Below are 54,554 nucleotides of genomic sequence, written 5' to 3' on the forward strand. Positions count from 1 at the left end.
TTTGGCCGGTTGCATCATGCCGGCACCGCCGCCGAAGGCCACCCCACGCAGCGGCTGTAGCGGGTCGTTGCCGCCGGCGGCGGCGCCCACCAGCAGCAGGGCGCCGTGGATCAGCAGGGCCAGGCCGAGGCCCTTCCACAGCTTGCTCCAGCCGGAGGCCTGGTCCTTCAGCGGCTCCAGCGCGCCCATGTAAATGGCGGAGATGATGATCAGCAGGGCCCAGGCCAGCATGGTGACGAAGGCCGGCAGCACGCGCTCCAGCATCCACAGCGCCACCGCCAGCAGCATCACGCCGAACACCGCCTTGATGGCGTTCATCCAGCCGCCGGCGCGCGGCAGCAGCTTGCCTGCCGAGGTGCCGATGAGCAGCAGCGGTGCGCCCATGCCCATGGACAGGGCGAACAGGGCCAGGCCGCCCAGCACCGCGTCGCCGGTCTGGCCGATGTAGATCAGGGCACCCATCAGCGGTGGTGCCACGCAGGGGCCGACGATCAGCGCCGACAGCAGGCCCATGATGGCCACGCCGATCAGGCTGCCGCCCTGCTGCTTGTTGGAGATTTCGCTCAGCTTGGTCTGCAGGGCCGAGGGCAGTTGCAGTTCGTAAAAGCCGAACATGGACAGGGCCAGCAGCACGAACACCAGGCTGAAGGCACCCAGTACCCACACGTTCTGGAACGCTGCTTGCAAATTGGCGCCGAACAGGCCGGCGAGCACGCCGGCCACGGTGTAGGTCAGTGCCATGGCCAGCACGTAGACCAGAGACATGATGAAGGCCTTGCGCGTGGTCAGCCCTTGGCCCTGGCCGACGATAATGCTGGACAGGATGGGGATCATCGGGAACACGCAGGGGGTGAAGGCCAGCAGCAGGCCGAGGCCGAGGAAGGTGAGGACGGTGAGCCAACGGTTGTCGCCGGCCAGGGCGGCGGCGAGGGAGTCCTGTTCCGACTGCGGCGCGGCGGCAGTCGCCGCGGCTGGCACGCTGGCGGTGCTGATGCCGGCGGCGGCCGGATTCAGGTTCACCTCCTTGCGGATCGGCGGGTAGCAGATGCCGGTGAGTTCGGCGCAGCCCTGATAGCTCACCAGCAGGGTGGCGTCGCCGCTGCGCTGCACCGGGATGCTCACCTCCACCGCATCGTGGAACACGAAGATGCGGCCGAAGAACTCGTCGTTCTTTTCCTCGCCGGCGGGCAGGGCGTACTGGCCCAGGATCGCCGCGCTGCCTTCCTTGAGCTGGAAGGCGAACTTGTCGCGGTACAGGTAATGGTGGGGCGCGATCTGCCAGCGCAGGGTCACGGTGTCGGCGTTGACGTCGGCAGCGAAGCGGAAGGCAACGTCGGGCTCCAGCACCTCGTCGTCTGCGGTGGCACCACTTAGGGACTGCTGCACCTGGCTCAGCGGTTTGGCCGCCACGGCCTTGGCCGGCAGGCTCACCTTGACGGTAGTGCGCTGCGGCGGATAGCACACGCCGATCTCGGCGCAGCCCTGGGTGCCGACAACCAATTCGAGGCTGTCCGGTGCTGCGGCGCCGCGGGTCAGCGGGATGTCGACGACAGTACGGCCGGCAAAGGTTTCCACTTTGCCGAAGAATTCGTCCTGCTTGACCTTGCCGGCGGGAAACCTGGCGGGTCCCAGGGTAATCCCGGGGGTGGTGGTGCTGAAGCTGAAGCGTTCCTTATATAAATAATAACCCTTGGCGATATCCCACTCGGCGCGCAGGGTATTGCCATCCACGGCGCTCACCTTGAGCGGGAAGGCCTGCTCTGGTGCCAGCAGTTCTTCTTCCTCGGCCATCGCCGGGACGGTCAGTAGCAGGGACAGGGTGAGCCAGAGCTTCAACAGGATTTTCATGCGTTGTTTTCCGTCTGTTGGTCGATCCAGTGGAGATAGGCCGGCAGGCCAGCGGTCAGTGTGACAGCGATGATCTCCGGCAGTTCATACGGGTGGTGGCGGCGCAGGGTTTCTTCCAGCGCGGCATAGCGCTCGCCGCGGGTCTTGATCAGCAGCTGACACTCGGTTTCCTGCTGCACCACGCCTTGCCATTCATAAATCGAGTGCACCTGGGGGACGATGTTGACGCAGGCGGCGAGGTGCTCGCGCACCAGCAGTTCGGCCAGGCCACGGGCGCATTCGAGATTAGGACAGGTGCAGAGAACGAGGTAGTGCGGCATCGCTGCAAGATATCGGATTCGCCGTGCGGCTGCATCATCGGGCATAATCGTGGGGTCGATTTTCCCGCTGTTGAGAGTAGTGATGTCCCTGCCGCGTCTTTTATTCCTGTTGTTGCTGTTGCTGCCCGTGCTCGAGATCTACCTGCTGATCCAGGTGGGCGGCGTGATCGGTGCCATTCCCACCATTGCCCTGGTGGTGTTCACCGCCGTGCTGGGTGCACTGTTGCTGCGCCATCAGGGGCTGGCGGTGTTGCAGCGGGTGCAGCAACTGACGCAGCAGGGCGAGGCGCCGACCGCAGCGATGCTGGAGGGGGTGGTGATCCTGCTGTCCGGGGCCATGTTGCTGCTGCCCGGTTTCCTCACCGATGCGCTGGGCCTGCTTGGCCTGGTGCCGCCGCTGCGCCAGGCCTTGGTGGCGGCCCTCCTGCGTCGTGGCCTGCCCCGCCGCCCGCCGCCGGGCGGACCCGCGGCGCGTCCGCGCCGCGGCCCCGCCACCCTCGAAGGCCAATACACCCGGGAAGACGACTGAGCGCCGTTTTCCCTCCGCTCCGCCCCTTGACTCTCCCCGACTCGTCATTATTATTAGCACTCACCAGCGGCGAGTGCTAACAGTTCGGCCGCCGCGCGACTTCCGACCGCAGTCTGGCTGCGGTCGATTTTATAGAAAAATCATCAGCTTAAGAGGGTAACTGAGCATGAAAATTCGTCCCCTGCATGATCGCGTGATCGTTCGTCGCAAGGAAGAGGAGCGGATGTCCGCCGGCGGCATCGTTATCCCGGACAGCGCCACCGAGAAACCGATTCAGGGCGAAGTCATTGCCGTAGGCAAGGGCAAGATCCTGGAGAACGGCGAGGTGCGTGCCCTGGACGTGAAGGTGGGTGACAAGGTGCTGTTCGGCAAGTACGCCGGCACCGAGGTCAAGGTCGATGGCGAGACCCTGCTGGTCATGCGCGAAGAAGACCTGATGGGCGTGATCGAGGGCTGAGCCTCTCCTCCGTCGCACCTTCAGATAAAGCCAACGAATTACAGAGGAACGAAGCAAGATGAGCGCAAAAGAAGTCAAGTTCGGTGATTCCGCCCGCCACGGTATGCTGCGCGGCGTCAACATCCTGGCCAACGCCGTCAAGGTGACCCTGGGTCCGAAGGGTCGCAATGTGGTGCTGGAGAAGTCCTTCGGCGCCCCGACCATCACCAAGGACGGCGTTTCCGTCGCCAAGGAGATCGAGCTGAAGGACAAGTTCGAGAACATGGGTGCGCAGATGGTGAAGGAAGTCTCCTCCAAGACCTCCGATGTGGCCGGCGACGGCACCACCACCGCCACCGTGCTGGCCCAGGCCATCTGCATCGAGGGCATGAAGTCGGTCACCGCCGGCATGAATCCGATGGACCTGAAGCGCGGCATCGACAAGGCCGTGGCGGCCGCCGTCGAGGCGTTGAAGAAGATGTCCAAGCCCTGCACCGACAGCAAGGCCATCGCCCAGGTCGGCACCATCTCCGCCAACGCCGACGAATCCATCGGCAAGATTATCGCCGATGCCATGGATAAGGTGGGCAAGGAAGGTGTTATCACCGTGGAAGACGGCTCCGGTTTCGAGAACGAGCTGGACGTGGTGGAAGGCATGCAGTTCGACCGCGGTTACCTGTCGCCGTATTTCGTCAACAACCAGCAGGCCATGACCGCCGAGTTGGAGAACCCGTACATCCTGATCCATGACAAGAAGATCTCCAACATCCGCGAACTGCTGCCGGTGCTGGAAGGCGTGGCCAAGTCCAGCCGTCCGCTGCTGATCATCGCCGAGGACGTGGAAGGCGAGGCCCTGGCCACCCTGGTGGTCAATACCATCCGTGGCATCGTCAAGGTCGCCGCCGTGAAGGCGCCGGGATTCGGTGATCGCCGCAAGGCCATGCTGCAGGACATCGCCATCCTCACCGGTGGCCAGGTGATCTCCGAAGAGGTCGGCCTGTCCCTGGAGAAGACCTCCCTGGACGATCTGGGCACCGCCAAGAAGGTGGTGGTGGCCAAGGAAAACACCACCATTATCGATGGCGCCGGCAAGGCCTCCGATATCAAGGCGCGCGTCGAGCAGATCCGCGCCCAGATGGAAGAGACCACCTCCGACTACGACCGCGAGAAGCTGCAGGAACGCATGGCCAAGCTGGCCGGCGGTGTGGCCGTGATCAAGGTCGGTGCCGCCACCGAGGTGGAAATGAAGGAGAAGAAGGCCCGCGTCGAAGACGCCCTGCACGCCACCCGCGCGGCAGTGGAGGAAGGCGTGGTCCCCGGCGGCGGTGTCGCCCTGATCCGTGCCCTGGAAGCCATCAAGGGGCTGAAGGGTGACAACCATGAGCAGGATGTCGGCATCAGCATCGCCCGCCGTGCCATGGAAGAGCCGCTGCGCCAGATCGTCGCCAACGCCGGTGAAGAGCCGTCCGTCATCGTCAACAAGGTGAAAGAAGGCAAGGGCAACTTCGGTTACAACGCCGCCAACGGTGATTTCGGCGACATGATGGAAATGGGTATCCTGGACCCGACCAAGGTGACCCGCTCCGCGCTGCAGAACGCCGCCTCCATCGCCGGTCTGATGATCACCACCGAGGCCATGGTGGCCGAGCTGCCGAAGGAAGAGAAGGGCGGCGGTGCCCCGGACATGGGTGACATGGGTGGCATGGGCATGATGTAAGGCCCGGGCACGGGATGCGAGGAACGAGGTGCGAACCCCGTTCCCTTGACCCGGCTGTCCCCAAACATAGCCCCCGCTGGCAACAGCGGGGGCTTTTGTTTGGGCGCCATCCACACGGACCAGCAAAAAGCCCCGCACGGTGCTCACCGGCGGGGCGTTTGTTGTTGGCGGCTGAAGCCCGCTACGGTTTATCTAAGGATGCTCTGAACAAGTAATCCAATATGAGCAAATCGTCGATATCAGCGAGTCATCACGCGCCGAATCGCACCGGCAGCGCCGGTATTTGCTCATCCCGGCGGCCCGTGAGCCGCATTTGGCGTAGTGCATCGGCACTACGCCTGCAAAGTACGCAGCAGCTGCCTGCGCACCAGGTAGATGTTGGCCAGGGCACAGGTGACAAACAGGCGGTTGGCATTCTTCTCCAATCCCCGGTAGCGGGTCTTGGCAAAACCGAATATCCGTTTGATGACACCGATGCTGTGTTCGACCCGTGCCCGGATGGTGGACTTGAGGCGGTTCTTCGCCCGTTCGGCTTCGTCGACCCAGCCCTTGTAGCGGTAGCGTCGGTGGGTGAGGTCGCGGGCCCTGGGCGCATGCTGTTTGATGACCTCGGTCTGGCCCTGATAGGCCGAATCCCCCCAGACGCGGGTTTCATCGCCGTGCAGCAGGTCGGGCAGGCAGTGGGAGTCGTGGACGTTGGCGGCGGTGGCCACCACCGAGTGGATGAGCTTGGTGCGGTGGTCGACACCGACATGGGCCTTCATGCCGAAATACCACTGGTTGCCCTTCTTGGTCTGGTGCATGTCCGGGTCGCGCTGCTGGTCCTTGTTCTTGGTCGAGGACGGGGCGCTGATGAGGGTGGCATCGACGATGGTGCCGGTGCCCAGCTTGAAGCCATGGCGTTGCAGGTACTGGTGCATCTGCTGGAACAGCTTGCGACCCAGGCCATGCTGCTCCAGCAGGTGGCGGAAGCGGCAGATCGTGGTTTCGTCCGGCACCGGATGCTCGCCCAGGTCGATGCCGGCGAAGGCGCGCATGCTGAGCGAGTCGTACAGGGCTTCCTCGGCCATCGGGTCCGAGAGATTGAACCACTGCTGGAGGAAGTGGATGCGCAGCATCATCTCCAGCTCCTTCGGCGGCCGGCCGTTACCGGCCTGCGGGTAGTGCGGCGCTATCAGCGCGCACAGCTCCGCCCACGGCAGCAGGCGGTCCATGTCGGACAGAAACGCCTGGCGCTTGGTCGCCTTGGTGTATTTCTCGAACCCCGTGGTCATGCTCAGTTGTTTCATTTTCCCCGTCCTCGGCTCCGGTCATGCGGTTGCAAGATCAGATCGGGGACTTTTGCAGAAGTTCCCTAAGGAAGGTCTGAATAAGTCCATCCTGGACTTCTCAGACCACGCCAATCGAAAAGTGTGATTTTCGATTGGCTTCGATTTTCAACGAGTTATCGTCGTTGAAAATTGGCGGCACATCACTGTGCCGCGGAAGCTCTGAACTTATTCAGAGCTTCCCTAAACCTTCACGTACAGCCAGCCTTCCTGCAAGCGATCCACCACCCGTTCCAGTCCGGACTTGGTGGTACCCACTTCGGGCAGCAGCCGGGTGTCGACGCCCTGCTCCTGCAGCCAACGCAGGGTGTTGGCGCAGGCCAGCACGGCGAGATTGTCGTACTTGCGGATCAGTTCCTGGGTACGCTGCGGGTAGGGCGAGACATCGGAGCGTAGCAGGGCCATGCCCTCGCCGTTGGCTACCACCTCCAGCTTGATGGGAATGCCGCGGGCACGATAGGAGCTGAGCAGCGTGTCCACCTCGTCCAAGGCATAGCCGAGCTTGGCCGGGTCGCTGGTGGTGATGTGCAGCACTACGTTCTGCTGCATGCCCTGGGCGGACAGCAGCTGCACGGTCTGGAAGGCGTCGAGGTCCTGGCGCTCGTAGGCGACCTGTTCCGGCAGCGCGACGGTGTTCCGCGCGCCGTTGGCGAACCAGCCGGCGGCGGCGCCCACCGCCAGCAGCACCGAGGCGGCGACGGCATCGCTCAGGCGCCAGCGGCGTGGCGGCGTCGCTGGCGCCGGGACCAATGGCGGTTCGGCATAGGCATGGCGCACCATGTCCTGCAGGCGGCGGATTTCGCACACCTTACGGCTCAGGTCGTCATCCTGCTTGAGGGCAGCAAAGATCTGCTCCTGCTCTTCCGTTGTGAGCTGGCCGTCGACGAAGGCGTGCAGCTGCTCATCGGAGATGTGTCTGTTCATTATTTGATCCTCACCAGCCTTGGTTCCTGTTGCCGGCCATTCACGGCTGCGTCGATCAGTTTTTCCTTCAGTGCCTGGCGCGCGCGGCACAGGCGGCTCATCACGGTGCCGATGGGGATGGTCAGGATATCCGCCACCTCGGCATAACTGAATCCTTCCAGGTCCACCAGGGTCACCACCTCGCGTTGTCCCTGCGGCAGTTGCGCCACCGCCTCGCGTACCTGGCGCACGGTCTGCATTTCCTGGTTGGCCTGTTCCGGGCTGGCGTCGCTCTGGAACGCGTTTTCATCGAACTCCTGCATGTCGCGCCGGCTGCGCAGATGACCGCGCCAGCAGTTGGTCAGGATGCTGAACAGCCAGCTGTCCATCGCTTCGAAGGAGCGCAGGCTGGCGGCGCTCTTCATCGCCTGCAACATGGTTTCCTGCACCAGGTCGTCGGCCAGGTGGGTGTTGTGACACCAGGAGTACGCCACCCGGTACAAGCGCTTGCGGTTCTGCTCGAGGCGATTGTTGAAATCGTGCGAGCGGCAAAACAGCCCCAATATCCCCATGATCTCCTCCACTTCAGCTCTTCGGTTCAGTTCTTGTTGTTATGCGGCGTCTGTTGCGCCTTGCCGGTTATAGATGCGGCGGCCACCCGGACTATTCCATTGGTCGCCGACGGAATAAATCATCCCTGGCAGCCATCTTAACCCCGCAGACAACCGACGCAAAGCCACTGTTATTTAATGCCTTTTTTGTGTGGTTTTGTGCCGGCCGGCTTGGGCGTGCGGCCCGTCCCCCATTTCGCGGGCCGCATGTATTTGTGGGGATCCTCCTTTCCCCCACCTTGGGCTGGGATTCGGCCGACATCAGCCCCGGCCGGGTCCCGGTTTCTTTTTGCCTTACGGTACAATCAGGCTTTCCCTTCCAGGCCGGATCGATTGTGACCCCCGAACAGAGCATCAGCGACGCCCTGCGCGCCATTCCCCAGCCCCTGCAGGAGCGCGTGCAGCGGCAATGGCAGTCCCTGTCCGAATCTTCCCCGGAGCTGGCCCTGGCTCCGGAATTTCTCGCCGAGCTGGCCCGGGTATGGGCCTGCAGCGAGTTCGTGGCCGACGCCTGCGTGCGTTACCCCGACATGCTGCAGGATCTGCTCGGCAGCGGCGATCTGCGGCGCAGCTATCCGCGCGGCCACTATCGTGCGCGGCTGAGCGCAGTGCTGGCTGATGTGGCCGACGAGATGCAACTCGGCGTGTTGCTGCGGCGCTTCCGCCGGCGCGAAATGGTGCGCATCGCCTGGCGCGACCTCGCCGGATACAGTGAGCTGAACGAGGTGGTGACCGATCTGTCGGCCCTGGCCGATGCCTGCATCGATCTGGCGCTGGACCATTTGTATCGCTGGCATTGCCTGCAATGGGGCACGCCCTGCAATGCGGATGGCGTGCCACAACGGCTGGTGGTTTTGGGGATGGGCAAGCTGGGTGCGCAGGAGCTGAACTTCTCATCGGACGTGGACCTCATCTATGCCTATCCGGAGGATGGCGAGACCCGCGACGGCCGTCGCAGCCTGAGCAACCAGGAATTCTTCATCCGCCTCGGCCAGCGCCTCGGCAATGTGCTGAGCAGCATCACCGCCGAGGGTTACGTGTTCCGCGTCGATACCCGCCTGCGTCCCTTCGGCGAGTCGTCCGCCCTGGCGTTGTCCTTCGATGCCATGGAGGACTACTACCAGGTGCACGGCCGCGAGTGGGAGCGCTACGCCATGATCAAGGCGCGGGTGGTGGCGGGGGATCAGGAGGCCGGCGCCGAGCTGATGGCCATGCTCAAGCCCTTCGTCTATCGCCGCTACGTCGACTACGGCGCCTTCCAGTCGCTGCGCGAGATGAAGGCGATGATCGGTCGCGAGGTGCAGCGCAAGGGCATGGAGGACAACGTCAAGCTGGGCGCCGGCGGCATCCGCGAGGTGGAGTTCATCGGCCAGGCGTTTCAACTGATTCGCGGCGGACGCGAACCCACCTTGCAGGTACGTCGCATCCTGACCGTATTGGAAGCGTTGCGCGGCTTCGGCTGGCTGCCCGATTTCGTGGTCGACGAACTGACCGAGTCCTACATCTTCCTGCGCAACACCGAACATCGCATCCAGGAATACCAGGATCGCCAGACCCACGCCCTGCCCGAGGACGAGACCGGCCGCCTGCGTCTCGCCTGGAGCATGGGCTACGACAGCTGGGCCGCCTTCGAAACGGTGCTGCGCGATCACATGCGTCGCGTGCACGAGCATTTCGAGCAGGTGTTCGCCGCGCCGCAGACCGAGCATGCCGAGTCCGACAGCCTCGATCTCACCGGCGTATGGCAGGGCAACCTGGATCAGGAGCAGGCCTGCCAGGCCCTGGCCCAGGCCGGTTATGGCGACACCGCCGAGGTCTACCGCCTGGTGCAGCAGGTACGCCAGGGGCGTGCCTTCCTCAGTCTCAGTGCCCAGGGACGCACGCGCATGAATCAACTGATGCCGCTGCTGCTCGGTGCGGTGGGGCAGGGCGAACAGCCGGACATCACCCTGGGACGCCTGTTGCATCTGGTGGAGACCATCGCCCGGCGCAGTTCCTATCTGGCCCTGCTGGTGGAAAATCCCATGGCCCTGTCGCAGCTGGTGCGGCTGTGTGGCGCCTCGCCCTGGATCGCCTCGCAGCTGGCGCACTACCCGCTGTTGCTCGACGAACTGCTCGATCCCCGTACGTTGTACGTCCCGCCGCGGCGCAAGGAGCTGTCCAACGAGCTGCGCCAGCGCATGATGTATGTGGCGCCGGACGACCAGGAGGCGCAGATGGATGCCCTGCGCCACTTCAAGCAGGCCAATACCCTGCGCGTGGCCGCCGCCGACGTGATGGAGGCGGTGCCGCTGATGGTGGTGAGCGATCACCTCACCGAACTGGCTGAAGTGCTGCTGGACGAAACCCTCACCCTGGCCTGGCGCCATCTCGTCGCCCGCCATGGCCGCCCGGCCTGCGGCGAAGGGCGCGCCTGCGACACCGGATTCGCCATCATCGCCTACGGCAAGCTGGGCGGTATCGAACTGGGCTACGGTTCCGATCTGGACATCGTGTTCCTGCACAGCAACGAAAGCGAGGGCCGGCAGACTTTCGGCGACAAGCCGGTGGAAAACGCAGTGTTCTACGCCCGCCTGGCCCAGCGCATCATCCATATCCTCGGCACGCGCACCCCGGCTGGTGTGCTGTACGAGGTGGACACCCGGTTGCGTCCCAGCGGTGCCTCCGGTCTGCTGGTGTCGGGGCTGGCCGCCTTCGCCACCTATCAGGCGAGCGAGGCCTGGACCTGGGAGCATCAGGCCCTGGTGCGTGCCCGTGGCGTGGCCGGTGACCCGGCCGTTCTCGAGTCTTTCGAGGCGATCCGGCGCCAGATCCTCGGCCGGCCGCGCGAGCGGGAAAAATTGCGCCAGGAGGTGCGCGAGATGCGTGAGCGCATGCGTAGCCAGTTGGCCAAGGGTGGGGCGGATAAGTTTGATTTGAAACAGGATGCCGGTGGTATCGCCGACATAGAATTTATGGTGCAATATGGCGTTCTGGCGTGGGCCCATGAACATCCGGCCCTGCTCGATTTCACCGATAATATCCGCCTGCTCGAACGCCTGGCCCAGGCCGGACGGCTGCCACCGGCCGATGCCGCTTTGCTGGCCGATGCCTACCGCGCCTACCGTGCCCAGGTGCACCGGCTGACCCTGCTGGAACAGCCGACGCTGGTCGAAAGCGGTGAGTTTGATGCGCTGCGTGCGCAGGTGATACGCATCTGGCGCGAGCTGATGGAATGATGATCACCGCCATTGCCGGCGGTGCCACGATGGGCAATATTCGTTCGAGGAGAATATTTGATGTCGATGTCTGACCGCGACGGCCTGATCTGGCTGGATGGCGAAATGGTGCCCTGGCGCGAGGCCAAGACCCATGTGCTCACCCATACCCTGCACTATGGCATGGGCGTGTTCGAGGGCGTGCGTGCCTACAAGACCGACAAGGGTACGGCGATCTTTCGCCTCAAGGAGCACACCGATCGTCTGTTCCGTTCGGCGCACATCCTGATGATGCCGATGCCCTTCGACAAGAACACCCTCAACGAGGCGCAGCGCGCCGTGGTGCGGGAGAACAATCTGGAGTCGGCCTACATCCGTCCGATGTGCTTCTACGGTTCCGAGGGCATGGGCCTGCGTGCCGACAATCTCAAGGTGCATGTGATGGTGGCCGCCTGGACCTGGGGCGCCTATCTCGGCGCCGAGGGCATGGAGAAGGGCATCCGCGTGCGTACCTCGTCGTTCACGCGCCACCACGTCAACATCACCATGTGCAAGGCCAAGGCCAACGGCAACTACATGAACTCCATGCTGGCCCTGCGTGAGGCGCTGTCCTGCGGTGTGGACGAGGCGATGCTGTTGGACAACGAGGGCTATGTGGCGGAAGGTTCCGGCGAGAACATTTTCATCGTGCGCGACGGCGTGATCTACACGCCGGACCTGACCTCGGCACTGGACGGCATCACTCGTAACACCATCTTCCATCTGGCTGCAGAACTGGGTCTGAGCATCAAGGAAAAGCGCATCACCCGCGACGAGGTGTATATCGCCGACGAGGCCTTCTTCACCGGCACCGCGGCCGAAGTGACGCCGATCCGCGAGGTGGATGGTCGCGCCATCGGCAGCGGCAGCCGGGGTCCAATCACCGCACGGTTGCAGGCCCTGTATTTTGATCAGGTACATGGCCGTCGAGCCGAAAATGCAGACTGGTTGACCTACGTAAAATAAAGCACCGGGTATGTCGCGCCCCGGACGGATGTCCGGAGTGCGGCGATCTGAAGGGCACAGGAGGCAATTCATGAACGCAGCAGCACCGGCCAGGAATGGCACCACCCAGCGTTACTACGAAGTGACCGCGGCGGATCTGCCCGTGCACTGTCCTCTGGACAGCGGCAGCCTGTGGAGCATGCATCCGCGCGTTTACCTGCCCATCGCCGCAAAGGGCGAAGCAACCTGCCCCTATTGCGGGGCCCGCTATGTCCTCAAGGGCAAGGTTGGCCACTGAAGCTCCCTGTCCCCTCGCTATCCGGTTCCTGCCATTCGATGAAACTGCGCATCCCTGATTTTTCCACCAGCCGCGTCCTGGTTGTCGGCGATCTGATGCTGGATCGCTACTGGCATGGTGACACCTCGCGTATCTCACCCGAGGCGCCGGTGCCGGTGGTGCACGTGGGCGAGGCCGAGGAACGTCCGGGTGGTGCCGGCAATGTGGCCCTCAATATCGCGGCATTGGGTGGCCGTGTCGCCGTCATCGGCCTCACTGGCCAGGACGAGGCCGCCGATGTGCTGCGCCGCCGGCTGGAATCCGAAGGCGTCGAGTGCCATTTCGAACGGCTGGAGAATTACTCCACCATCACCAAGCTGCGTGTCATCAGCCGCCATCAGCAATTGATCCGCTGCGACTTCGAGGATGGTTTCCAGGGACATGACCCACAGGGTCTGCTACAACGTTTCCACGCGCAGCTCGCCGCAGCCGGTGTGGTGGTGCTGTCCGACTATGGCAAGGGCACGCTGCGCGCGGTGCGCGAACTGATCACGGCGGCACGGGCCGCCGGCAAGCCGGTGCTGATCGATCCCAAGGGCACCGATTTCGAGAAATACCGCGGCGCTACCCTGATCACGCCCAATCTGACCGAGTTCGAGGCAGTGGTGGGGCGTTGTCACGGTGAAGATGATCTGGTGGCCAAGGGCGAAAACCTGCGCCGTCATTTGGAACTCGAAGCACTGCTCATCACCCGCAGCGAGCGCGGCATGACCCTGTTGTGCGCCGAACATGCGCCGCTGCATCTGCCCACCCGCGCACGTGAGGTGTTCGATGTCACCGGCGCCGGTGATACGGTATTGTCGACGCTCGCCGCGGCCCTGGCCGCCGGTCAGGATCTGGCGGACGCCACTGCCCTGTCCAACGTCGCCGCCGGCGTGGTGGTTGGCAAACTGGGGACCGCCACGGTCAACGTGCAGGAACTGGGCAAGGCGCTGCGCGATCAGAACGAACTCGAGCGCGGTATGGTCGATGAGGATACGCTGCTCGCCCTCGTGCGTGAGGCCAAGGCCCACGGCGAGACCGTGGTGATGACCAACGGCTGCTTCGATATCCTGCACGCCGGCCACGTCACCTATCTGCAACAGGCGCGCCGGCTTGGCGATCGCCTGATCGTCGCCGTCAACGACGACGCCTCGGTGAAGCGCCTGAAAGGCCCTGAGCGTCCGGTGAACACCCTGGAGCGGCGCATGTTCGTGCTCGCCGCACTGGGTTGCGTCGATTGGGTGGTGCCGTTCTACGAGGACACGCCGACGCGCCTGATCTGCAAGGTGCAGCCCGACATCCTGGTCAAGGGTGGCGACAACAACCCGGCCAATATCCCCGGCGGCGACTGCGTGCGCGAGGCCGGCGGCCAGGTACTGGTGATGGACTACGTGGACAACTGTTCCACCACCGGCCTCATCAAGGCCATTCGCGCCACGGCCAAGACCGATTGACGGGATGACAACCCCCGCCGATTGTCAGGCTGATGTGGTGATCTGCGGCGGCGGCGTCGCCGGCCTGTGGTTGCTGGCGCGTCTGCGCCAGCAGGGGTATCGCGCCCTGCTGATAGAAAACCAGGCACTCGGTGCCGGTCAGACCCGTTATGCTCAGGGCATCATTCACGGCGGCACCAAGTACGCACTCACCGGTGCGGTGAGCGGATCGAGCGAGGCGATCGCCGCCATGCCGCCGCTATGGCGCGCCTGCCTTGCGGGGCGTGGCGAGATCGACCTGCGAGCCGTGCGCCTGATGTCCGATCACCAGTACCTGTGGTCCACCGCCAGCATCACCTCGCGCATGGCGGGATTCTTCGCCAGCAAGATGATGCGCAGCCGCATCGCGCCGCTGGATGCGGCGGATTATCCCGCCGTGTTTCGTCACCGCAATTTCCGCGGCCAGGTCTATCGGTTGGAAGAGCCGGTGCTGGATACCGCAGCGCTGGTGCACGCCCTCGCGCTGCCGCACGAGTCGGCCATCTGGCGCGGCCGGGTCGTGCAAGCGGATGGTGTGCGGTTGACCCTGGATGATGGAGGGCAGCAGATAACGTTCGCCGCGCGGCAGGTGGTGTTGACTGCAGGCAAGGGCAATGCGGCATTGCTGCAGCTCTTCGGTCGCGACACACCCCAGATGCAGACACGACCGCTCAAGATGGTAATGGTGCGCGGCGAGCTGCCACAGGGCGTCTATGCCCATTGCCTCGGTGCCTCTAGCAATCCGCGCATCACCATCAGCACCCACTACGATGCACAAGGGCGGACGGTATGGTATCTGGGCGGCGATCTGGCGGAGGTCGGCGTCAAGCGCAGCGATGCCGAACAACGGGCGGCGGCACGGCAGGAACTGGCAGACCTGCTGCCGTGGATCGATTTCTCTGCCTGTGAATTTGCCACGCTGGATATCGAGCGCGCCGAGCCGCGCATGCCCGACGGCCGCCGCCCCGACGATGTTTATGTCGACGGGCGTGACGGTGTGATCACGGCATGGCCCACCAAGCTGGCCTTTGCGCCGCGGCTGGCTGCGCGAATCGCTGACATGCTGAAACAGGAAAACATTATGCCGTCGGTGGCCATGGCGGGGTTCCCGGCATGGCCATTCCCCGGCTACGCCCTGTTGCCGTGGCAGGAGGAAGAACGATGGAGTTGAGGGTGCTGGGCTCTACCGGCATGCAGGTCAGCCCGCTGGGACTCGGCACGGTGAAGATAGGGCGCGACCAGCAGGTGAAGTATCCGACCGGCTTCACCATCCCCGACGATGCCGCGGTGCGCGCGCTGTTCGATCTCGCCTGGGAACTGGGAATCAACACGCTGGATACGGCACCGGCCTATGGCAACAGCGAGGAGCGTCTGGGTCAGTTGCTGCCGCATAAGGACGACTGGATCATCGTCGGCAAGGTGGGCGAGATCTTCGAGAACGGGCAGTCCTCATTCGACTTCTCAGCGGCATTCACCCGTCGCAGCGTCGAGCGGAGCCTCAAGCGCCTGCGGCGCGATTACCTCGATATAGTGCTGGTGCATTCCGACGGCGATGACATGCGCATCATCCGCGAAGAAGCCGTGTGCGACACCCTGCAACAGCTCAAGCAGGAGGGTCTGATTCGCGCGATCGGCATGTCTACCAAAACGGTCGCGGGCGGTCTGTGGTGTGTGGAGAATATGGATGTGGTGATGGCCACCTACAATCTGGCCTATACCGATGAGTTGCCGGTATTGCAGCGAGCCGCGCAACTGCACAAGGGGGTGCTGATCAAGAAAGGCCTGCAAAGCGGGCATGCACAGAGCGTCGAGGAGGCGTTGCGCTATGTCTTTGCCCAGCCGGCCGTGCACAGCGTCATCGTCGGCACGATCAACCCTGGACACCTGCGTGCCAACGTCGCCATTACCGAACGAATTCTGGCAGGCCGCTGATGGTTGCCAGATCACGCATTCTGGTGATCGGTCCGGCCTGGGTCGGTGACATGGTGATGGCGCAGAGCCTGTTCATTGCCTTGCGCCGGGACGGGGCAGAGGTGGATGTGGTTGCGCCACAATGGTCGCTGCCTCTGCTGGCGCGCATGCCGGAAGTGCATCGTGCCATTGCACTGCCCGTGGGGCACGGTAACTTCGGCTTGCTGGAACGCTGGCGCATCGGCCGCAGCCTGCGCGCCTATCATTATGACCGTGCCATCGTAATGCCGCGTTCGTTCAAGTCCGCATTGATTCCCTTCTTCGCCGGCATACCGCGTCGCACCGGTTATCGGGGTGAAATGCGCTACGGCCTGCTCAATGACATCCGCCCGCTGGACAAACAGTTGCTGCCCCGTGTCGTAGATCGCTATGTCGCCCTGGGTTTGCCGATGGATGCTCCGTTGCCGCCGCGGGATATCCCATTGCCGCGTCTGAACGTTGATGTGGAAAATCGCCAACGCCTGATTCGCCAGCTTGACCTCGACATGGCGCGTCCTGCCGTTGCCTTCATGCCGGGCGCGGAGTACGGGCCAGCCAAGCGCTGGCCGCTGCCGCACTATGCGGCACTGGCGCGCGAGCTTCTCGCCAGCGGGCGTCAGGTATGGATACTCGGTTCTGCCAAGGAGCAGGCCGATGGCGAGGCGATCGTTGCGGCGGCACCGAGTGTGCGAAACCTGTGCGGCATGACCCGGCTAGAGGACACGGTGGACCTGCTTTCCCTGGCCAGTGCCGCCGTGAGCAACGACTCCGGGCTGATGCATGTGGCCGCTGCGACCGATGTGCCTCTGGTGGCTTTGTACGGCTCGTCTTCGCCAACCTACACCCCGCCGTTGTCGCACGAGGCGCGGGTGCTCTACCTTGGCCTGCCGTGCAGTCCCTGCTTCAAACGCCACTGCCCGCTGGGTGATACTCCGTGCCTGAAGGACATGACACCACCGCAGGTGATGTCGGCATTGCAATCGATCTGGGAGTCGGAAGATCATGCCTAAGATATCGGCGTGCATTATTTCCTTCAATGAAGAACAGAAGATCGAGGACTGCCTGCGCAGTCTCGAAGGTATCGCCGACGAAATCATCGTGGTTGATTCGCTGAGCACAGACCGCACGATCGAGATCGCTGGCCGCTATACCGATCGAATCTATCACCAGAAATTTCTTGGTTATGCAGAACAAAAGAATCTGGCGGTAAGCCATGCCAGTCACGACTGGATACTCAGCCTGGATTGTGACGAAAGACTCTCGCCACAGCTGCGGCAGGCCGTTCTGGAGGTGAAAGACGCGCTGGACGAGCGTTGTGCCTATCGGATGCCGCGAAAAACCTTTTATGTTTACCGCTGGCTTGAGCACTGCTGGTACCCGGATCGCAAGGTCCGCCTGTTCAACCGCAGGAATGCCCGTTGGGGCGGCACCAATCCCCATGACCGTGTGGTGCTGGATGCCGGAGTGAATGTGGTCGACCTGAAGGGCGATATTCTGCATTATTCTTTCAGCAGCATTTCCGAACATCTGCGTACCATCGACAGCTTCACCGAAATCGGAGCACGTGAGATCATCGCCAAGGGCAAGCCGGTGTCGCTGCTGTCGCCGCTCAGCCACGGTCTGTGGACCTTCATCCGCCTCTATATCCTCAAGCGGGGATTCCTGGACGGTTTCGCCGGGTTTGTCGTGGCGACATTGTCTTTTATGCATGCGTTCATCAAGTATGCCAAGGTGCTCATGCACCAGCGCAATCCAGGGCGGAGCAGGCTGTGAAGATACTTGAACTGTGTACTTCAGATGGCGTGGGCGGGCTGGAGTTATATGCACTGCGCAGCACCGCCGCCCTGCAGCGTCTGGGACATGATGTAATGGCCGTGGTGCGGCCCGGCACCATGTTGCAGCAGCGTCTGCACGAACAGGGGCTGGCTCATTTTGTGTTGCCGCGGCGCAGCCGTGCGTTGCCGCTGCTGGCGGCATGGCGATTGGCGCGCCTCATCGACAAGGCCCAGGTTGATGTGATTCATATGCACTGGGGGCCGGATCTGTTTCTGGCCGCGCTTGCCAAGCGGTGGGCAAGTCGTCCCGTGCGCCTGGTATACACGCGGCAGATGGCCCTGACACGCCCCAAGAACGATGCCTATCATCGTTTTCTCTATCGGCAGATCGATCTCTATCTGACCATTACCGACAAGCTGTTGCAGCAGGCACGGCAGCTGCTGCCATTGCCCGCCGAACGGATACAGAGGCTCTATTACGGTGTCCCGGCGCCGGCAGTGCTGCAGGATGCAGAGCGGCGTGCGCTGCGTCACTCGTTACAGATCCCGGAGCGGGTATTTGCCATCGGACTGATTGGACGCATGGAGGAGCAGAAGGGACAGCATCTCCTGATTGAGGCAGTACAATACTTGCGTGCGGCGGGCATACCGGCACACGCGACGCTGATCGGCCCGGCGATGGATGCGGCATACCAACAGCGTCTGCAGCGGGAAATTGAAGAGCGTGGACTCCAGGATGCGGTGATCTTGCGCGGACCGCACAAGACACCGATGGACATCATGCCGGCATTCGATGTCATTGTGCTGACGACGCGGATGGAGACCTTTGGTCTGGTACTGGCCGAAGCGATGCGCTGCGGGGTGGCGGTGGTCGGAACGGACGCCGGCGGAGTGCCGGAAATCATCGAGGACGGACGCAGCGGCCTGCTGTTCACTCCGGAAGATGCATCTCATCTGGCGCGGCAGCTGGAACACCTGGCTCGCAATGATGGCCTGCGCCGTCAACTCGCTGCTGCCGGCAAGGCGCGTGCGGATGATCTCTTTGCCGAAGAAAACCACTATCGGCGGCTGGCCGATACCTTGCTGAATGTCACCTAATCGGTCAGAAACTGGCGGCTGATAGCCTGTGCCGCCGCAACGACGTCGATACTGCCCATATCCGTTTCGCCGGCTTCATCCGGGGGCGTGAAAGCAAGACGACGTTCGGGAGAGTTGAGCGTCTGCCAGCGCAGTGGTGTGGCGGAGCGGCGACGCGGGTAGAACGCCGCTGTCGGTACATCGAGAGCACCGGCTATGTGCAATGGTCCGGTAGAGCCGCTGATGAACAGGTCGGCACAGGCGATGTGGCGGGCATAGTCGGCAATCCCGGTGGTGCGCAGGATGGTGTGCTGCAGATCACCGAGGAGTGCAGCCAGGGCTTCAGCCTTGAAATCTTCGCCAGGCCCGCAGCCGATGACAAAATACAGTGGCTGCTGTGAGTGCAGTGCTGTGGCGAGGGCTGCATATTGTTCCACGGAGAGGTTGCTGGCTGAACCGCCGCTGCCGGGATGAATAAATATCACACGAGCATAGGGCTGAAGCATATAGGCATCACAGAAGGCAGCGCGTCGTTCAGTTTGCGTGTCTGGCGCGAAACGTAAAAATGGGGCTGTCGGTTTTGGTGCTGGCGTAATTTTGAAATCGGTAAGAAATTTCTCCACTAGATCAAGATTGTACTGATACTCGGGCTTTTCAGAGCGAGAGCGACGTTGCTTCAGTCGATGGTTGTACAGGAACTGTGCCACTTTGGTGGCAGGCGCAAGGCGGTAGGGAATGCCGGCGGCAGCGGTGGCGAGCGCCACCCGGCCGGTGGAGAAAAGAGTGATCACCGCATCGAAGTGTTCAGCACGTAATTGACGCGCCAGTCGTACCCAGTCAGTGCTGCTGGCGTTGCTTCTGTCGTCCACTAAAATACTGTCGATGCCAGGGCATATCGCCGCCATTGGCGCTGTGTACGGCGGCACAAGTGCAACGATTTGTGCTTCTGGCATACTGGCCTTTAGCCAGGCAAAGCTTGGCCAACTAAGCATGAAATCGCCGAGCTTGTCGTTGCGAATGACGAGGATGCGCACGAATACAGTCCCGTAATTTAATACCGTGACGGCACTGCACGCAAATAAAATACGGCCTGGTCGCCTCGGCCTTCGCTATTCAATCGATGTGCTTGTTCTGTAAAGGCTTGTATTTCTTGTTTTGAGAAAATGTTCCGCTCATTCTTGTCGGCAGTTAATGGGATGTCGCGGGCATACAGTTCACTTCCGATAAATTGGAATTTTGAAGAGTCGTAATCAACGTTATCGACTTCCAGCCCACTCTCCATTGCCAGCAGCCCGATGCTACGTCGGCTGTGTAAATAGAGATGGCGGGGTGCGTCCAATTGAACCCAATTTTCTCGGTAACGTTCCCATGCATAGGAGTCGACGAGCGGAATACGCAACAAGATAGTGCCCCCCGGGGCGAGTAATCGTGCTACAGCCTGTAGGGCGCCTAGGGGATTCGGCATATGTTCGAAGGAGTGGTGCAGCATGATTAGATCGTACGAAAGTCCAGCCTCCGTATGCTCCTCGATTGTACGCTTGAAAATGCGTACACCGCTGCCGTACATGTGGTCGGCCGAAACGAAAGGATCTATGCCATGCAAATGGCGAAATCCGCCCAATGCCATACGCAACAATAGGCGCCCCTGACCACAGCCAATGTCCAGAATGCGTGCGTCTTTGTTGATGCCTGCACGTTGTATCCAAGGTGCGTATTCCAATGGCTTGCTGATAACGTTGAAGATGCGGCCGAGAAAGTCGCGTCCGGTCAGCAGGTAGTTGACCCGATGGAAATCGACCCAACGACGGATGGGCGCTCGCTCAAAGCGCGCCATGCTTTTGTATGAATAGTAGTCTGTAGGGTAATAGTCGCCCAAATGCTCAGGGATCGTTTCGATTTGCAGGCAGCCGCATTGGGGACACTGAAAATAGCGAAACGAATGACGTGTCCCCAACATCATCTCGCGGACGTCGTAGAAGTCAAAATCGGTAGTGTTGCGACAAACGCGACAGATTGGCTGCATGGAGAGGTGCCTGCTTGTTCAGCTTGTCGGATACCGGCGATTCACAGGGCGGTAAGTCAATTTACGCGTCAGGGCGCTGCCCAGCGCAAAGTAATACTTCCAGTCGAGAATCATCCAGCGAGTGAGTACCGATAGCATGGTGACGGCAAGATGGTCAGGCCAAAGCCTAGTGGGCAGGTGTCGCCAAGTGAACAGAAATTTGTTTCGCATCGATACCAGTCGGCGCTTGGTGTTGCTTCGATATGTGCCGATGGTAGAGCTTATCTGATGATATATGCGGCATTCCGGCTTATATATGAGCTGATACCCTGACTTCATGGCTCGCTGTGCGAGATCGGCGTCTTCCCAGTAAAATGGAGAGTAGATTTCGTCGAAACCGCCGAGTCCTACTGCTTTCTCACGATCGCAGACGAAACAGCACCCCAACAAAACAAATTGGTGGTTGATCTCCGGCAGGAAGTCGTTGGGGTTTGGCTCAATTTTCTGGTTGAATCGTAGAAAACCACGGCGGTAGTACAGAAGTGAAGTCCGCTCTGTGTTGATTATGGCGGAAAAATCGGATCGATAATTCAGAATATCACCCTTCAGCGCAAATACTGCGGGATATGAAAATTCAGGAATCGCTTGTGCAAAGTAGTTGTCAGTGAAGGTGACATCGGTGTTGGCTACACAGAGTAACTGCTTCTTCGCAGCGAAAATACCCTTATTACAGGTGGATGAGAATCCCTGATTAATTGAATTTTGCAGTATGATGATGTCAGGGTATTGGCTGCGCAGGAAGTTCACGCTGTCATCACTGGAACAGTCATCGATAACAAGTATCTCGAAATCTTCAATCCCTGCAACGCGAAGTGATTGGTATATAGTCGGTAGATTCCTCTCAAGTAAGTGACGCCCATTGAAATTGGGCAATATTACGCTGACAGATTTGGGGAAAGTGGACATCAATACTCAGCCTAGTTGGCGGAAAAGATGCTCAAATCGGGAACGATTCGCAAGGACGTAAGCGGGGAACCGTTCGTCTGGCTCGACAAAGGTGTACGTGTATTCACGTCCAAATAGATCCAGGCCGGCATTAATGGCCAGATCGAGATTGCCGGGAACAAGCAAGTGTGAAAAATCGTATTTTTGTTCCTTCGAATGAGCAAACGAACGGAGTTTGTCTAGGACCATGGACGTGCCGCCTAGATAGGTAAAATGCCACCCACCGTCGGCGATTTGTGTTACAGCAGCACCTGGATTGTCACGGCGTTTGCGAAACTCCTTTGTATTGGAGAAATCACAGAATGGCGCCATGACGCTGCCACGCCAATAGTGGTAGCCGCCAACGTTAAGCTCACATGGTGTAACTGGCCCGGATGTGGCGACACAATTTATGAAGTAACTACAAAATAACTGCTGAAAGACCTTTGTTCCCGGGGTGTCGCGGTATTCGAGCACCTTGGAGGCACGGGGGATTTCATCAAGGTCGGAGTAGATGATGACATCACCCGGCTCAGCTCCAGCAAGCCCGCGGATGATCTGGTTCTTCTGGTGATTGTCGTAGTCCATCGGACGGGGTACACGGAACCGCCGGAAGAATCCCGGATAGTCGTCCACTACGATGTGAATGATTTTGTGCCAGAACGCCTTGAACCGCTCTTTGTTTTCTGCGTAATAAAGCGGCTTTGGCTTCTTTTGAAAGGTGCGTGTGGCCTCGACGAGAACGAAGTGATCGACGACTGGATCGAGTTCATGCAACCGAATCTCTAGGAGATCCAGTTCGTTGAAGAACGCGAAGCAGTCGTAGACCTTGGGCATGGCGTCAGATCAATCCTTGCTCAATCAGCGATGCGAAATAGGAGATGGTGGGTTTGAGGCCCTCCTCCAGCTTGATCTTTGGTTCCCAGCCCAGCTTTTCTTTTGCCAGCTGGATGTCGGGTTGGCGCTGCCTTGGATCGTCGTGTGGCAGAGGTTTGTGGATGATTTTGGATTTGGAGCCGGTCATGGCGATAATCTTCTCTGCCAGTTCCATAATGGTGAATTCCACAGGGTTACCTGTGTTGACAGGACCAGTGAAGTCGTCTGGGGTGCCCATCAGTCGAACGAACGCCTCAATCAAGTCATCCACATAGCAAAAAGAACGGGTTTGCTGCCCCTCTCCGTAAACAGTGATGTCGTGGCCCTTCAGTGCCTGGACGATGAAATTCGATACCACCCGCCCATCATTGGGATGCATCTTGGGCCCATAGGTATTGAAAATGCGTGCTACCTTGATGCGGAGTTTGTGCTGTCGGTGATAATCAAAGAACAGCGTTTCGGCACAGCGCTTGCCCTCGTCGTAGCAAGAGCGGAACCCTATCGGGTTCACATGTCCCCAGTAGCTCTCCGGTTGCGGATGTACTTCTGGATCGCCGTATACCTCGCTGGTGGAGGCCTGCATGATCTTGGCCTTGCAGCGGCGGGCTAATCCAAGCATGTTTAGTGCGCCCAAGACGCTGGTTTTGGTCGTCTGGACCGGGTCGGCCTGGTAATGGGGAGGCGAGGCCGGGCAGGCGAGATTATAGATCTCATCGACTTCCGTGTAGAGCGGCTGCGTCACGTCGTGGCGCAGGATCTCGAAGTGGGGATTGTCCAGCAAGTGCAGGACGTTGTCACGGGTGCCGGTGAAGAAGTTGTCCAGGCAGATGACGTCGTGGCCGTCGTTGAGCAGCCGTTCGCACAGGTGTGAGCCGAGAAAGCCGGCGCCGCCGGTGACCAGGATGCGCTTGCGCAGTGCGTACATGTCCTAGCCCCCAACCTTGCCGCGGCCGATGCCGAAGTATTCAAACCCTAGATCTTTCAGTTCCGATGGATCGTACTGGTTACGGCCGTCGAAGATAATTGGGGCTGTTAGGGTCTTCTTGATGCGGTCGAAGTCCGGGTTGCGGAACGGCTTCCATTCGGTCACCAGAACCATGGCATCGGCGCCGTCCAGCGCGTCGTACTGGTGTTCGAAGAAGCGGACGCGGCCATCGTCGAGCCAGCCCTGTTTCATTTCGCGGGTGGCGGTTTCGATGGCCACCGGGTCGTGGGCGCGGATGGTGGCGCCGGCGGTGATCAGCTGCTCGATCAGCACCAGCGATGGGGCCTCGCGCATGTCGTCGGTGTCGGGCTTGAAGGCCAGGCCCCACAGGGCGAAGGTCTTGCCACTGAGATCAGTGCCGAAGCGGGCAAAGATCTTTTCGGCCAGGCGGTGTTTCTGTCGGTCGTTGCGTCGCTCGACCGCATCCAGTACCCAGGCATCCAGCCCATTTTCCTGCGCCATGCGCAGCAGCGCCTTGACGTCCTTGGGGAAGCAGGAGCCGCCGTAGCCGCAGCCGGGATAGATGAAGTGGTAGCCGATGCGGCGGTCGGAGCCGATGCCGAGGCGCACCTGCTCCACGTCCACGTCGAGCCGCTCGCACAGGGCGGCGATTTCGTTCATGAATGATATTTTGGTGGCCAGCATGGCATTGGCGGTGTACTTGGTCATCTCCGCCTCGCGCACGCCCATGGCGATGATCACCTCATGGTTGCGCATGAAGGGAGCGTACAGATCATGCATAATCTTGGCAGCTTTTTCACTGTCTGTGCCAATCACTACGCGATCAGGACGCATGAAGTCGTCGATGGCGGCACCTTCCTTGAGGAACTCTGGATTGCTGACAACATCGAACCTGATGTCATTTCCGCGCTTGTCGAGTTCGGCCTGAACGGTTGCCCGGACCTTATCTGCTGTACCAACCGGCACAGTGGATTTATCGACAACAATATTGTAACTACTGACCATCACCTTGCCGAGGTCGCGGGCGACGGCGAGGACATACTTGAGATCGGCAGAACCATCTTCACCTGGAGGGGTGCCTACGGCGATGAAGAAAATATTGGCGTGTTGCGCCGCCTCGGCGAGCGATGTCGTGAAATGTAGGCGGCCTTCCTTGAAGTTCTTGTCCACCATGTCATCCAAGCCTGGCTCGTAGATGGGTAAAACGCCATGCTTGAGGCCTTCAATCTTGTCGGCATCAATATCGACGCAGGTAACGTTATGTCCCATTTCTGCAAAGCAAGTCCCAGTGACTAGACCAACATACCCGGTGCCGATGACGGCAATATTCATAGCTTTCATAGGTTCTTACGTCACTTCGTTGACAAATGGAATCTGGTTCAGGGCGCTGCACATTGCAGCAAATACTTCGTCGACGGTCGGAGCGGTACCATCGGGATGGTATATGCACTTGTGTATGCCGTAGCGCGGCTCATAGCCAAAGGTTGTTGTCGGAAACAGCAACGTGCCGACGGTCGGCGTATCAGTGGCAATGGCCAGGTTGCGGATGCCGGTGTCGTTGCTGACTACAAGATGAGCGTTGGTGATCAGTGCATTGGTCTTCTCACCGCCCTGCATGAACTGAAAATTCGGCCGTAGTCCAATACGGTCACGGATGATGTCGCATTTCTCCATTTCCCACTGAGCGATGCCGCCGAGCAAAATATGGGTAAACTCGCCGAGCGTGTTAGTGGCTCTGGCGATTAAATCGGCATAACGGTCTACCGGCCAGCATTTGTATTCTGCTGACGCAGTCGGAAAATAGACGATATATGGTGCGGCGACGACAGGCGGCAGGGAAGGGAACGAAAAGTCAAGTGGTGTGACAAAATCCATTCCTAACACGTGCAGTTGCTCGAGAAATGTTTCGGCTTCAAATCGATAATGCGAGCGGGGAATGGCTACGTCATATAGGTAGCGGTGCCAGAGACGATGTATGAAACCAATCTTCAGACCGGCAGGATTGAGTCGGCTAATCCAGAAAGAGCGAGTGGTAGCTGAGATATCAAATAGAATATCTTGGTAACCAAGAGACTTGTAACTCTTCTTGATTTCACCAACAGACGTCTTGCGATCATTGCCAATTGCAACGTGTACCCGGTCGACCAAATCTTCGGGGATACCTCGCATGTAGTTGGAAACCACGCTGACCGTTAGTTTCGCGTTAGGAAAGTAGTTGCGCAGGGTTGTAAACATGGGGCGGGTCAGCACCATGTCCCCGAGGGCGCCATGCTTGATGACCGCAATGTTTTTAACGCTGTCGAAGTCGAGTTCTGCGGCCCGAGCTGCTGCCTGTTTTCCTACCCAGCTATTGGGGGTGGTCCAGAGTTTCATTGCAGTTTGTTGCAGCCTATTGCTTGTTCAAGCTTGCCGATCACATCTTGTGGTTTGATTAGTGTCATGGCGTTGTCATTCCTGACTCGGGTACCCCAAGGCAGCTGGGCGGGAAGTTTACCATAGTGGGCCTGTACCGCCTCGTTGTACCGATTCACAGTCCATGCTGCGCTGAGGTAGGGGCGGGCGCGGTCCGGGTCGGTACAGGCGTAGAGACCGATGACCGGGGTGCCGACGGCGGTGGCCAGGTGGGCGGGGCCGGCGTCGGGAGAGAGCAGGACTGTGGCGCGGGACAGCAGCGCCAGCAGCTGTTTCAGGCTGGTTTGGCCGATGACGTTGATCGCTCGATAGTGCATGTGCCGCTCGATGGCTGTGCCGTAATCGCGCTCCAGGGCACTGGGACCACCGCTCAGCACGACGCGCATGCCGTGCTGCTCTACAGCGTAGTCTGCCACGGCGGCATAACCCTCCGCCGTCCAGTTGCGGTACGCCATGCTGGAGCAGGGGCTGATGATCAAGGTGGGTTGGTCACCGGGCAGCAACGCCTCGGCGTAGCTGCGTGCCGCCTCCGGGATCGGGATGTCCCAGCGCAACACCCGGTTTGTGGCACCCAGTGCATCGCTGAAGCCGTACAGGCTGTCCAGCACGTGTTCGCGCTCACGCGGGGCTATTTGGGCGTTGGTGAACAGCCATTGCCCGTCCTTGGCCCGGGCACGATCGAAGCCGAGCTTGATGGGGGCGTCTACCAGCAGGCTGATCAGGCTGGCGCGCAGGGCCATTTGCATGTGCAGCAGGACGTCGAAGCGGCGGCCACGCAGTTGGCGGCGGACGTCCAGGTAGGCGCGCCATCCCCGCTTTTTGTCAAAGATGATAAAGTCGATGCCCGGAATGTCGCCCACCAGGGCGTGTTCGGTCTTGCCGATGATCCAGGTGAGGCGCGTGTCGGGCCAGCGGGCCTGCAGGGTGCGTACCGTCGGCAGGGTATGGCTGATGTCGCCGATGGCGGACAGGCGCAGGATACAGAGGCTCTCCGGCGGCGATGTGAGCGGTAGAGAAGGCATGCGACCCATTCAGACCCAAAGCGGAAAAAACCACATCCTATATGATGCGGAATTGCCGATCCATGCGGAGCCGGCGTTGTTCGAACCGGCGGCGTGGCGACGGCGCGGCCAGTTGTTGGGTACCGCGCGTGGTCGTGGCGAGACGGCCTTTGTGGGGGACGGCACCCATGAATACGTTTTGCGTCACTATCGTCGCGGCGGTTTGCCCGGCCGGCTGGTGCGCGACAGCTACCTGTGGACGGGACTGGAACGGACGCGTGCCTGGCGCGAGTGGTATCTGACGGCCGAATTGTACCAGCGTGGTCTGCCGGTGCCACGACCGGTGGCGGCGCGGGTGGAGCGTGAGGGGTTGTTCTATCGTGCCGACCTCATGACCCTGCGCATTCCGCAGGCGCGTTCACTGGCTCAGGCCGTGGCTGCCGCGGCATTGCCGGCTGACCGCTGGCAGGCCATCGGCGCCTGTATCCGCCGTTTCCATGAGGTCGGCGTGCATCACGCGGATCTCAATGCCCACAATATTCTGCTTGCCGGGGACGACATTTATCTCATCGATTTCGATCGCGGCCGCCTGCGTTCACCCGGGACCTGGGAACAGGGTAATCTGGCTCGGCTGTTGCGCTCGCTGCGCAAGCTGTATAACGAAAGTCTGGATATCGCCTTCAGCGACGCCGACTGGCAGGCGCTGTTGGCGGGGTATGGCGCAAGCTGAACGTCCAACACCAAAAGCCTTCAACGCAGAGACGCGCAAAAACGCAAGAGCGCATCGTATTCGCGATTCCGGCGTGGCGAGGCTCACCTGTTGCGAATACGATACGCCCCTGCGCTAGTCATGGCCGGGGTACGCGGTTAACGCCGGCTCAGGCCTCGCACCACTCCTCCAGCGCCACGGCATAGCGCTGCGCCATGTCGCGGCGCCGTTCCACCAATTGTTGCGCGGCGGCACCCAGTGCGGCACGGCGTTCCGGCTGTGCCAGCAGGGCGCTGAATACCTGTCCCAGCGCGTCTGCATCCTGCACCTGCACGGCGCCGTCATGCTCCAGCAGCAGTCTGGCTTCATCGGCAAAATTCTCCATATGCGGCCCAAATACCAGGGCCTTGCCGAGGCGGGCTGCCTCCAGGACATTCTGCCCACCCCTGGGGACCAGTGAGCCCCCCATGAACACCAGTTCCGCTCCGGCCATGAAGCCGGTCAATTCACCAAAGGTGTCGGCGATGTAAACGCGGGTGGCGGGAAGAATGGTCTGAGCCCGGCTGCGGACGGCGATCTGTCCGGGGGGCAGAGCGAGGTCGCGCAGTATTTCCGGTAGCCGCTGCGGATGGCGCGGCACGATGACCAGTAAATGATTTTCCGGTGCGGCCTGTCGCCAGGCGCGCCATACCAAGGTCTCCTCGCCGTCCCGGGTTGAGGCGGCCAGCACATAGGGGCGTGGCAAGGGAATATTGGTAGCTGTTTTCTGCGTCTCGGCACTGAATTTGATATTGCCGATCACCCGCACCCGTTCTGCCGGTGCGCCGAGTGCGATGAAGCCTGCTTTGTCCGCTTCGGAACGGGCCAGGATTGCCGTGACACTGCCGAGGGCGCTGCGGTATAGCCGACACAGCCAGCGTGGCGCGTTGCGCGTGCGCAGTGACAGGCGGCCGTTGACGATGATCAAGGGCAGCCGACGTGCGGCGCAGGCGGCGAACAGATTGGGCCACAGTTCGGTTTCCATGATCAGGGCGCAGCGCGGGCGGTAGTGGTCGAGGAAACGTCCCACCGCCCCGCTCCAGTCCAGCGGCAGAAAGGCATGTGACACACCGGCGGGCAGCAGGCGCATAGCGAGTCGCGCGCTGCTGAGCGTCGTGGTGGTGATCAGGAGTGCTTGCTCGGGGTGGCGGTTGCGCAGGGCATCGATCAGGGGCAAGGCGGCATTCAGTTCACCCACCGAGGCGGCATGCAGCCATAGCGGTGATGCTTCCATCGGGTTGCCGCGGTAATGGCCACAGCGCTCGCGCAGATAACGCCAGGATCGTTCCCGCAACGCCTGCCACAGGGTATAGCCGAGCAACAGCGGCGTCAGCAGGTTGAACAACAGGCGGTAGCGGGTGAGGGCGGGGCTGGTCATGGTGCTCAGTGGTACACGCTCTGTTCACCGCCCGGGCGGGTTTTGAAACGGCGGTGAATCCACAGATATTGTTCCGGCATGTCGCGTATCTGCTGTTCGAGCAGTGTATTGGTACGGCTGGCATCCTGTATGTCATCCCCGCTGGGGAATCCCTGCAAGGGCGGCAGCAGGGTGATGCGATAGCCACGCAGCCCAGGCAGTCGCTGCGAGACAAAGGGAATGACAGGGGCGCCGGTAAGTCGCGCCAGGCGCGCGGTGGTGGTCAGTGTCGCGGTGGGCACACCGAAGAAGGGAGCGAACACCGAGCGCTCACGACCGAAGTCCTGGTCCGGGGCGTACCACACGGTCTTGCCGGACTTGACGTTGCGCACGATGGTGCGCATGTCGGTACTTTCCAGCAGGTCGTCGAACAGTTTTTTGCGCATGCGCACCATCACCGCTTCATAGAGTGGATTGTGGGCACGCTTGTAGATGGGCTGCAGACCATCGACATGGCAGGCCAGAAAGCGTCCGCTGATCTCCAGGGTCGTGTAGTGACTGCCGAGCAGGATCACGCCATGTCCCGCGGCACGGGCGGCAAGCAGGTGCTCCAGTCCTTCCACCTGGTGCAGGCGGCGCATGCGTGCCGCGCTTCCCCACCAGGACAGGGCATTTTCGAACACCGCCATACCGGAGGAGCGGAAGGTGGCGCGCACGAGCTTTTCCCGGGCCCGTTCCTCCCGTTCCGGGAAACACAGGCGCAGATTGATGCGTGCGATGCGACGGCGGGAGGGAAGCAACAGGTACATCAGCAGGCCCAGGCCATGACCGAGCAACAGCAATGCCGGATAAGGCAGCAGTACGCTTATGCGCAACAGCCCCAGTCCAAGCCAGGTCGGCCAGTGGCGTGGGGCAAGGAAACGAGAGAGAGGGGGCGAGGCGTCGTTCATGGTCACTGCCGGGATTATGCCACGGCAGGGTGTGTTACAGCGGTGCGGGCTGACCGCGGCGTTCGGCCATCTGCTTGCCCAGTTTTTTCAGTTCGTCGCTACTCAGGATATGACGTGCCAGCTCCAGCAGTTCCTCGTTTTCCCGTGCGACGTGGGTGCGGTGGAGGGATGCGAACTCATCCACCAGGGTGGCAAAGGCGTCGAGATCCGCGATGCGGGAAGGCGTCGCCAGCAACGGGCTCAATTGTTGCCACAGGTGGTCCATGCGTGCGTGATCCTGGCGCAGGCGATGCACCAGGTCGGCCAGCTTGAGTGACTGGCGTGCGAGGCGCGGAAACAGATCCTGTTCTTCATCTTGGTGGTGGTGGCGGCCGGCGGTGCTGAAATAGTGGTGGATCTTGCCGGCCGCGCTGCGGGCATCAGCATCCGCGCCGTGGTCACGCAGGTGTCCGACCAGCCGTTCCAGCGTGGCGCAGTGCTGCAGGATGCGTTCATGGCAGGCGCGCAGCAGCCCCAGCGGGTTGCTGAAATCCGGTGCGGCTTCGGGGAAAGGGGACGGGTTCATGGTGTTGCGAATCTCAACGCAGGATGTAGAACAGTACAAGGGAATGAACGCGCTGCGCTCGTACTGATTTTGATTTCAAACTACCGTGCGCACGGTGCACATCTCGATCTTGTATCTGGTTTATTTGATCAATGCGGTAATGGCCTTGAACTGCGGGTGCGCGGCGTCGCGCAGCCATTCGAACACCACCGATTCGGTGTTGGTGACGATGGCCCCGGCCTGGCGCAGGCGCGCCATGGCGTTCTGTCGGTTGGCTTCGTCGCGCGAACTGACGGCATCTTCCACCACGAACACCTGGTAACCACGGCCGAGCAGTTCCATGGCCGTCTGCAACACGCATACATGGGCCTCCATGCCGGCCAGGATCACCTGATGGCGGCCCCGATGGGCGTCGAGGGCGGCATTGAAGCCGGCGGCGCCGCTGGAGGCGAAGCAGGTCTTGCACACCACGTCGAGTTGCGCGGGGAAGTGCTGCGCGACATCGTCTTCGGTGTTGCCCAGGCCCTTGGGGTACTGCTCGGTGGCGATGACCGGCAGTTCGAGCAGGCGTGCCGCCTGCAGGAGGATAGCGGTGTTTTTCACCACGCGCTCGCGCACTTCCGGCGGCATGGCCGCCGCCAGGCGCACCTGTACGTCGATGACGACGAGCTGGCTGGTTTCCGCCGCGCAAAGCAGTGCCGTGGTCGTACCCATCACTGCAGCCAGCTGTTGATGTATTCGAGGTCGGCGTCGCTGAGGATGCCGGCCGCCTGTTTCAGGCGCAGGGTGGACAGGGCGTAGTCGTAGCGGGCACGGGCGTAGTCGCGCTGGGCGCGGAACAGTTCGCGCTGCGAGTTGAGCACCTCCACGGCGGTGCGCGTGCCCACCTCGAAGCCGGCCTGTGTAGCCTGCAGGGCGGTCTTGGCGGAGGACAGCGCCTGGCGGCGGGCCTGCACGGTGCTGATGCCGGCGGTGACACCGAGATAGGCGTCGCGGGTCTGGCGCACAGTGGCGCGGCGGGTCTGTTCCAGCCCTTCCTGTGCCTGGGTATAGAGATGGGCCGCCTGGCGTGTGCTGGCGCTCACCCCGCCACCGGCGTACAGCGGCAGATTGAGCTGTAACCCGATGATGTTGCTGTTGTACTCGCTGCCGGACAGGTCGGACTCACTGGTGTCGGACCAGTTGTGGCTGGCCACGATATCCAGGGTCGGGTAGTGGCCGGCCTCGCGGCGCTTCATTTCCTCGCGTGCCACATGGGTCGCCGCCTCGGCCGCCAGCAGTTGCAGGTTCTGCTGCAGGGCGGTTTCCTCCCACTTATCGATACTGGCCGGGTCCGGACTCTGCAACGGGATTTCACCCGCCAGCGGCGCCAGCGCCGTGTGGTCGCGGCCGGTGATCTCGCGCAGCACTTCGCGGGCATTTTCCAGCTGGTTCTGCGCCACGATCTCCTGCGCCACGGCGGCATCGTAGCCGGCCTGCGCCTCATGCACGTCGGTGATGGCGGACAGACCGACCTCGAAGCGCTGCTGGGTCTGGCGCAACTGCTGGGCGATGGCGGTCTTTTCCGCCTGGGCAAAGCGCAGGTTGTCCTCGGCGGAGAGCAGATTGAAATAGGCTTCGGCGACGCGGACGATGAGGGCCTGCTTGGCCGCGCCGTACTGGGCGTCGGCCTGGGCAATGCCGGCATCCGCCTGACGCAATTGCACGTAGTACTCGTGGTGGTACAGCGCCTGGCGCAGGCTGAGCGAATAGCTGGAGGAGTTGTATTCGTTGTCGGGGTAGGCCGGCGTGTCGTACTCGAAGGCGTTGCGCTGGGTCTGCGCAGTGAAATTGATACTGGGCAGCAGGGCGGCGCGGCTCAGCGGGCGGGCCTCCAGGGCGGCGCGGTGGCCGGCTTCGGCGGCACGCAACTGCGGATCACTTTCCTGGGCCAGGCGATAGACATCGCGCAGGTCTTCACCCTGGGCGGCAGCGGCACCGGCCAGCAGGGCCAGGGCGAGCACTCTTGCTACGGAATTGGACATGGTATCCCTCATGACGGGGTGTATAAGGAAACGCTAATAATGCGGTTGCGGCCGTACCGGATCAAGTCACAACACGAACCGCGGCGGTCGTGGTGCGTTCTGCAGCGGGGGCAGCTCGGTTTCGAACAGGCTTTCGCGGGTCCAATGATTTTCACCGACGCGGGTGATCAGCAGGGCCTCCATGGCCGGCGCCTCCCCTACCACCACAAACAGCCGGCCGCCGATATTCAGTTCCTGCTGCAGCGCCTGCGGCAGTTCCGGCAGCGAGCCGGTGACGGCAATGACATCATAGCTGCCGCGGCGCGGCCAGCCCGCCGCGGCGTCACCTTCGTCGACGGTGACGTTGGTCAGACCGCGTGCCGCAAGGCGTTGTTCCGCTGCCTGCTTCAGTTGCGGCACGATCTCCACGCTGTACACATGGCGCGCCAGTTGTGCCAGCAGGGCGGTGACGTAGCCGCTGCCGGTGCCGATCTCCAGCACACTTTCATCCGGTTGTACCGCGAGGGCCTGCAGCAGGCGTGCCTCCAAACGCGGCGGCATCATCACTTGGCCGTGGCCGAGGGGCAGGGCGATGTCGGTGAAGGCCAGGTTGCGGTACGGCGGCGGCACGAAGTCCTCGCGCGGCGTGCGCATGATCAGGTCGAGCACCTGGTCATCCACCACCTCCCACGGACGGATCTGCTGTGCGATCATGTTGTGGCGGGCCTGTTCCAGATTCATGTCGACCATGCTGATTCCTCGGGGTTTTTCTTGTGGGAGTAGCGACTGACCGATTGGTCAGCCGGAGGTTACGCCTTTCCTGTATCGTGAACAAGCGGCGCGGCATCAAGTAACATCACGTTTTATAGCGAATATTTCAAGCAAGGCAAAGACTTACCTTGCAACTCGGGCACCGATCCGATATGTTTGCAGCTACTGCTAGGGGTGCCCGTGAGGGCTGAGACAGACCCTTGGAACCTGATCCGGGTTGTGCCGGCGGAGGGAAGCGGTGCATCCGCGCTCTCTTCCTCCCGCTAGCGCCGCAACCCTCCGCGAGGATTTTTCGATGAGCGCCATCCCCCAGGAATTCCTGCAAGAAACCGCCCGCCTGTCCGAAGAGGTGACGCGCCCCTTCCCCAAGTCCAGCAAGATCCACGTGTCAGGTTCACGTCCGGACATCCAGGTGGGCATGCGCCGTATCGAGCAGGACGCCACCCAGACCCGGAACGGCACGGAAGAAAATCCGCCCATCTATGTCTATGACACCTCCGGCCCCTACACCGACCCCAAGGCACGCATCGACCTGACCCGCGGCCTGTCACCGTTGCGTGAAAAGTGGATCGAGGAGCGCGGTGACACCGAACTGCTCAGCGGCCCCACTTCGGAGTATGGGCGCACCCGCCAGCACGACCCGCAGCTGGCCAGCCTGCGCTTCGAGCACATCCGCACGCCGCGCCGCGCCAAGGCCGGTGCCAACGTCACGCAGATGCACTACGCGCGCAAGGGCATCATCACGCCGGAGATGGAATACATCGCCATCCGCGAGAACTGCATGCTGGAGGCGATGCGCGCCGACCCGCGCTACGAAAAGCTGCTACGCCAGCATCGCGGCAACGGTTACGGCGCCAATATCCCCGAGCTGATCACGCCAGAGTTCGTGCGCGCCGAAGTCGCCGCCGGCCGCGCCATCATCCCCGCCAACATCAACCACCCGGAACTGGAGCCGATGATCATCGGCCGCAACTTCCGCGTGAAGATCAACACCAACATCGGCAACTCGGCGGTGACCTCGAGCATCGCCGAAGAGGTGGAGAAGCTGGTGTGGTCCTGCCGCTGGGGCGGCGACACCCTGATGGATCTGTCCACCGGCAAGAACATCCACGAAACGCGCGAATGGATCCTGCGCAACTCGCCGGTGCCCATCGGCACCGTGCCCATCTACCAGGCCCTGGAGAAGGTCAACGGCAAGGCCGAGGAATTGACCTGGGATATCTTCCGCGACACGCTGATCGAACAGGCCGAGCAGGGCGTCGACTACTTCACCATCCACGCCGGCGTACTGCTGCGCTACGTGCCGCTCACCGCCAATCGCGTCACCGGCATCGTCTCGCGCGGCGGCTCGATCCTGGCCAAGTGGTGCCTGGCGCACCATCAGGAAAATTTCCTCTACACCCACTTCGACGACATCTGCGAGATCATGAAGGCCTACGACGTGGCCTTCTCCCTCGGCGACGGCCTGCGTCCCGGCTCGCTGATGGATGCCAACGATGCCGCGCAGTTCGCCGAGCTGGAAACCCTGGGCGAGCTGACCAAGCGCGCCTGGGAACACGACTGCCAGGTGATGATCGAAGGCCCCGGCCATGTGCCGATGCAGATGATCGAAGAGAACGTCACCAAGGAACTGGCCGACTGCTTCGAGGCACCGTTCTACACCCTCGGCCCCTGGTCACCGATATCGCCGCCGGCTACGACCACTTCGCCTCCGGCATCGGCGCCGCGCAGATCGGCTGGTACGGCACGGCGATGTTGTGCTACGTCACGCCCAAGGAACACCTCGGCCTGCCCGACAAGGAAGACGTGCGCGAAGGCATCATCGCCTACCGCATCGCCGCTCACGCCGCCGACCTGGCCAAGGGTTTCCCCGGCGCGCAGGTGCCGGACAACGCCATGTCCAAGGCGCGCTTCGAATTCCGCTGGCACGACCAGTTTGCCCTCGCCCTCGACCCGGATCGGGCGCGCGAATTCCACGACGCCACCCTGCCGCACGAATCGCACAAGGTGGCGCACTTCTGCTCCATGTGCGGCCCGCAGTTCTGCTCGATGAAGATCTCGCAGGAAGTGCGCGACTATGCCGCACAGGGGATGGAAGAGAAGGCGGTGGAATTCGTCAAGGGCGGGGCGGAGGTTTATCGCAAGGTGTAAGTCCGCCACTACCTGCGATATCACTCAGCGCCCTTCCCATCCTGTGGACAGGGCGCTTTTGTTTTGCGGAGTTCAGAGGCGGGATGCGTTGGCGCAGGGCAATGCGACGGCGGTGACTTCGGTACCGCTCGTGGTCACTCGACGTAACCACGACCGGGGAAATCGCAGAGCTAAGGAAGCTCTGAATAAGTTCAAAGCTTCCGCGGCTCAGGGATGTGGTTTTGTCCACGGATGGACTTATTCAGACCTTCCCTGATGTGAGAAACATGCGCCACAGCAGGATGGCGCATGCGGTGAATTATTCGTCGCCACCCTCATCCTCGTCATCGTCGGCATCGTCGACGAAGATCTCTTCGTCGTAGTCGTCACCACCGAAATCGGTGGCCACGGCGGCGGTCTTGGCGGTGGCGGGGCGTCCCTTTTCAGGGATGTTGACAACCTTGGCGCCGCGCGGGGTGAAGCCGTTGCGGGCCTTGCGGTAGGCGTTCTTCAGCTCGGTTTCCAGTTCCTTTTCCGAGGCCTTCAGCTCGCGCAGCTTGGGTTCGACGATGGCACGCTTGTATTCGAGGATCTCGCCGCGCTGCAGGTTGAACACGTAGACGGTGGTGGGGTCGCCGGTGTTGAGGCGGCTATCCATGGCCACGGGGGAGCTGCGCTCGCCGGCCTCGAGGTAGCCGTACCACAGGGTGTTGTCGGACATTTGATCTCTCGCGCTGGATTCGGAATGTGAATGTCGCGCATTTTCGGCAAAGCCGCAGCGCTGTCAATAGGGCCGGGAGGTCATTTTTCGTCCCTGCCGCAGGGCCAGGGGCAGGAACAGCAGGACGCAGAGGATTTCCAGGCCGCCGACGATGAGGAAGGCCGGCGGGTAGGCGCCGAACAGGCCCACCAGGGCGCCGCCGCTCAGGGGGCCGAGGACGAAGCCGAGGGAGCCGGCGAAGTTGAAGCCGCTCATGGCCAGGGCCTTGTGTTCCGGGCGCGACAGCTCGGTCACCAGCACCAGCGAGGGGGCGTACATCAGCGAGGCCGTGACACCGCCGGCGAACATCAGCCAGGGGATGTGGCTGCCGTCGACGTAGCCGATGGCGGCGAGGGTGAGGCCGTAGGCGGCGCTGCCGGCCAGCATCATCCACAGCGGGTTCCAGCGCCGCGACAGCAGCCCGGCAGGCCAGGTGAGCAGGGAGAAGGGCAGCAGGAACAGGGCCATCACCAGGCCGATGCGGCCGGCGTCCAGGCCGATGACCGTGGCCAGGTACAGCGACAGGGTGGAGACGATGAAGCCGACGGTGAGACGGTCGACGAAGGCGAAGGCGTAGGGCAGCAGCAGGCCGCGATTCTCCGGCAGGGCGCGCAACAGGGCGCGCAGGCCGCCGTGGTCATGCTGTGCGGCGTGTTCGCGCAGGGCGAGGGCGGCGAAAGGGGTGAGCAGGGCAAGCAGGACGAAGCCGTAGGTGAGCACTGCCTCACCACCGCCGTGGCGACCGATGAGTCCCCCCAGCGGCGCGCCGCTGGCGACGCCCAGGCTGATGGCCGCGCCGATCAGCCCCATCACGGCGCCGCTGTCGCGTTCGCGCACCTGATCCGCCGCCAGCGCCATCAGCAGGCTGAGGGCGGTGATGTGGGCGCAGCCCTCGAGGAAGCGCCACAGCAGGTACACGCCGTAGCTCCAGTCCTGCAGCAGCATCAGCAGGGAGAAGGCGTTCAGTGCCAGCGCGGCGACGATGATCACCTTGCGCCGCCGCCACAGGTCCGACAACAGCCCGGCCAGCGGCACGAACAGCAGGGCCCCCACCATGTTGGCGGACATGAACAGGTGTTGCTCGAAATCCGTGAGGTGCGGATAGCGCCCGCCGGTGAGCTCGCGCAGCACCGGCACCATGCCGGTGACCGGCAGCATCAGGAGGTAGAGGCAGAGGGCGATGGGGGCCAGGGACATGACGGCAGTGGCGTGTATTGGGTGCCGCCACCATAGCACGTCCCTCGCGCCTTCCGGCTGATCCAGCTCAAGGCACCCCCTATGTAGGTCGGACTCCAGTCCGACCTACATAGGGCGGTCATTTCTCGAAGATCAGCCCGTCCGGCACGGCACCCAGTTCGATGAGGGCGGCGTTGACGGAGTTGACGAAGGGCGGTGGGCCGCAGACGTAGAAGCGCTGGCTGAAGTCGTCGATGGTGCTGCGCAGGAAGTCGAAGTCGATGCGGCCGCCGCGGCAGTTGCAGTCGGTGGCGCGGCTGCACAGCAACTGGCTTTGCTCGCCCAGGTAGCCGTGCAGTTCCTGGCCGCAGATGATGTCGGCGGGGCTCTTGTTGCTGAAGATGAGACGGTGGCCCGCCAGTTTTTCCTCGGCGGCGAGCTGGCGCAGGATGGCCATGAACGGGGTGATGCCGGCGCCGGCGGCGATGAAGGTGCCCGGCCCCTGGTAGCGGATGGCACCGAAGGGCTGGCTCATCAGCAGCCGGCTGCCGGGGCGCAGCCGGTGCAACTGTGCGGTGACGCCGTGATGCTCGGGGTAGCCCTTGATGGTGAACTCCAGCACGCCGTCGCCGGGCAGCGAGGTGGGGGTGAAGGGGCGGCCCTGATCGCGCCACTCCGGCGTGTCGATGGCCAGTTCCACACCCTGGCCGGGGACGAAGTCGAATCCCGTGGGGCGGCTGACGATGAGGCGCCGCACGTCGTGGGTGACGAATTCGTTGAGCAGCAGGTCGACCTGGTAGTCCATGACGTCCTCCCTACAGACCGAAGGCCTCCACGCTCCAGCTGGCGCCGCCGGGCACCGCCTCGGGGTAGTGATGGAGGATGTAGTCCTCCACCGCTTTCACCTTTTCCGCCGGCACGTCGATCATCAGCAGGATCTCGCCGTGGGCCAGGGCCGCGCGGAACTCGTTCAGGTGTACGTGGGGCACATAGGTGGTGAACAGGAAGCCGCCGAGGAAGGTCAGCGCCATCACCGCCAGGCTTGCAACCGCCCAGCCGGTGGCGCCTTCCACCAGGGCGGCGATGAACACCAGCAGGGCGAGGCCGAACAGCAGCAGATTGCCGTTCCACAGCCAGGACTCCAGGCGGCCGGCGAGGTCGGATTGCTGCTGCGCCGTCGGGCGGGGCAGGCGGGCGAGACGGCCGGCGCGCTGGGCGAGGGCGTGGATGTGGCGGGCATCCACCCCGGTGCCGTCGGCCAGGGTGTCCACCGCGTGGCGGGCGTGTACCGGATCGGGGAACAGGAAGTAGAGTCGGCGTTTCATGGGGGGCCTCCCGGCGTAGGGCGCCTGTTGGCGGTGTGTACCTAAAGCTATAGAAATGTTGAGCCGATTTATCAAGTTTTGCCGGTGGTAGAATGCCGCCACTTTGGTCCGGGGGTGGAACAACGGCGTGAAAACAGAAGGCAGCATGCGGCTGGACCGCTACGTCAGCCAGGCGGCCGGGGTGTCGCGGGCGGCGGTGCGCGCGCTGCTGCGGCGCGGTGCCGTGAGCGTGGACGGCAGGGTGGTCAAGGCGGCCGACCTGCAGGTGCCGGCCGGCAGCCGGGTCGAACTGGAGGGCCAGCCGCTGGCCCTGCCCGGTCCGCGCTATTTCATGCTCCACAAGCCGGCCGGGGTGGTGTGCTCCACCAGCGACGGCGAGCATGCCACGGTGCTCAGTCTGCTGGCGGAGCCGCGCCGCGAACTGCTGCACCCGGTGGGGCGGCTGGACATCGATACCACCGGCCTGGTGCTGCTCACCGACGATGGCGCCTGGTCCCATGGCATCACCAGCCCGCGTCGCCACCGCGACAAGGTCTACCGCGCCACCCTGGCCGAGCCGCTGGCGGCGGATGCCGCGGCGCGCCTTGCCGCCGGCCTGCTGCTCAAGGGCGAGGAGAAACCCACCCTGCCGGCGCAACTGGACATCCTGTCCCCCACCGAGGCGCGCATCACCCTGCACGAGGGGCGCTACCACCAGGTCAAGCGCATGTTCGCCGCCCTGGGCAATCGCGTGATCGCGCTGCACCGCGAGGCCATCGGCGCGGTGGTGCTCGACCCGTCCCTCGCGCCGGGGCAGTACCGCGCCTTGCGCGCCGACGAGGTGGCGGCCCTGCGATGAGTCACGACGGCGCCCTGGCCCTGCTGTTTCCATTTCTCCGCGCGCAAAGCGCGCCGGCACTGTGGGTGCTCGACGAGCACGGCGGCGGTCCCGGCATGCCGTCGCCCAACCGCGCGGTGACCGTGCTGTCCAACCGCATCGACGTGACGGAGGAGATGCAGGCCGCCGGCTGGGTCGTGCAGTTTTCCGACTTCGATTTCGCCCCCTGGCCGGCGGGCAGCCTCGATGCGATCTTCTTTCGTGTCGCCAAGGAAAAGCCGGTGGTGCACCACGTCATCAACGCGGCGGCCGAGCGGCTTGCGCCGGGCGGCCGCCTGCTGCTCAGCGGCGGCAAGCAGCAGGGCATCAAGACCTATGCGCGGCACGCCGCGGAGCGTCTCGGCGGAGCGCTCGATTTCAGGAAGATGGGCAATGAATATCTGGCGGTGATCCGGTGTGGCGACCAGCGCGGTGCGGCCCTGGATGAGCGCGACTATGCGACGCTGCGTCCGGTGATCAGCGACGGTGCGCTGAGCTACCTCAGCAAGCCGGGCCTGTACGGTTGGGACAAGGTGGATGCCGGCAGCGCCCTGCTGGTGGCGCATCTGCCGGAGTGCGCGCCGCAGCAGGTGCTGGACCTGGGTTGCGGCTATGGCTATCTGTCGGTGCAGGCCTGGCACCGGCTGCAACCGCCGCGCATTGTCGCCACGGACAACAATGCCGCCGCGCTGCTCGCCTGCCGCGCCAACTTCGCGGCGCAGGGTATCGTTGGCGAGGTGATCGGCGCCGATTGCGGCGCGGGCGTCGACGGGCTGTTCGATCTGGTGCTGTGCAATCCGCCCTTCCATCAGGGCTTCGGCGTCGAGCGCGATCTCACCGAACGCTTTGTCGCCAGTGCGCGCCGCCATACTTCCGCGCAGGGGCAGGCACTGTTCGTCAGCAATGCCTTCCTGCCGCTGGAACAGGTGGCGCGGCGGCATTATGCGCAGGTCACCACCCTGGCCAACGACGGCCGCTTCCGGGTGACGCAGATGTTGCCGTAACAGCGGGCAGGCTTATCTTTCCCCTGAAACGAAGAACCCCGCCAGGGGCGGGGTTCTTCGGTCAGAACGTGAAACGGTTCTGGCTTACTGGGCGACGACGTTGCTCGCCTGCGGACCCTTGGGGCCGTTCTGCAGGTCGAAGGTCACCTTCTGGCCTTCGGCCAGGGTCTTGAAGCCGGAGCCCTGGATGGCGGAGAAGTGGACGAAAACGTCCGCACCGCCGTTGTCCTGGGTGATGAAGCCAAAACCCTTAGCCTCGTTGAACCATTTCACAGTACCGGTAGCCATTACTTAATACCTCAAAAACAATTAATTAGGGTGGTGCGTGCAGTTCATGAGAGGGGGTGTTCGGGAGGTATCACGGAGGAGTGACGACCTAAACTACCACTGCCATCATCTGCAGCTGTCGGGCACTATACCCCCTTCCTTCGCCGAACGCCAAGGAATTCTTGAGGCAAGTTTAGGGAAACCGGCGGGCCGATGTGTTAGCCTGTCGCCACCGTTTGCGCGGCACAATTTCAAGGGAAGGTCTGAATAAGTCCATCCTGGACTTCTCAGGTCGCTCCCGCCCCTCCCTGGGCTGCGCGACATAAGTCCATCCGTGGACAAAACCACGCCAAGCGAAAAGTGTGATTTTCGCTTGGCTTCATTTTTCAACGACTTATCGTCGTTGAAAAATGGCGGCACATCCCTGTGCCGCGGAAGCTCTGAACTTTTTCAGAGCTTCCCAAGGCGGTGCCCGTGTAGCCGTCCACCACCTGTCCGTGCCGGTCCTCGTCACCGCAGGTACCACCATCAACGACAAACCATTCGGGGATGCCGGTCTCTCCGGTAGGGCCCCGCCGCGACATTCCCCTGTCCCGGACTTGGCACAGCCGTGATGGCACGGTTGTGCGCACCACTATCAAGCTGGAGGTTTTCATGAAAACGATGTTTGTCGGCAATCTGGCCCCGGAAACGCGCGAAGATGACGTGCGCGAGCTGTTTGCGCAGTTCGGCACCGTGCGCGGCGTGAAGATCGCCATGGACGTGTTCAGCGGCAATTGCCGCGGTCATGCCCTGGTGGACATGGAGGGGCACGAGACCCGTGCCGCCATCGCCGCTCTCAATGGCACCCAGTACAAGGGCAAGGCGCTCAAGGTGGTCGAGGAGCAGCCGCGCAAGGGTCGCGGCGGCCGCCGTTAAAGTACGCTAACCGGCGTTTCCCTCCGGAGGCGCCGTTTCCTCCTCCTTCCCGCCCAATGCCGCCAGCACCCGGTGGCGTGCCTGGGCCAGTGCCGTGCGGGCCTGGCGCAGTTTTTCCTCCGAGCCATCCTGCCGCTCCAGCCAGTGCAGGCTGCTGCGGTGGTAATCCTCGAACACACGCCGCGCCGCCGCGAGATCGGGCGGCGGGGGCTCGGCCGCGACCGGCGCGACCTCGCCTTCCAGCCGTGTCACGAGGGTGGAGCGTGGCACCATGCGCTGTGCCCCGTTGTCCAGGCTGCGCGCCAGCAGCGGGTTGATCTTCTCGTAGGTCGAGCCCTGCCAGAGAAAGCGCTGGCCGGGGCGAAGCTGGTGAAATTTGGCTTCCATCATGGGTGCCTGGAGTATCCTGTCGCGGTGGAGGATGCCGTCATGGAGAAAACAGCAGTCAAGCTCATGCTCACCCTGGCCGTCGGCGCCCTGCTGGCGTTGGCGGCCAGCGGCGCGCTCGACCGTGCCGGATTCGAGTATACCGAGCGCAGCTTCAAGCGGGCACTGGTGACCTTTGCCGTGGCGCGTGGGCTCAACGCGGTGATTTCGGTGGCGCAGGGTACGGAGATCGCGGTGGAGCCGGCCGGGGTCGGCGTGAACTTCGCGCCGGGCCAGGTGCTCGATCCGGTCAACGACCTGGTCGAGCAGTTCTCCTGGGTGATGCTGGCCAGCGCCACCGCCCTCGGCCTGCAGCGCCTGTTGCTGGAACTGTTTGCCACGACGGGCTTCACCGGGCTGCTGGTGATGGCGTGGGCGCTGGCCTTGCTGCTGTTGTGGTTGCCGCGCCTGGCCCCGCGGGCGCGGGTCTGGCTGCTGCGCCTCGGCCTCCTGCTGCTCGCGCTGCGTTTCGTCGTGCCCCTGCTGGCGCTGACCGGCGAGCTGTTTTACAGCGGCTTCCTGCACGAGCGCTACGCCGCCTCGACCGAGCGCATCGAGCAGGTGACGGGCACCATCCGCGAGATCAACGAAGGTGCCGAGCGGGAGGCCGCGGCGGCGGAGGTGGACCCGTCCCTGCTGGATCGGATGCGGCGGGCCTACCAGTCGGCCATGTCCGCATTGGATGTGGGCAGTTATCTGGATCGCTACGAGCAGGCGGCGGCGGATGTGAGCGAGCAGGTGGTCAATCTGATCGTGGTGTTTCTGGTGCAGACCGTGCTGCTGCCCTTGCTGTTTCTGTGGGGGTTGCTGCGCGGCATCGGCTGGCTCTGGCGTCTGCCCCTGCCGGTAGCGGACGGGCGTGCTTTACGCGCCGATGCAGGCGGTGCATCGGGACAATGAACTGCCAATTTTGGCGCAATGTGGCGGCTCGTCCGCCAAAAATGGCATAAATTGGGGTGCCCCAGTGAGTCGTCTCATGGGCATGTCGTGAGTAATTCTCTTTGTGTGGCAACGGCTTGGAACGCTGCGTCGGTCCCGGGACGGAGTTGGTACGGTGTGTGCAATAAATAACATCGTAATGACTCCTCCAGGGGATGACAGGCGTGTGGTGGGACCTCCTGTGGTTTTAAGTTTTGTCATCCCCTCTTTCCAAGCCCAGGGCCACCTGGGCTTTTTTTTGCCCGGCGAACAGTCGGCTTGAGCTCCGACGGCCTGCGGCCTGGGGCGTTGTTCCGGTGGTAAACTTCGCCCCTTCCATGATTTCCCGTCCGTAACCCTGTGAGAGGCATGGCCATGGAGCAACAGGCGTTGCAGGTGCTGCGCACCGTTTTCGGTTATGAGTCCTTCCGTCCGCCGCAGGAGCAGGTGATCGACACCGTGATCCGCGGCGGCGATGCGCTGGTGCTGATGCCCACCGGCGGCGGCAAGTCGCTGTGTTACCAGATCCCCGCCATCGTACGTCCCGGCACCGGCATCGTGGTGTCGCCGCTCATCGCCCTGATGCAGGACCAGGTGGCGGCGCTGCGCCAGTCCGGCGTGCGCGCCGCCTTTCTCAACTCCACCCTCGGCGCCGCCGCGGCACGGGCGGTGGAGGAGGCGCTGCTCGCCGGTGAGCTGGACCTGTTGTACGTGGCGCCGGAGCGCCTGCTGACCGGGCGCTTTCTCGACCTGCTGGCGCGCGCGCCGCTGGCGCTGTTCGCCATCGACGAGGCGCACTGCGTGTCGCAGTGGGGCCACGACTTCCGTCCCGAATACATCCAGCTCTCGGTGCTGCACGAGCGCTTTCCCGCCGTGCCGCGCATCGCCCTCACCGCCACCGCCGACGAGCCGACGCGGCGCGAGATCATCGCCCGCCTGCAACTGGAGCAGGCGCAGGTGTTCCTCAACGGCTTCGACCGTCCCAACATCCGCTACCGCATCGTCGAGCGCGGCAGCAACGCCCGTGAGCAATTGCTGCGTTTCATCCGCGCCGAACACGACGGCGAGGCGGGTATCGTCTATTGTCTGTCGCGCAAGCGGGTGGAGGAGGTGGCGCATTGGCTCGCCGAACAGGGGCTGACCGCGCTGCCCTATCACGCCGGTCTGCCGGCGGAGACGCGGCGTGTGCACCAGGAGCGTTTTCTGCGCGAGGAGGGCGTGATCATCGTCGCCACCATCGCCTTCGGCATGGGCATCGACAAACCCGATGTGCGCTTCGTCGCCCATCTCAACCTGCCCAAGAGCGTGGAGGCCTATTACCAGGAGACCGGCCGCGCCGGCCGCGATGGCCTGCCTGCCGACGCCTGGATGGCCTACGGCCTGCAGGACGTGATCACCCTGCGCCAGATGCTGGCGCAGTCCGAGGCCGACGAGAGCCACAAGCGCGTCGAGCACCACAAGCTGGATGCCATGCTCGGTCTGTGCGAACTGACCAGCTGCCGCCGTCAGGCCCTGTTGCGCTATTTCGGCGATCACCTGCATGAACCCTGCGGCAACTGTGATACCTGCCTGGAACCGCCGCAGACCTGGGATGCCACGGTGGCGGCGCAGAAGGCGCTGTCCTGCGTGCACCGCACCGGCCAGCGTTTCGGCGTCAACTATCTCATCGACGTGTTGCTCGGCAAGGACGACGAGCGCCTGCGCCGTTTTGGCCACCACCAGCTGTCGGTGTTCGGCATCGGCCAGGAGCTGAATGTGAACGAGTGGCGCGGCGTGTTCCGCCAGCTCATCGCCCGCGGCCTGCTGGCGGTGGATATCGAGGGGCACGGTGCGCTGCGCCTCACCGAGCGCTGCCGTCCGGTGCTACGCGGCGAGGAGACTGTCCTGTTGCGCCGCGAAATCAAGGCGGCCAAGGCTCCGCGCAACCGGCGCAAGGGTGGCGCGGCGGTGGCGGGCAGTGATGAGGCCTTGTGGGAGGCGCTGCGCGCGCAAAGGCGCCTGCTCGCCGAGGAGCAGGGCGTGGCGCCCTACATGATCTTCCACGACGCCACCCTGATGGAAATGATGGCGGCGCGCCCCACGACGCTGGCCGCGCTGGCGCATATCTCCGGCGTCGGCACGCGCAAGCTGGAGGCCTACGGCGAGGCGTTTCTCGCTGTGTTGCAGCAGCATGCCGATGCGGAGACGGAGCGCAGTGATACGGTGGAGGACACCCTGCAACTGTTTCGCCGCGGCATGCATGCCGAAGCCATTGCGCACCGGCGCGGTTTGACCGTGGATACCATCCATAGTCATTTGGCGACCGCCATAGCCCGTGGCCAGGTAGAGCTGAATGATGCGCTGGGTCTGGCGCAGGCAGAGGTGAACGCCATCGCCGACGCCCTGTTGGCGCAGGATGGCGGCAAGCGGCTCAAGCCGGTGTATGAGATGTTCGACGGGCGCTACGGCTATGGCGTGCTACGCTGCGTACAGGCCGCCCTCGGCCGGGAGATACAAGATGCAAGGGAATGAGTGCGCCACGCGCACGGCTGTTTGTACTTCAAACTCGCGCAGCGAGTTCACCTCCTTGTATCTTTATATCTGCCTTATCCTTCATGCAGCCCGCCCATGACGCTTTCGTCCACGGCGAAGCAGGCCTCCTGGCGCGGGTTGGCCGGGTCGCGCAGATGTTCGGCCAGGCAGAGGAACTCATGGCCCTGGCTGTCGCGCAGCGCGACATAGGGGCTGTGTTCCAGGGTTTCGTAGCGCGAGCTGTCGGCGAAGATGAAGTCGTAGTCGCCGTTGATGCTGACGGCGAAGTCGCCGCCGTGGGCCTCGCCGTAATCCTGCCAGCGGCTCTGCACGTCGGCCCCTTCGATGACCGGCGACATGCGTCCTTCCGGGGCGTCGTGCCAGGCGACCAGGGTGGGTTCGGTTTCCAGTTGCAGCGCCACGGCGCGGGCGATGGCGTTGGCCATCTGATAGTCCAGCGGCAGGCCGCGGAGGGTAAGTTCGATGTGTTTCATGATGGCGTCCTCCGTTGCAGAGGTCGGGGTGAGTATTATTGAGCGAAATGCTCAGGATGATCCAAGCATAGTCCGCCATGGCGGTCTGTCAAAGCGAGGGGGATATGGAACGGGTGATGATCGAGGCGGATGGCGCGGCGCTGGATTTCAACCATGCCAAACGTATGGCCGATGCGCTGGCGGCGGAACGGGTGGAAGAGCCGCTCCTGCTGTCGTGGTATGACCGGGCGCGCGACCTGGAGTCGCCGGCGGGGGTGAACGAGTGTCATCGCCACTGCGCCACGCCGGGTTATGTGGCCTATGCCGAGAACCGTGGCGGCACCTTGCTGGTGGATGTGGCGCGCGGCGCCTATGTGTTCTGCTATCGTCCCCTGGGTGAGTTCGCCTGAGGCGTATATGCAAAGCCTATCCCGTCATTGCCTGTGGTTGTGCTGGCTGCTGGCCGCGCTGGCGTGCGGTCCCTTACCGGCCGAGGAGAACGTGGCGCCCGGCATCAACCGACACTATGAAAACCCCGATTTCGCGCAATGGCGCGCTACCTTCGAGCAGCCGGGGCGCGAGGTGTATGCGCGGCGTATGGACATCCTCGCCGCCACTGCGGTGCGGCCCGGCATGACCGTGGCCGATATCGGCGCCGGCAGCGGGCTGTTCACCCTGCTGTTCGCGCGCGAGGTGGGGACGCAGGGACGGGTGTACGCGGTGGATATCGCACCGGAATTCGTCGCCGGTATCGCGGCGCGCGCCCGGGAGGAGGGATACGGCAACGTGGTCGGCGTGGTGAGCGAACAGCGCAGCACGCGCCTGGCGTCCGACGCCATCGATCTGGCCTTTGTCTGCGACACCTACCATCACTTCGAGTATCCGCAGGCCATGCTGGCGTCCATCCATCAGGCGCTGCGTCCCGGCGGCCGCCTGATCATCATCGACTTTCGCCGCGAGGCCGGTTTCAGCTCGCCCTGGGTGATGGGCCACGTGCGCGCCGGCGAGGCGCAGGTGATCGCGGAGGTCACGGCCGCCGGTTTCACCTTGACCGCGCAGCCGGATCTGCTGCGCAGCAACTATTTCCTGATCTTCACCAAGCAGTGATATCCATGGCCAAGAACCTGCCCCACGATCAACCCCTCGAACTGGGCCGCGTGCTCGACATGCTGATGGCCGACGGCCTCCTGGACGAGGAGCGCGGCCGTACCCTGAAGGCGGTGGGGCCGGTGATGCAGCACAAGCAGCACCCGCTCATCACCATCGCCCAGCACAAGTGGCCCGATGCGCGCGCGCCGCAGCGGGTGCTCGATCTGCGGCTGCTCACCGAGTGGCTGGCGGAGCGCAGCGGCCTGGAGTACCGCCGCATCGACCCGCTCAAGGTGGACGTGCCGGCGGTGACCGCGGTGATGTCCTACGCCTATGCCCGCCGCTTCAACATTCTGGCGCTGGAGGTGCGCGCCGACGAGGTGGTGATCGCCACCGCCGAGCCGGAAGTGCGCGAGTGGGAGCGCGAGCTGATGCGCATCCTGGGCAAGCGCATCGTGCGCGTGCTGGCCGATCCGGAGGAGATCGGCCGCTTCCTGGTGGAGTTCTACACCCTGTCCCATTCGGTGCGCGCGGCGAGCGACGACAGCCGCCAGGGCGAGCGCTCCGGCGTGCAGAACCTGGAACAGCTCATGGAACTGGGCCGCGCCGGCAAGCTGGAGGCGGACGATCAGCACATCGTCAGCATCGTCGACTGGCTGCTGCAATACGCCTATGCCCAGCGCGCCAGCGACATCCACATCGAACCGCGCCGCGAGCAGACCAACATCCGCTTCCGCATCGACGGCGTGATGCATATGGTGTATCAGATACCCGCCTCGGTGGCGGCGGCGGTCACCTCGCGCATCAAGATCCTCGGTCGCATGGACGTGTCGGAAAAGCGCCGCCCGCAGGACGGCCGCCTCAAGACGCGCAGCGCGCAGGGCAGCGAGGTGGAGCTGCGCCTGTCCACCATGCCCACCGCCTTCGGCGAGAAGCTGGTGATGCGCATCTTTGACCCGGAGGTGCTGGTGAAGGACTATGCGGCGCTCGGCTTCAGCAGCGCGGAGTCCGAACTCTGGCAGCGGATGATCACCGAGCCCAACGGCATCATCCTGGTCACCGGTCCCACCGGTTCGGGCAAGACCACGACGCTGTACACCACCCTGAAGGAACTGGCCACGCCGGACGTCAACGTCTGCACCATCGAAGACCCCATCGAGCTGGTGGAGCCGAGCTTCAACCAGATGCAGGTGCAGCACAACATCGGCCTCGATTTCGCCAGCGGCGTGCGCACCCTGTTGCGTCAGGATCCGGACATCATCATGGTGGGCGAGATCCGCGACCGCGAGACCGCCGAGATGGCGGTGCAGGCGGCGCTCACCGGCCACCTGGTGTTTTCCACCCTGCATACCAACGATGCGCCGGCGGCGATCACTCGTTTACTGGAGATCGGCGTGCCGCCCTATCTGCTCAAGGCCACCGTGCTCGGCGTGCTGGGCCAGCGCCTGGTGCGCACGCTATGCCCGCACTGCAAGGAGCCGGCGCCGCTGGATGAGGACCTGTGGCTGTCGCTGGTGAGTCCGTGGAAGGTGAACAAGCCGGCCAGCGTCTATCGCCCGGTGGGCTGCCTGGAATGCCGCCAGACCGGCTACCGCGGCCGCGTCGGTGTGTATGAAATGATGGCGCTGACACCGGCGGTGAAGAAGCTGATCAGCGCCGATTGCGACATCGGCCGCTTGCGCCGCCAGGCCATCGGCGACGGCATGCGGCCGCTGCGCCTCAACGGCGCGCAGAAGGTGGCCAACGGACTCACCACCATCGAAGAGGTACTGAAGGTGGTGCCGCCGGAAACCGTGGAGGGTTGATGCGATGAGTGGTTGGGGGTGTCCGCACGACAGCAATGGCGAATGCCTCAAGGTGCCGGGGCGCGCCTGCGACCCGGGCATGAAGGGCTGCGTGCTGTTCGGCCGTTTCGCCTTCAGCAAGGAAGAGAAGAACCGGCCGGAGGAAGCGCGGCAGCGGCGCCGCGAGCGCGAGGGCCGCGGTTGAGCCGGTCATGACGTTGCCGGCCGTTCTCCCCAGGCATTGAAAAACTGTCGGGCGGTGCGCCCGCTGCGTGTGCCGCCCTTGCTCTGGGCGAACTGCAAGGCGGCATGGTGCAGTTCGCTGCGATCACCGCGGTAATCGGTGAAGTAGCTGTCCACCATCGCCAGATATTCATCCTGGGTCGCCGGATAGAACGACAGCCACAGGCCGAAGCGATCGGACAGCGATATCTTTTCCTCGATGGCATCGGCGTAGTGCAGTTCGCCCTCCACCAGCCCCGAGGCCAGGTTGTCCTGCATCGACTCGGGCATCAGATGGCGGCGGTTGGAGGTGGCGTAGACCAGCACGTTGTCCGGCGGCAGCTCGATGGACCCCTCCAGGACCGACTTCAGTGCCTTGTAGCTGCGCTCGCCGGCCTCGAAGGACAGGTCGTCGCAGAACACGATGAACCGCTGCGGCAGCTCACGGATGTCGTCGACGATCTCCGGCAGGTAGAGCAGGTCGTCCTTGTCCACCTCGATGAGGCGCAGGCCGCGTGGCGCGTAGGCGTTGAGCAGTGCCTTGATAAGCGAGGATTTGCCGGTGCCGCGCGCGCCCCACAGCAGGGCGTTGTTGGCGGGTAGGCCGGCGAGGAAGCGCTCGGTGTTGTGCACCAGGGCCTGTTTCTGCCGTTCGATGCCCAGTAACTGCTCCAGCCGGATCGGGTCGAGGTGGCGCGCAGCACGCAGCGCCTGGCGGTGGTGACGCCAGAGCGCGGCCCAGGTCCGCTGCCAGTCGATGCGCTCATCGTCCATCGTCTATTCCGCCATCAGCTCGTCCAGCTCGCCTTCCATGTGCATCTCGGTCAATTCGTTGAAGCCGCCGATCCAGCGCCCGTCGATGGTGATCTGCGGTACGGTACGCGCGCCATTGGTGATGTGGGAAAACTCCTGCAGCAGGCTGCGGTCGAGGTCGATACGCGCCTCCTCGTAAGCGATGCCCCACTTGTTGAGCAGGGTCTTGGTCTTGTCACAGATGGGGCAGGTGCCCGTGCTGTATATCTTGACGCGTGCCATGGTCACTCCAATTTATTGTTGGCGGGGGTGTCGTTGCCGGGCAGGTACAGCTCATGCTGCTCCGCGCGCATTTCATGTTGCAGGAAGAAGTTGAGTGCGGTACGGATCACGGCGATGGCGCCCAGCTTGCCGATCTGGTCCCAACTCGGAGCAATCGCCGTGGACAGGATATCGGCACCGAGCTGGAACTCCAGCGCCAGGCTCAGATAGCGCGCGAAGGTCAGGCGCACGGCGGTGAAGTCCGCCTCGCGGCTGGAGTGCAATGCCCGCACGAAACCCTGCACGGCAAAGACGATGCCGAGGGCGATGATCAGGGCGCCGGTGGTTTCCACAATCAGGCGCAGCCATTCCACGCCGTTGATGATGCTCGCCTCCAGCGCGCCGGGATGGGGACCGGGCAGCCAGGCCTGTGCGGTATGAGGTTCCGTCATCGTCATCCTGCTCCAGTGGGGGTATGCCTATCCTAGCAGTCGCCGGCTGGGTTATAACAGTACGAGGTGAAAGGGAGGCTGGAGTCATGACAGAAACGGCGTGGGACTGGGATGTGCTGGTGCAATATGCCGGCCATCAGGGGCTAGGCTGGTTGCTGCTCGCCGTGGTGTTGCTGTCGCTGATTTTGCTGCGTGCCGCACCGGCGGCACGGCCGACATTGTTCAATACGCTGTTGTTGTTTGCCGTCAGTCTGGCCGGCCTGCTGTTCAGTGCCTTGCTGTTTGCCTCCGGGCTGGATGCGGCGGCTGCGGCTCTGCGCGAGTTGTTCCTGCTCATCGAGGGCATGGCGGCGATTCGCCTTGCCGGTCTGGCCTTGTTCCGCTGGCTGTTGCCGCTGCTGCGCCTGGCGCCGCCGCGCATACTGGAGGACATGGCGGTGATCGCCGCCTATCTGGTGTGGGCCATGGTGCGCCTGCGCTATGCCGGATTGGATTTGTCCGGCATCGTCGCCACCTCGGCGGTGATCACTGCGGTACTGGCGTTTTCCATGCAGGACACCCTGGGCAACATCCTCGGCGGCATCGCGTTGCAACTGGATGACTCCCTGCAGGTGGGTGATTGGATCAAGGTGGATGACGTGACCGGCAAGGTGGTCGACATCCGCTGGCGCTCCACCTCGGTGGAGACGCGCAATTGGGAAACCGTGGTGATCCCCAACAGCCAGCTGATGAAGAGCAAGTTCGTGGTGCTGGGGCGGCGCCAGGGGCAGCCGGAGCAGTGGCGGCGCTGGGTGTGGTTCAATATTTCCTACGGCATACCGCCGGCACGGGTGATCGACGTGGTGGAGCGCGCCCTGCGCAATACCGCCATTCCCAATGTGGCGCGCCAGCCGTTGCCCAATTGCGTGATGATGGATTTTTCCGACAGCGCGGCGCGCTATGCGGTGCGTTACTGGCTTACCGATCTTGCCGTGGACGACCCGACGGATTCGGCGGTGCGCCAGCATATCTATGCCGCCTTGCAGCGGGCGGGCATTGAACCGTGCATCCCGGAGCAATACGTGCATGTCGAAAAGGAGAGCGCCAAGCACGAGGAGTTGCGCCATGCCCGTGAGATGCAACAGCGCCTCGCCTTCCTGCGTCAGGTGGAACTGTTCCGCGCCCTCACCGAGGACGAACTGCGCCTGGTGGCGGAACGGCTCAAATACACCCCCTTCGTGCGCGGTGACGTGATCACCCAGCAGGGGGCGGTGGCGCACTGGCTCTATATCCTGACCGAAGGCGAAGCGGAGGTGGTGCTGGAGGCGGGCGGTGGACAGCGTCCGCTGGGGGTGATCGATGCGACACAGGGACCGGGCTTTTTCGGTGAGATGGGGCTGATGACCGGTGAGCCGCGCACGGCGACGGTGATCGCACGCAGTGATGTCGTGTGCTACCGTCTGGACAAGGCTTCGTTCGAGAGCATCATCCAGTCGCGCCCTGCCCTGGCCGAAGAAATTTCCCACGTCATGGCCAGCCGCCGCGGTGGTCTGGACAGCGCGCGCCAGGCGTTGGATACGCAGGCACAGACGATGCATACGGCACAGCGCGAGTCGGAGATGCTGCGCAAAATCCGCCGCTTCTTTCATTTGGATCAGGCGTGATGACAGCCCGTATTGCATTCAGATGATACACGCGTTCCGGGGAGCGCCATGAAGATCGGTAATCTGTTCCGTAACCTGCCCGCCAGTCTGCCGGAGGAGTTGTTCGAGACCCTGGTGCAGGCGCGCGCCACCCGGCTGGAGCGCATCGTCTCCCACGGCCAGGCGTCACCGCCGGATTTCTGGTACGACCAGCCCGATCACGAGTGGGTGGTTCTGCTGGCCGGTAATGCCGGTTTGCGCTTCGAAGGCGATGGCGACGTCGTGGTGCTGCGGCCGGGCGACTATCTCAACATCCCCGCCGGGACCCGTCATCGGGTCGAATGGACCAGCACGCAGCAGCCCACGGTGTGGCTGGCACTGCACTATCAGGATTGAGGAGATTGTCATGGCCACTATCGGCGCCACGCAGAGCATGGCCCTGTTCTGCGACTTCGAGAACGTCGCCCTCGGCGTGCGCGATGCCAAATACGACAAGTTCGACATCGGCAAGGTGCTGGAGAAGTTGCTGCTCAAGGGCAGCATCGTGGTGAAGAAGGCCTATTGCGACTGGGAGCGTTACAAGGAATTCAAGGCGCCCATGCACGAGGCCTCCTTTGAACTCATCGAGATTCCCCATGTGCGCCAGTCGGGCAAGAATTCCGCCGATATCCGCATGGTGGTGGATGCCCTCGACCTCTGTTACACCAAGTCCCACGTCGATACCTTCGTCATAATCTCCGGTGATTCGGACTTCTCGCCGCTGGTGTCCAAGCTGCGCGAGAACAACAAGCTGGTGATTGGCGTCGGCGTAAAGAAGTCCACTTCGGACCTGCTCATCGCCAACTGCGACGAGTTCATCTTCTACGACGATCTGGTGCGCGAGCAGGAAAAGAAAAAGACCCGCAGCCGCAAGAAGGCGGCGAAGAAGAGCGCGGAAAGCAAGGAGGTGCCGCGCGACGAGGAAGACAAGGTGCAGGAGGCCTTCGACCTGGTGACCGAGACGGTGGAGGCGCTGTTCGCCGAACGCGGCGAGGAAGAAACCATCTGGGCCTCGATGGTCAAGCAGGCCCTGAAGCGGCGCAAGCCCGGCTTCAACGAGTCTTATTACGGTTTCCGCTCCTTCAGCAAATTGCTGGAGGAAATGGCGGCGCGTCACCTACTGCAGATGGTGCGGGACGACAAGTCCGGCAATATCCTTATCCGCAGCGTGGCCCACGAGGAGTAGGGTAACGCCCCTGTATCTTGCAGACCTATTGCCATCGCCAGGCCAATGCGCTAGGGCCTGGTCGCCCGGGAACAATCTCGGGATGGACTCATACCGTGGCGCGGCTACAATAGGCGCCGCCGCCGGCAGTGGATGCACCGCGGCATTTCCCGACGGCAGGGACCGGCCTACCGACTCTTGTGGTGTTTGCTATGGCGACGATGGTGCTGAAAACCCATGATGGCAACGAGGCCGAGGCTTATGTCACCGGCCCGGATACGGCACGCCATGCCGTGCTGATTATCCATGACTGGTGGGGTGTGCTGAAGTACAACCAGCAGTGGGCCGACCGTATCGCCGCGCTGGGCTACAAGGCGATGGTCCTCGACCTGTACGACGGTGAGAAGGCCAGTAATGCCGAACAGGCCGGCGAGCTGATGCGCAACCTGGACCAGGATATCGCCGACAACAAACTGCTGGTGGCGCTGGAGTACCTCAAGCAGGGGGGGCGTACCGTCACCACCCTGGGCTGGTCGCTGGGTGGGCGTCAGGCGCTGCTGGCGGCGCTGCTCGATCCGGACACCGTGACCTCCGCCATCCTGTTCTACTGCCGCATGGTCACTGATGTGGCGGCATTGCGCGAGCTGGGTGGCCCGGTGCTGGCGATCTATGCCCAGCAGGAGCGCACCTGGCCGGACAAGATGGAAAGCTTCAACAAGGCCATGGCCGCCGCCGGCAAGACCGTGGAAACCCACACCTTCGATGCCGGTCACGGCTTCGTCAACCCCGGTAGCGAGCGTTACAACGAGGCCATCGCCAACCGTTCCTGGGAGCTGGTGAAGGAATTTCTGCAGCGCGTCGCCCCAGTGTGAGATAGTGCCTCCTCTTTTTGCGCCTGGCCGCATGCCAGGCTGTTGCACGATAACCCGTTGGAACCATGCAGGAACGACGCGCCAGTCCCCGTGTAAAAATCCGCTTCAAGGTTGGTGTCATGCTGTCCGGCGGCGGGGTGCACTACGTCTGGACCTACGACATCTCTCTCGGCGGTATGCAGCTGCTCAGCGAATACAGCGCCGATGTCGGTGATGTGCTGCGCATCTTCTTCAGCGCCCTGGATACCGAGACCGACGAGTATGTCCGCGTCATGGCACGCGTGCGCGTGGTGCGTTCGGTGTATGACGGCAGCGAGCAGTGCTTCCGTATCGGCGTGGAGTTTGTCGATTTCGACGGCGACGGCCGCACCGTCTACAACCGCTACCTCGATTCCCGTCTCTATTCCCGCTACGGTCAACGCCTCGGCGTGGGCTGAGTGCTCATCCCGGCAGCACGAAGTGCTGCCGCAG

57 protein-coding genes, 1 pseudogene and 1 riboswitch (2 of these 59 running past the window's edge) are annotated in these 54,554 nt (G+C 62.9%); of the genes and pseudogenes, 28 read left to right on the forward strand and 30 right to left on the reverse strand.

Going from position 1 to position 54,554, the window contains the following annotated elements; all coding sequences use genetic code 11:
- Together dsbD and cutA are read right to left on the reverse strand one after the other, a co-directional pair.
- On the reverse strand, positions 1–1,848 hold the 5' portion of the coding sequence (gene dsbD, locus EP379_RS02625; protein ID WP_127475552.1) for a protein-disulfide reductase DsbD. 363 nt of this gene lie to the left of the window's left edge; only the first 1,848 of its 2,211 coding nucleotides appear in the window; its start codon is at positions 1,846–1,848; the stop codon falls past the left edge of the window.
- Positions 1,845–2,168 (reverse strand): divalent-cation tolerance protein CutA, encoded by a 324-nt coding sequence (gene cutA / locus EP379_RS02630; RefSeq protein ID WP_127475555.1) that lies wholly within the window; start codon positions 2,166–2,168, stop codon positions 1,845–1,847. The genes dsbD and cutA overlap by 4 nt, the downstream gene beginning before the upstream one ends.
- An 82-nt stretch (positions 2,169–2,250) precedes the next feature.
- On the opposite strand from cutA, the gene EP379_RS02635 reads away from it, so the two are divergent.
- The 3 genes from EP379_RS02635 to groL all read left to right on the forward strand — a co-directional run bounded on the left by EP379_RS02635 (position 2,251) and on the right by groL (position 4,850).
- A complete protein-coding gene (locus tag EP379_RS02635) occupies positions 2,251–2,697 on the forward strand; it encodes an FxsA family protein (RefSeq protein ID WP_127475557.1) in 447 nt (148 codons plus the stop codon).
- Between the two features lie 166 nt (positions 2,698–2,863).
- A complete protein-coding gene (groES, locus tag EP379_RS02640) occupies positions 2,864–3,154 on the forward strand; it encodes a co-chaperone GroES (RefSeq protein ID WP_127475560.1) in 291 nt (96 codons plus the stop codon).
- Between the two features lie 58 nt (positions 3,155–3,212).
- Complete coding sequence (gene groL / locus EP379_RS02645) at positions 3,213–4,850, forward strand: chaperonin GroEL (protein WP_127475563.1); 1,638 nt, start codon at positions 3,213–3,215, stop codon at positions 4,848–4,850.
- Between the two features lie 332 nt (positions 4,851–5,182).
- On the opposite strand, the gene EP379_RS02650 is transcribed toward groL, so the two are convergent.
- The 3 genes from EP379_RS02650 to EP379_RS02660 all read right to left on the reverse strand — a co-directional run bounded on the left by EP379_RS02650 (position 5,183) and on the right by EP379_RS02660 (position 7,653).
- Positions 5,183–6,139: an IS5 family transposase gene (locus EP379_RS02650; protein WP_127475565.1), complete on the reverse strand. Its 957-nt coding sequence runs from the start codon at positions 6,137–6,139 to the stop codon at positions 5,183–5,185.
- Positions 6,140–6,361: 222 nt separating this feature from the next.
- A complete protein-coding gene (locus tag EP379_RS02655) occupies positions 6,362–7,102 on the reverse strand; it encodes a hypothetical protein (protein WP_127475568.1) in 741 nt (246 codons plus the stop codon).
- Positions 7,102–7,653, reverse strand: a complete 552-nt coding sequence (locus tag EP379_RS02660; RefSeq protein WP_127475571.1) for an RNA polymerase sigma factor — start codon at positions 7,651–7,653, stop codon at positions 7,102–7,104. Before EP379_RS02660 ends, EP379_RS02655 begins: the two co-directional genes overlap by 1 nt.
- A 374-nt stretch (positions 7,654–8,027) precedes the next feature.
- On the opposite strand from EP379_RS02660, the gene glnE reads away from it, so the two are divergent.
- The 9 genes from glnE to EP379_RS02705 all read left to right on the forward strand — a co-directional run bounded on the left by glnE (position 8,028) and on the right by EP379_RS02705 (position 18,487).
- Positions 8,028–10,910 carry a bifunctional [glutamate--ammonia ligase]-adenylyl-L-tyrosine phosphorylase/[glutamate--ammonia-ligase] adenylyltransferase gene (glnE, locus tag EP379_RS02665; protein ID WP_232023958.1) on the forward strand — a complete coding sequence of 961 codons (2,883 nt, stop codon included), beginning with the start codon at positions 8,028–8,030 and terminating at the stop codon, positions 10,908–10,910.
- Positions 10,911–10,967: 57 nt separating this feature from the next.
- Complete coding sequence (locus tag EP379_RS02670; protein ID WP_127475574.1) at positions 10,968–11,894, forward strand: branched-chain amino acid transaminase; 927 nt, start codon at positions 10,968–10,970, stop codon at positions 11,892–11,894.
- A gap of 70 nt (positions 11,895–11,964) precedes the next feature.
- A complete protein-coding gene (locus tag EP379_RS02675; protein ID WP_127475577.1) occupies positions 11,965–12,171 on the forward strand; it encodes a zinc-finger domain-containing protein in 207 nt (68 codons plus the stop codon).
- A gap of 38 nt (positions 12,172–12,209) precedes the next feature.
- Positions 12,210–13,646 carry a bifunctional D-glycero-beta-D-manno-heptose-7-phosphate kinase/D-glycero-beta-D-manno-heptose 1-phosphate adenylyltransferase HldE gene (hldE, locus tag EP379_RS02680; RefSeq protein ID WP_127475579.1) on the forward strand — a complete coding sequence of 479 codons (1,437 nt, stop codon included), beginning with the start codon at positions 12,210–12,212 and terminating at the stop codon, positions 13,644–13,646.
- Positions 13,647–13,650: 4 nt separating this feature from the next.
- A complete protein-coding gene (locus EP379_RS02685; protein WP_127475581.1) occupies positions 13,651–14,835 on the forward strand; it encodes an FAD-dependent oxidoreductase in 1,185 nt (394 codons plus the stop codon).
- Entirely contained in the window at positions 14,826–15,596 is a 771-nt protein-coding gene (locus EP379_RS02690; RefSeq protein ID WP_127475583.1) for an aldo/keto reductase, read from the forward strand. The genes EP379_RS02685 and EP379_RS02690 overlap by 10 nt, the downstream gene beginning before the upstream one ends.
- Positions 15,596–16,624, forward strand: coding sequence for a lipopolysaccharide heptosyltransferase II (waaF, locus tag EP379_RS02695; protein ID WP_127475585.1), 1,029 nt, complete (start codon positions 15,596–15,598; stop codon positions 16,622–16,624). The genes EP379_RS02690 and waaF overlap by 1 nt, the downstream gene beginning before the upstream one ends.
- A complete protein-coding gene (locus EP379_RS02700) occupies positions 16,617–17,387 on the forward strand; it encodes a glycosyltransferase family 2 protein (protein WP_127475588.1) in 771 nt (256 codons plus the stop codon). Before waaF ends, EP379_RS02700 begins: the two co-directional genes overlap by 8 nt.
- Positions 17,384–18,487 (forward strand): glycosyltransferase family 4 protein, encoded by a 1,104-nt coding sequence (locus tag EP379_RS02705; protein ID WP_172600359.1) that lies wholly within the window; start codon positions 17,384–17,386, stop codon positions 18,485–18,487. Before EP379_RS02700 ends, EP379_RS02705 begins: the two co-directional genes overlap by 4 nt.
- On the opposite strand, the gene EP379_RS02710 is transcribed toward EP379_RS02705, so the two are convergent.
- The 8 genes from EP379_RS02710 to EP379_RS02745 are packed head-to-tail and all read right to left on the reverse strand — an operon-like array spanning position 18,484 to position 26,717.
- On the reverse strand, positions 18,484–19,458 hold the full coding sequence (locus tag EP379_RS02710; RefSeq protein WP_127478809.1) for a glycosyltransferase family 9 protein: 975 nt from the start codon (positions 19,456–19,458) through the stop codon (positions 18,484–18,486). The genes EP379_RS02705 and EP379_RS02710 overlap by 4 nt on opposite strands.
- Positions 19,459–19,517: 59 nt before the next feature.
- Positions 19,518–20,489, reverse strand: a complete 972-nt coding sequence (locus EP379_RS02715) for a class I SAM-dependent methyltransferase (protein WP_127475594.1) — start codon at positions 20,487–20,489, stop codon at positions 19,518–19,520.
- Positions 20,490–20,507: 18 nt separating this feature from the next.
- Positions 20,508–21,434, reverse strand: coding sequence for a glycosyltransferase family 2 protein (locus EP379_RS02720; protein ID WP_127475597.1), 927 nt, complete (start codon positions 21,432–21,434; stop codon positions 20,508–20,510).
- A gap of 6 nt (positions 21,435–21,440) precedes the next feature.
- Positions 21,441–22,289 (reverse strand): glycosyltransferase family 17 protein, encoded by an 849-nt coding sequence (locus EP379_RS02725; RefSeq protein WP_127475600.1) that lies wholly within the window; start codon positions 22,287–22,289, stop codon positions 21,441–21,443.
- A gap of 4 nt (positions 22,290–22,293) precedes the next feature.
- The gene (locus EP379_RS02730) at positions 22,294–23,253 is read right to left on the reverse strand and encodes a UDP-glucuronic acid decarboxylase family protein (RefSeq protein ID WP_127475602.1); all 960 of its coding nucleotides are present in this window, start codon (positions 23,251–23,253) and stop codon (positions 22,294–22,296) included.
- Between the two features lie 3 nt (positions 23,254–23,256).
- Positions 23,257–24,606: a UDP-glucose dehydrogenase family protein gene (locus tag EP379_RS02735; protein WP_127475604.1), complete on the reverse strand. Its 1,350-nt coding sequence runs from the start codon at positions 24,604–24,606 to the stop codon at positions 23,257–23,259.
- A 15-nt stretch (positions 24,607–24,621) separates the two neighbouring features.
- A complete protein-coding gene (locus EP379_RS02740; protein ID WP_127475606.1) occupies positions 24,622–25,647 on the reverse strand; it encodes a glycosyltransferase family 9 protein in 1,026 nt (341 codons plus the stop codon).
- Entirely contained in the window at positions 25,644–26,717 is a 1,074-nt protein-coding gene (locus EP379_RS02745; protein WP_127475609.1) for a glycosyltransferase family 9 protein, read from the reverse strand. Before EP379_RS02745 ends, EP379_RS02740 begins: the two co-directional genes overlap by 4 nt.
- Here EP379_RS02745 and EP379_RS02750 point away from each other — a divergent pair.
- Positions 26,707–27,417, forward strand: coding sequence for a 3-deoxy-D-manno-octulosonic acid kinase (locus tag EP379_RS02750; RefSeq protein WP_172600360.1), 711 nt, complete (start codon positions 26,707–26,709; stop codon positions 27,415–27,417). The genes EP379_RS02745 and EP379_RS02750 overlap by 11 nt on opposite strands.
- Before the next feature lie 148 nt (positions 27,418–27,565).
- Here the strand turns inward: EP379_RS02750 and EP379_RS02755 are convergent, their stop codons facing one another.
- The 6 genes from EP379_RS02755 to EP379_RS02780 form a co-directional block, all read right to left on the reverse strand.
- Positions 27,566–28,813, reverse strand: coding sequence for a 3-deoxy-D-manno-octulosonic acid transferase (locus EP379_RS02755; protein WP_127475613.1), 1,248 nt, complete (start codon positions 28,811–28,813; stop codon positions 27,566–27,568).
- Positions 28,814–28,818: 5 nt separating this feature from the next.
- A complete protein-coding gene (gene lpxL / locus EP379_RS02760; protein ID WP_127475615.1) occupies positions 28,819–29,742 on the reverse strand; it encodes an LpxL/LpxP family Kdo(2)-lipid IV(A) lauroyl/palmitoleoyl acyltransferase in 924 nt (307 codons plus the stop codon).
- A 34-nt stretch (positions 29,743–29,776) separates the two neighbouring features.
- Positions 29,777–30,307 (reverse strand): hemerythrin domain-containing protein, encoded by a 531-nt coding sequence (locus tag EP379_RS02765; RefSeq protein WP_127475617.1) that lies wholly within the window; start codon positions 30,305–30,307, stop codon positions 29,777–29,779.
- A gap of 120 nt (positions 30,308–30,427) precedes the next feature.
- Positions 30,428–31,000, reverse strand: a complete 573-nt coding sequence (locus tag EP379_RS02770) for an isochorismatase family protein (RefSeq protein WP_127475620.1) — start codon at positions 30,998–31,000, stop codon at positions 30,428–30,430.
- Positions 31,000–32,310 (reverse strand): TolC family outer membrane protein, encoded by a 1,311-nt coding sequence (locus EP379_RS02775; RefSeq protein WP_127475622.1) that lies wholly within the window; start codon positions 32,308–32,310, stop codon positions 31,000–31,002. Before EP379_RS02775 ends, EP379_RS02770 begins: the two co-directional genes overlap by 1 nt.
- 66 nt (positions 32,311–32,376) lie before the next feature.
- Positions 32,377–33,030 carry a protein-L-isoaspartate O-methyltransferase family protein gene (locus EP379_RS02780; RefSeq protein ID WP_127478810.1) on the reverse strand — a complete coding sequence of 218 codons (654 nt, stop codon included), beginning with the start codon at positions 33,028–33,030 and terminating at the stop codon, positions 32,377–32,379.
- A 190-nt stretch (positions 33,031–33,220) separates the two neighbouring features.
- A riboswitch (TPP riboswitch) is annotated at positions 33,221–33,311 on the forward strand.
- Positions 33,312–33,355: 44 nt separating this feature from the next.
- Here EP379_RS02780 and thiC point away from each other — a divergent pair.
- Positions 33,356–35,211, forward strand: a pseudogene (gene thiC, locus EP379_RS02785) (phosphomethylpyrimidine synthase ThiC).
- Positions 35,212–35,509: 298 nt separating this feature from the next.
- Here thiC and EP379_RS02790 read toward each other — a convergent pair.
- The 4 genes from EP379_RS02790 to EP379_RS02805 all read right to left on the reverse strand — a co-directional run bounded on the left by EP379_RS02790 (position 35,510) and on the right by EP379_RS02805 (position 38,451).
- Positions 35,510–35,911, reverse strand: a complete 402-nt coding sequence (locus EP379_RS02790) for a hypothetical protein (protein ID WP_127475624.1) — start codon at positions 35,909–35,911, stop codon at positions 35,510–35,512.
- A 63-nt stretch (positions 35,912–35,974) separates the two neighbouring features.
- Positions 35,975–37,147: an MFS transporter gene (locus tag EP379_RS02795; RefSeq protein ID WP_127475626.1), complete on the reverse strand. Its 1,173-nt coding sequence runs from the start codon at positions 37,145–37,147 to the stop codon at positions 35,975–35,977.
- A gap of 118 nt (positions 37,148–37,265) precedes the next feature.
- On the reverse strand, positions 37,266–37,931 hold the full coding sequence (locus tag EP379_RS02800) for an FAD-binding oxidoreductase (protein ID WP_127475629.1): 666 nt from the start codon (positions 37,929–37,931) through the stop codon (positions 37,266–37,268).
- A 10-nt stretch (positions 37,932–37,941) separates the two neighbouring features.
- Positions 37,942–38,451 carry a hypothetical protein gene (locus EP379_RS02805; RefSeq protein ID WP_127475632.1) on the reverse strand — a complete coding sequence of 170 codons (510 nt, stop codon included), beginning with the start codon at positions 38,449–38,451 and terminating at the stop codon, positions 37,942–37,944.
- Between the two features lie 145 nt (positions 38,452–38,596).
- Here EP379_RS02805 and rsuA point away from each other — a divergent pair, with 145 nt between their 5' ends.
- Both rsuA and EP379_RS02815 read left to right on the forward strand, forming a co-directional pair.
- A complete protein-coding gene (rsuA, locus tag EP379_RS02810; RefSeq protein WP_127478811.1) occupies positions 38,597–39,289 on the forward strand; it encodes a 16S rRNA pseudouridine(516) synthase RsuA in 693 nt (230 codons plus the stop codon).
- Positions 39,286–40,311, forward strand: a complete 1,026-nt coding sequence (locus EP379_RS02815; protein ID WP_127475635.1) for a methyltransferase — start codon at positions 39,286–39,288, stop codon at positions 40,309–40,311. The genes rsuA and EP379_RS02815 overlap by 4 nt, the downstream gene beginning before the upstream one ends.
- A gap of 84 nt (positions 40,312–40,395) precedes the next feature.
- Here EP379_RS02815 and cspE read toward each other — a convergent pair whose 3' ends face one another.
- Positions 40,396–40,599, reverse strand: a complete 204-nt coding sequence (gene cspE, locus EP379_RS02820) for a transcription antiterminator/RNA stability regulator CspE (protein WP_127475637.1) — start codon at positions 40,597–40,599, stop codon at positions 40,396–40,398.
- A 633-nt stretch (positions 40,600–41,232) separates the two neighbouring features.
- Between cspE and EP379_RS02825 the strand changes: the two genes are divergently transcribed.
- Positions 41,233–41,496 carry an RNA recognition motif domain-containing protein gene (locus EP379_RS02825; protein WP_127475640.1) on the forward strand — a complete coding sequence of 88 codons (264 nt, stop codon included), beginning with the start codon at positions 41,233–41,235 and terminating at the stop codon, positions 41,494–41,496.
- Positions 41,497–41,502: 6 nt separating this feature from the next.
- Here the strand turns inward: EP379_RS02825 and EP379_RS02830 are convergent, their stop codons facing one another.
- Positions 41,503–41,886, reverse strand: a complete 384-nt coding sequence (locus EP379_RS02830; RefSeq protein ID WP_127475643.1) for a hypothetical protein — start codon at positions 41,884–41,886, stop codon at positions 41,503–41,505.
- 39 nt (positions 41,887–41,925) lie between these two features.
- Between EP379_RS02830 and EP379_RS02835 the strand changes: the two genes are divergently transcribed.
- Both EP379_RS02835 and recQ read left to right on the forward strand, forming a co-directional pair.
- Positions 41,926–42,822 (forward strand): hypothetical protein, encoded by an 897-nt coding sequence (locus tag EP379_RS02835; protein ID WP_127475645.1) that lies wholly within the window; start codon positions 41,926–41,928, stop codon positions 42,820–42,822.
- Positions 42,823–43,215: 393 nt separating this feature from the next.
- Positions 43,216–45,351, forward strand: coding sequence for a DNA helicase RecQ (gene recQ / locus EP379_RS02840; protein WP_127478812.1), 2,136 nt, complete (start codon positions 43,216–43,218; stop codon positions 45,349–45,351).
- 74 nt (positions 45,352–45,425) lie between these two features.
- Here the strand turns inward: recQ and EP379_RS02845 are convergent, their stop codons facing one another.
- A complete protein-coding gene (locus EP379_RS02845; protein WP_127475648.1) occupies positions 45,426–45,845 on the reverse strand; it encodes an AF1514 family protein in 420 nt (139 codons plus the stop codon).
- 77 nt (positions 45,846–45,922) lie between these two features.
- On the opposite strand from EP379_RS02845, the gene EP379_RS02850 reads away from it, so the two are divergent.
- From EP379_RS02850 to EP379_RS02865, 4 genes are read left to right on the forward strand one after another with little or no spacing between them, the layout of a single operon-like run.
- A complete protein-coding gene (locus EP379_RS02850; RefSeq protein ID WP_127475650.1) occupies positions 45,923–46,234 on the forward strand; it encodes an AF1514 family protein in 312 nt (103 codons plus the stop codon).
- A gap of 7 nt (positions 46,235–46,241) precedes the next feature.
- The gene (locus EP379_RS02855; RefSeq protein WP_172600361.1) at positions 46,242–46,931 is read left to right on the forward strand and encodes a class I SAM-dependent methyltransferase; all 690 of its coding nucleotides are present in this window, start codon (positions 46,242–46,244) and stop codon (positions 46,929–46,931) included.
- On the forward strand, positions 46,931–48,718 hold the full coding sequence (gene tfpB / locus EP379_RS02860; RefSeq protein ID WP_420824454.1) for a type IV pilus assembly ATPase TfpB: 1,788 nt from the start codon (positions 46,931–46,933) through the stop codon (positions 48,716–48,718). The genes EP379_RS02855 and tfpB overlap by 1 nt, the downstream gene beginning before the upstream one ends.
- Before the next feature lie 4 nt (positions 48,719–48,722).
- A complete protein-coding gene (locus EP379_RS02865) occupies positions 48,723–48,902 on the forward strand; it encodes a hypothetical protein (RefSeq protein WP_127475658.1) in 180 nt (59 codons plus the stop codon).
- A 5-nt stretch (positions 48,903–48,907) separates the two neighbouring features.
- Here the strand turns inward: EP379_RS02865 and EP379_RS02870 are convergent, their stop codons facing one another.
- The 3 genes from EP379_RS02870 to EP379_RS02880 are packed head-to-tail and all read right to left on the reverse strand — an operon-like array spanning position 48,908 to position 50,385.
- Positions 48,908–49,693 carry an ATP-binding protein gene (locus EP379_RS02870; RefSeq protein ID WP_127475661.1) on the reverse strand — a complete coding sequence of 262 codons (786 nt, stop codon included), beginning with the start codon at positions 49,691–49,693 and terminating at the stop codon, positions 48,908–48,910.
- Positions 49,694–49,696: 3 nt separating this feature from the next.
- Entirely contained in the window at positions 49,697–49,954 is a 258-nt protein-coding gene (locus EP379_RS02875) for a glutaredoxin domain-containing protein (protein WP_127475663.1), read from the reverse strand.
- Between the two features lie 2 nt (positions 49,955–49,956).
- Positions 49,957–50,385 (reverse strand): DUF1622 domain-containing protein, encoded by a 429-nt coding sequence (locus EP379_RS02880; protein ID WP_127475666.1) that lies wholly within the window; start codon positions 50,383–50,385, stop codon positions 49,957–49,959.
- A gap of 86 nt (positions 50,386–50,471) precedes the next feature.
- Between EP379_RS02880 and EP379_RS02885 the strand changes: the two genes are divergently transcribed.
- From EP379_RS02885 to EP379_RS02905, 5 genes are all read left to right on the forward strand, one after another.
- On the forward strand, positions 50,472–52,028 hold the full coding sequence (locus EP379_RS02885; RefSeq protein ID WP_127475668.1) for a mechanosensitive ion channel family protein: 1,557 nt from the start codon (positions 50,472–50,474) through the stop codon (positions 52,026–52,028).
- A gap of 48 nt (positions 52,029–52,076) precedes the next feature.
- The gene (locus EP379_RS02890; protein WP_127475670.1) at positions 52,077–52,403 is read left to right on the forward strand and encodes a cupin domain-containing protein; all 327 of its coding nucleotides are present in this window, start codon (positions 52,077–52,079) and stop codon (positions 52,401–52,403) included.
- Positions 52,404–52,413: 10 nt separating this feature from the next.
- Entirely contained in the window at positions 52,414–53,232 is an 819-nt protein-coding gene (locus tag EP379_RS02895; RefSeq protein WP_127475673.1) for an NYN domain-containing protein, read from the forward strand.
- A 191-nt stretch (positions 53,233–53,423) separates the two neighbouring features.
- Positions 53,424–54,083, forward strand: a complete 660-nt coding sequence (locus EP379_RS02900) for a dienelactone hydrolase family protein (protein WP_127475674.1) — start codon at positions 53,424–53,426, stop codon at positions 54,081–54,083.
- Positions 54,084–54,148: 65 nt separating this feature from the next.
- Complete coding sequence (locus tag EP379_RS02905; protein WP_127475676.1) at positions 54,149–54,520, forward strand: PilZ domain-containing protein; 372 nt, start codon at positions 54,149–54,151, stop codon at positions 54,518–54,520.
- A gap of 4 nt (positions 54,521–54,524) precedes the next feature.
- Here EP379_RS02905 and mutH read toward each other — a convergent pair whose 3' ends face one another.
- Positions 54,525–54,554 carry the end of a DNA mismatch repair endonuclease MutH gene (gene mutH, locus EP379_RS02910; protein WP_127475678.1) on the reverse strand. It continues 648 nt past the right edge of the window, so 30 of the gene's 678 nt are visible here — the last part of the coding sequence; its start codon lies off the right edge, out of view; it ends in the stop codon at positions 54,525–54,527.

Source organism: Sulfurivermis fontis (assembly GCF_004001245.1).
GTDB classification, from domain to species: Bacteria; Pseudomonadota; Gammaproteobacteria; order Thiohalomonadales; family Thiohalomonadaceae; genus Sulfurivermis; species Sulfurivermis fontis.

Coding starts and splice junctions, on each gene's coding strand:
- cutA (WP_127475555.1), bottom strand. CDS start 2,168: ATGCCGCACTACCTCGTTCTCTGCACCTGTCCTAATCTCGAATGCGCC.
- EP379_RS02635 (WP_127475557.1), top strand. CDS start 2,251: ATGTCCCTGCCGCGTCTTTTATTCCTGTTGTTGCTGTTGCTGCCCGTG.
- groES (WP_127475560.1), top strand. CDS start 2,864: ATGAAAATTCGTCCCCTGCATGATCGCGTGATCGTTCGTCGCAAGGAA.
- groL (WP_127475563.1), top strand. CDS start 3,213: ATGAGCGCAAAAGAAGTCAAGTTCGGTGATTCCGCCCGCCACGGTATG.
- EP379_RS02650 (WP_127475565.1), bottom strand. CDS start 6,139: ATGAAACAACTGAGCATGACCACGGGGTTCGAGAAATACACCAAGGCG.
- EP379_RS02655 (WP_127475568.1), bottom strand. CDS start 7,102: ATGAACAGACACATCTCCGATGAGCAGCTGCACGCCTTCGTCGACGGC.
- EP379_RS02660 (WP_127475571.1), bottom strand. CDS start 7,653: ATGGGGATATTGGGGCTGTTTTGCCGCTCGCACGATTTCAACAATCGC.
- EP379_RS02675 (WP_127475577.1), top strand. CDS start 11,965: ATGAACGCAGCAGCACCGGCCAGGAATGGCACCACCCAGCGTTACTAC.
- hldE (WP_127475579.1), top strand. CDS start 12,210: ATGAAACTGCGCATCCCTGATTTTTCCACCAGCCGCGTCCTGGTTGTC.
- EP379_RS02685 (WP_127475581.1), top strand. CDS start 13,651: ATGACAACCCCCGCCGATTGTCAGGCTGATGTGGTGATCTGCGGCGGC.
- EP379_RS02690 (WP_127475583.1), top strand. CDS start 14,826: ATGGAGTTGAGGGTGCTGGGCTCTACCGGCATGCAGGTCAGCCCGCTG.
- waaF (WP_127475585.1), top strand. CDS start 15,596: ATGGTTGCCAGATCACGCATTCTGGTGATCGGTCCGGCCTGGGTCGGT.
- EP379_RS02700 (WP_127475588.1), top strand. CDS start 16,617: ATGCCTAAGATATCGGCGTGCATTATTTCCTTCAATGAAGAACAGAAG.
- EP379_RS02710 (WP_127478809.1), bottom strand. CDS start 19,458: ATGCTTAGTTGGCCAAGCTTTGCCTGGCTAAAGGCCAGTATGCCAGAA.
- EP379_RS02715 (WP_127475594.1), bottom strand. CDS start 20,489: ATGCAGCCAATCTGTCGCGTTTGTCGCAACACTACCGATTTTGACTTC.
- EP379_RS02720 (WP_127475597.1), bottom strand. CDS start 21,434: ATGTCCACTTTCCCCAAATCTGTCAGCGTAATATTGCCCAATTTCAAT.
- EP379_RS02725 (WP_127475600.1), bottom strand. CDS start 22,289: ATGCCCAAGGTCTACGACTGCTTCGCGTTCTTCAACGAACTGGATCTC.
- EP379_RS02730 (WP_127475602.1), bottom strand. CDS start 23,253: ATGTACGCACTGCGCAAGCGCATCCTGGTCACCGGCGGCGCCGGCTTT.
- EP379_RS02735 (WP_127475604.1), bottom strand. CDS start 24,606: ATGAATATTGCCGTCATCGGCACCGGGTATGTTGGTCTAGTCACTGGG.
- EP379_RS02740 (WP_127475606.1), bottom strand. CDS start 25,647: ATGAAACTCTGGACCACCCCCAATAGCTGGGTAGGAAAACAGGCAGCA.
- EP379_RS02750 (WP_172600360.1), top strand. CDS start 26,707: ATGCGACCCATTCAGACCCAAAGCGGAAAAAACCACATCCTATATGAT.
- EP379_RS02745 (WP_127475609.1), bottom strand. CDS start 26,717: ATGGGTCGCATGCCTTCTCTACCGCTCACATCGCCGCCGGAGAGCCTC.
- EP379_RS02755 (WP_127475613.1), bottom strand. CDS start 28,813: ATGACCAGCCCCGCCCTCACCCGCTACCGCCTGTTGTTCAACCTGCTG.
- lpxL (WP_127475615.1), bottom strand. CDS start 29,742: ATGAACGACGCCTCGCCCCCTCTCTCTCGTTTCCTTGCCCCACGCCAC.
- EP379_RS02765 (WP_127475617.1), bottom strand. CDS start 30,307: ATGAACCCGTCCCCTTTCCCCGAAGCCGCACCGGATTTCAGCAACCCG.
- EP379_RS02770 (WP_127475620.1), bottom strand. CDS start 31,000: ATGGGTACGACCACGGCACTGCTTTGCGCGGCGGAAACCAGCCAGCTC.
- EP379_RS02775 (WP_127475622.1), bottom strand. CDS start 32,310: ATGTCCAATTCCGTAGCAAGAGTGCTCGCCCTGGCCCTGCTGGCCGGT.
- EP379_RS02780 (WP_127478810.1), bottom strand. CDS start 33,030: ATGAATCTGGAACAGGCCCGCCACAACATGATCGCACAGCAGATCCGT.
- EP379_RS02790 (WP_127475624.1), bottom strand. CDS start 35,911: ATGTCCGACAACACCCTGTGGTACGGCTACCTCGAGGCCGGCGAGCGC.
- EP379_RS02795 (WP_127475626.1), bottom strand. CDS start 37,147: ATGTCCCTGGCCCCCATCGCCCTCTGCCTCTACCTCCTGATGCTGCCG.
- EP379_RS02800 (WP_127475629.1), bottom strand. CDS start 37,931: ATGGACTACCAGGTCGACCTGCTGCTCAACGAATTCGTCACCCACGAC.
- EP379_RS02805 (WP_127475632.1), bottom strand. CDS start 38,451: ATGAAACGCCGACTCTACTTCCTGTTCCCCGATCCGGTACACGCCCGC.
- rsuA (WP_127478811.1), top strand. CDS start 38,597: ATGCGGCTGGACCGCTACGTCAGCCAGGCGGCCGGGGTGTCGCGGGCG.
- EP379_RS02815 (WP_127475635.1), top strand. CDS start 39,286: ATGAGTCACGACGGCGCCCTGGCCCTGCTGTTTCCATTTCTCCGCGCG.
- cspE (WP_127475637.1), bottom strand. CDS start 40,599: ATGGCTACCGGTACTGTGAAATGGTTCAACGAGGCTAAGGGTTTTGGC.
- EP379_RS02825 (WP_127475640.1), top strand. CDS start 41,233: ATGAAAACGATGTTTGTCGGCAATCTGGCCCCGGAAACGCGCGAAGAT.
- EP379_RS02830 (WP_127475643.1), bottom strand. CDS start 41,886: ATGATGGAAGCCAAATTTCACCAGCTTCGCCCCGGCCAGCGCTTTCTC.
- EP379_RS02835 (WP_127475645.1), top strand. CDS start 41,926: ATGGAGAAAACAGCAGTCAAGCTCATGCTCACCCTGGCCGTCGGCGCC.
- recQ (WP_127478812.1), top strand. CDS start 43,216: ATGGAGCAACAGGCGTTGCAGGTGCTGCGCACCGTTTTCGGTTATGAG.
- EP379_RS02845 (WP_127475648.1), bottom strand. CDS start 45,845: ATGAAACACATCGAACTTACCCTCCGCGGCCTGCCGCTGGACTATCAG.
- EP379_RS02850 (WP_127475650.1), top strand. CDS start 45,923: ATGGCGGTCTGTCAAAGCGAGGGGGATATGGAACGGGTGATGATCGAG.
- EP379_RS02855 (WP_172600361.1), top strand. CDS start 46,242: ATGCAAAGCCTATCCCGTCATTGCCTGTGGTTGTGCTGGCTGCTGGCC.
- EP379_RS02865 (WP_127475658.1), top strand. CDS start 48,723: ATGAGTGGTTGGGGGTGTCCGCACGACAGCAATGGCGAATGCCTCAAG.
- EP379_RS02870 (WP_127475661.1), bottom strand. CDS start 49,693: ATGGACGATGAGCGCATCGACTGGCAGCGGACCTGGGCCGCGCTCTGG.
- EP379_RS02875 (WP_127475663.1), bottom strand. CDS start 49,954: ATGGCACGCGTCAAGATATACAGCACGGGCACCTGCCCCATCTGTGAC.
- EP379_RS02880 (WP_127475666.1), bottom strand. CDS start 50,385: ATGACGGAACCTCATACCGCACAGGCCTGGCTGCCCGGTCCCCATCCC.
- EP379_RS02885 (WP_127475668.1), top strand. CDS start 50,472: ATGACAGAAACGGCGTGGGACTGGGATGTGCTGGTGCAATATGCCGGC.
- EP379_RS02890 (WP_127475670.1), top strand. CDS start 52,077: ATGAAGATCGGTAATCTGTTCCGTAACCTGCCCGCCAGTCTGCCGGAG.
- EP379_RS02895 (WP_127475673.1), top strand. CDS start 52,414: ATGGCCACTATCGGCGCCACGCAGAGCATGGCCCTGTTCTGCGACTTC.
- EP379_RS02900 (WP_127475674.1), top strand. CDS start 53,424: ATGGCGACGATGGTGCTGAAAACCCATGATGGCAACGAGGCCGAGGCT.
- EP379_RS02905 (WP_127475676.1), top strand. CDS start 54,149: ATGCAGGAACGACGCGCCAGTCCCCGTGTAAAAATCCGCTTCAAGGTT.